The 53,870-nt window shown below is 71.7% G+C and carries 49 protein-coding genes and 1 pseudogene (1 of these 50 cut by a window edge); 28 read left to right on the forward strand and 22 right to left on the reverse strand.

Annotated elements, in window-relative coordinates:
* From AB0O11_RS15930 to AB0O11_RS15960, 7 genes are all read left to right on the forward strand, one after another.
* Positions 1-52, forward strand: the 3' end of a protein-coding gene (locus AB0O11_RS15930) for an FAD-dependent oxidoreductase (RefSeq protein WP_363386398.1). It extends 1,343 nt beyond the left edge of the window; only the last 52 of its 1,395 coding nucleotides appear in the window; the start codon falls outside the window, past its left edge; it ends in the stop codon at positions 50-52.
* Between the two features lie 18 nt (positions 53-70).
* The gene (locus AB0O11_RS15935; RefSeq protein WP_363386400.1) at positions 71-1,309 is read left to right on the forward strand and encodes a cytochrome P450; all 1,239 of its coding nucleotides are present in this window, start codon (positions 71-73) and stop codon (positions 1,307-1,309) included.
* Positions 1,310-1,542: 233 nt separating this feature from the next.
* Positions 1,543-1,848, forward strand: coding sequence for a GNAT family N-acetyltransferase (locus tag AB0O11_RS15940; RefSeq protein ID WP_363386402.1), 306 nt, complete (start codon positions 1,543-1,545; stop codon positions 1,846-1,848).
* Between the two features lie 523 nt (positions 1,849-2,371).
* The gene (locus AB0O11_RS15945; protein WP_363386404.1) at positions 2,372-2,530 is read left to right on the forward strand and encodes a hypothetical protein; all 159 of its coding nucleotides are present in this window, start codon (positions 2,372-2,374) and stop codon (positions 2,528-2,530) included.
* A gap of 110 nt (positions 2,531-2,640) precedes the next feature.
* Positions 2,641-3,651, forward strand: coding sequence for a polyprenyl synthetase family protein (locus AB0O11_RS15950; protein ID WP_363386406.1), 1,011 nt, complete (start codon positions 2,641-2,643; stop codon positions 3,649-3,651).
* Positions 3,639-4,601 (forward strand): DUF2332 domain-containing protein, encoded by a 963-nt coding sequence (locus tag AB0O11_RS15955; RefSeq protein WP_363386407.1) that lies wholly within the window; start codon positions 3,639-3,641, stop codon positions 4,599-4,601. The genes AB0O11_RS15950 and AB0O11_RS15955 overlap by 13 nt, the downstream gene beginning before the upstream one ends.
* Before the next feature lie 63 nt (positions 4,602-4,664).
* Positions 4,665-5,855: a cytochrome P450 gene (locus AB0O11_RS15960; RefSeq protein WP_363386409.1), complete on the forward strand. Its 1,191-nt coding sequence runs from the start codon at positions 4,665-4,667 to the stop codon at positions 5,853-5,855.
* Between the two features lie 148 nt (positions 5,856-6,003).
* Here the strand turns inward: AB0O11_RS15960 and AB0O11_RS15965 are convergent, their stop codons facing one another.
* From AB0O11_RS15965 to AB0O11_RS16000, 8 genes are all read right to left on the reverse strand, one after another.
* A complete protein-coding gene (locus AB0O11_RS15965; RefSeq protein WP_363386411.1) occupies positions 6,004-6,852 on the reverse strand; it encodes an MBL fold metallo-hydrolase in 849 nt (282 codons plus the stop codon).
* Between the two features lie 49 nt (positions 6,853-6,901).
* The gene (locus AB0O11_RS15970) at positions 6,902-8,614 is read right to left on the reverse strand and encodes an NAD-dependent malic enzyme (protein ID WP_363386413.1); all 1,713 of its coding nucleotides are present in this window, start codon (positions 8,612-8,614) and stop codon (positions 6,902-6,904) included.
* A gap of 72 nt (positions 8,615-8,686) precedes the next feature.
* Positions 8,687-9,595, reverse strand: coding sequence for an alpha/beta hydrolase (locus tag AB0O11_RS15975; RefSeq protein ID WP_363386415.1), 909 nt, complete (start codon positions 9,593-9,595; stop codon positions 8,687-8,689).
* Positions 9,596-9,630: 35 nt separating this feature from the next.
* On the reverse strand, positions 9,631-10,104 hold the full coding sequence (locus AB0O11_RS15980) for a hypothetical protein (RefSeq protein ID WP_363386417.1): 474 nt from the start codon (positions 10,102-10,104) through the stop codon (positions 9,631-9,633).
* Between the two features lie 143 nt (positions 10,105-10,247).
* The gene (locus AB0O11_RS15985) at positions 10,248-11,126 is read right to left on the reverse strand and encodes an MBL fold metallo-hydrolase (RefSeq protein ID WP_363386419.1); all 879 of its coding nucleotides are present in this window, start codon (positions 11,124-11,126) and stop codon (positions 10,248-10,250) included.
* On the reverse strand, positions 11,123-12,124 hold the full coding sequence (locus AB0O11_RS15990) for a zinc-dependent alcohol dehydrogenase family protein (RefSeq protein ID WP_363386421.1): 1,002 nt from the start codon (positions 12,122-12,124) through the stop codon (positions 11,123-11,125). Before AB0O11_RS15990 ends, AB0O11_RS15985 begins: the two co-directional genes overlap by 4 nt.
* 110 nt (positions 12,125-12,234) lie before the next feature.
* The gene (locus AB0O11_RS15995; RefSeq protein ID WP_363386423.1) at positions 12,235-13,203 is read right to left on the reverse strand and encodes a D-2-hydroxyacid dehydrogenase family protein; all 969 of its coding nucleotides are present in this window, start codon (positions 13,201-13,203) and stop codon (positions 12,235-12,237) included.
* A gap of 148 nt (positions 13,204-13,351) precedes the next feature.
* Entirely contained in the window at positions 13,352-14,470 is a 1,119-nt protein-coding gene (locus AB0O11_RS16000; protein ID WP_363386424.1) for an alkene reductase, read from the reverse strand.
* A gap of 118 nt (positions 14,471-14,588) precedes the next feature.
* Between AB0O11_RS16000 and AB0O11_RS16005 the strand changes: the two genes are divergently transcribed.
* Positions 14,589-15,194 (forward strand): TetR family transcriptional regulator, encoded by a 606-nt coding sequence (locus AB0O11_RS16005; RefSeq protein ID WP_363386426.1) that lies wholly within the window; start codon positions 14,589-14,591, stop codon positions 15,192-15,194.
* 360 nt (positions 15,195-15,554) lie between these two features.
* Positions 15,555-17,618: a discoidin domain-containing protein gene (locus tag AB0O11_RS16010; protein WP_363386428.1), complete on the forward strand. Its 2,064-nt coding sequence runs from the start codon at positions 15,555-15,557 to the stop codon at positions 17,616-17,618.
* Positions 17,619-17,696: 78 nt separating this feature from the next.
* Here AB0O11_RS16010 and AB0O11_RS16015 read toward each other — a convergent pair whose 3' ends face one another.
* Complete coding sequence (locus AB0O11_RS16015; RefSeq protein WP_363386430.1) at positions 17,697-20,099, reverse strand: sodium-translocating pyrophosphatase; 2,403 nt, start codon at positions 20,097-20,099, stop codon at positions 17,697-17,699.
* Positions 20,100-20,299: 200 nt separating this feature from the next.
* Here AB0O11_RS16015 and AB0O11_RS16020 point away from each other — a divergent pair, with 200 nt between their 5' ends.
* From AB0O11_RS16020 to AB0O11_RS16035, 4 genes are all read left to right on the forward strand, one after another.
* Positions 20,300-20,785: an inorganic diphosphatase gene (locus tag AB0O11_RS16020; protein WP_363386432.1), complete on the forward strand. Its 486-nt coding sequence runs from the start codon at positions 20,300-20,302 to the stop codon at positions 20,783-20,785.
* A 198-nt stretch (positions 20,786-20,983) separates the two neighbouring features.
* Positions 20,984-21,241, forward strand: coding sequence for an AAA family ATPase (locus tag AB0O11_RS16025; protein ID WP_363386498.1), 258 nt, complete (start codon positions 20,984-20,986; stop codon positions 21,239-21,241).
* A gap of 190 nt (positions 21,242-21,431) precedes the next feature.
* Positions 21,432-21,623: a hypothetical protein gene (locus tag AB0O11_RS16030; RefSeq protein WP_363386434.1), complete on the forward strand. Its 192-nt coding sequence runs from the start codon at positions 21,432-21,434 to the stop codon at positions 21,621-21,623.
* Positions 21,624-21,630: 7 nt separating this feature from the next.
* Positions 21,631-24,438, forward strand: coding sequence for an AAA family ATPase (locus AB0O11_RS16035; protein ID WP_363386436.1), 2,808 nt, complete (start codon positions 21,631-21,633; stop codon positions 24,436-24,438).
* A gap of 9 nt (positions 24,439-24,447) precedes the next feature.
* Here the strand turns inward: AB0O11_RS16035 and AB0O11_RS16040 are convergent, their stop codons facing one another.
* Positions 24,448-25,263, reverse strand: a complete 816-nt coding sequence (locus AB0O11_RS16040; RefSeq protein WP_363386438.1) for an alpha/beta hydrolase — start codon at positions 25,261-25,263, stop codon at positions 24,448-24,450.
* A 231-nt stretch (positions 25,264-25,494) separates the two neighbouring features.
* Between AB0O11_RS16040 and AB0O11_RS16045 the strand changes: the two genes are divergently transcribed.
* The 4 genes from AB0O11_RS16045 to AB0O11_RS16060 all read left to right on the forward strand — a co-directional run bounded on the left by AB0O11_RS16045 (position 25,495) and on the right by AB0O11_RS16060 (position 28,558).
* A complete protein-coding gene (locus AB0O11_RS16045; RefSeq protein WP_363386440.1) occupies positions 25,495-26,562 on the forward strand; it encodes an alpha/beta hydrolase in 1,068 nt (355 codons plus the stop codon).
* Positions 26,563-26,596: 34 nt separating this feature from the next.
* The gene (locus AB0O11_RS16050) at positions 26,597-26,797 is read left to right on the forward strand and encodes a hypothetical protein (RefSeq protein WP_363386442.1); all 201 of its coding nucleotides are present in this window, start codon (positions 26,597-26,599) and stop codon (positions 26,795-26,797) included.
* A gap of 456 nt (positions 26,798-27,253) precedes the next feature.
* On the forward strand, positions 27,254-28,087 hold the full coding sequence (locus tag AB0O11_RS16055) for an alpha/beta hydrolase (protein ID WP_363386444.1): 834 nt from the start codon (positions 27,254-27,256) through the stop codon (positions 28,085-28,087).
* A 186-nt stretch (positions 28,088-28,273) separates the two neighbouring features.
* Entirely contained in the window at positions 28,274-28,558 is a 285-nt protein-coding gene (locus AB0O11_RS16060) for a helix-turn-helix transcriptional regulator (protein WP_363386446.1), read from the forward strand.
* 30 nt (positions 28,559-28,588) lie between these two features.
* On the opposite strand, the gene AB0O11_RS16065 is transcribed toward AB0O11_RS16060, so the two are convergent.
* From AB0O11_RS16065 to AB0O11_RS16085, 5 genes and pseudogenes are all read right to left on the reverse strand, one after another.
* Entirely contained in the window at positions 28,589-31,309 is a 2,721-nt protein-coding gene (locus AB0O11_RS16065) for a LuxR family transcriptional regulator (protein WP_363386448.1), read from the reverse strand.
* 170 nt (positions 31,310-31,479) lie between these two features.
* A complete protein-coding gene (locus tag AB0O11_RS16070; RefSeq protein ID WP_363386450.1) occupies positions 31,480-31,926 on the reverse strand; it encodes a VOC family protein in 447 nt (148 codons plus the stop codon).
* A gap of 68 nt (positions 31,927-31,994) precedes the next feature.
* Entirely contained in the window at positions 31,995-33,350 is a 1,356-nt protein-coding gene (locus AB0O11_RS16075; RefSeq protein WP_363386452.1) for an alpha/beta fold hydrolase, read from the reverse strand.
* 454 nt (positions 33,351-33,804) lie between these two features.
* A complete protein-coding gene (locus AB0O11_RS16080; RefSeq protein WP_363386454.1) occupies positions 33,805-34,164 on the reverse strand; it encodes a hypothetical protein in 360 nt (119 codons plus the stop codon).
* A gap of 55 nt (positions 34,165-34,219) precedes the next feature.
* A pseudogene (locus tag AB0O11_RS16085) lies at positions 34,220-34,348 on the reverse strand (DNA starvation/stationary phase protection protein); the annotation flags it as partial.
* A 170-nt stretch (positions 34,349-34,518) separates the two neighbouring features.
* On the opposite strand from AB0O11_RS16085, the gene AB0O11_RS16090 reads away from it, so the two are divergent.
* The 6 genes from AB0O11_RS16090 to AB0O11_RS16115 all read left to right on the forward strand — a co-directional run bounded on the left by AB0O11_RS16090 (position 34,519) and on the right by AB0O11_RS16115 (position 38,401).
* Entirely contained in the window at positions 34,519-35,061 is a 543-nt protein-coding gene (locus tag AB0O11_RS16090; protein WP_363386456.1) for a hypothetical protein, read from the forward strand.
* A gap of 87 nt (positions 35,062-35,148) precedes the next feature.
* Positions 35,149-35,514: a DUF2089 domain-containing protein gene (locus AB0O11_RS16095; RefSeq protein ID WP_363386458.1), complete on the forward strand. Its 366-nt coding sequence runs from the start codon at positions 35,149-35,151 to the stop codon at positions 35,512-35,514.
* Positions 35,511-35,771, forward strand: a complete 261-nt coding sequence (locus tag AB0O11_RS16100) for a hypothetical protein (protein WP_363386460.1) — start codon at positions 35,511-35,513, stop codon at positions 35,769-35,771. The genes AB0O11_RS16095 and AB0O11_RS16100 overlap by 4 nt, the downstream gene beginning before the upstream one ends.
* 19 nt (positions 35,772-35,790) lie before the next feature.
* Positions 35,791-36,225, forward strand: a complete 435-nt coding sequence (locus AB0O11_RS16105) for a hypothetical protein (RefSeq protein ID WP_363386462.1) — start codon at positions 35,791-35,793, stop codon at positions 36,223-36,225.
* Between the two features lie 404 nt (positions 36,226-36,629).
* A complete protein-coding gene (locus AB0O11_RS16110; RefSeq protein ID WP_363386500.1) occupies positions 36,630-37,616 on the forward strand; it encodes an ATP-binding cassette domain-containing protein in 987 nt (328 codons plus the stop codon).
* Positions 37,613-38,401 (forward strand): ABC transporter permease, encoded by a 789-nt coding sequence (locus AB0O11_RS16115; RefSeq protein ID WP_363386464.1) that lies wholly within the window; start codon positions 37,613-37,615, stop codon positions 38,399-38,401. Before AB0O11_RS16110 ends, AB0O11_RS16115 begins: the two co-directional genes overlap by 4 nt.
* Before the next feature lie 177 nt (positions 38,402-38,578).
* On the opposite strand, the gene AB0O11_RS16120 is transcribed toward AB0O11_RS16115, so the two are convergent.
* On the reverse strand, positions 38,579-39,784 hold the full coding sequence (locus AB0O11_RS16120) for a cytochrome P450 (protein ID WP_363386466.1): 1,206 nt from the start codon (positions 39,782-39,784) through the stop codon (positions 38,579-38,581).
* A gap of 412 nt (positions 39,785-40,196) precedes the next feature.
* A complete protein-coding gene (locus AB0O11_RS16125) occupies positions 40,197-40,898 on the reverse strand; it encodes an LmbU family transcriptional regulator (protein ID WP_363386468.1) in 702 nt (233 codons plus the stop codon).
* A gap of 1,450 nt (positions 40,899-42,348) precedes the next feature.
* Between AB0O11_RS16125 and AB0O11_RS16130 the strand changes: the two genes are divergently transcribed.
* Both AB0O11_RS16130 and AB0O11_RS16135 read left to right on the forward strand, forming a co-directional pair.
* Positions 42,349-42,780 carry a hypothetical protein gene (locus AB0O11_RS16130; RefSeq protein ID WP_363386470.1) on the forward strand — a complete coding sequence of 144 codons (432 nt, stop codon included), beginning with the start codon at positions 42,349-42,351 and terminating at the stop codon, positions 42,778-42,780.
* Between the two features lie 158 nt (positions 42,781-42,938).
* The gene (locus AB0O11_RS16135) at positions 42,939-43,751 is read left to right on the forward strand and encodes an ABC transporter ATP-binding protein (protein WP_363386472.1); all 813 of its coding nucleotides are present in this window, start codon (positions 42,939-42,941) and stop codon (positions 43,749-43,751) included.
* Between the two features lie 341 nt (positions 43,752-44,092).
* Here AB0O11_RS16135 and AB0O11_RS16140 read toward each other — a convergent pair whose 3' ends face one another.
* Together AB0O11_RS16140 and AB0O11_RS16145 are read right to left on the reverse strand one after the other, a co-directional pair.
* Positions 44,093-45,055 carry an NAD-dependent epimerase/dehydratase gene (locus AB0O11_RS16140; protein WP_363386474.1) on the reverse strand — a complete coding sequence of 321 codons (963 nt, stop codon included), beginning with the start codon at positions 45,053-45,055 and terminating at the stop codon, positions 44,093-44,095.
* 37 nt (positions 45,056-45,092) lie between these two features.
* On the reverse strand, positions 45,093-45,866 hold the full coding sequence (locus AB0O11_RS16145) for a class I SAM-dependent methyltransferase (RefSeq protein ID WP_363386476.1): 774 nt from the start codon (positions 45,864-45,866) through the stop codon (positions 45,093-45,095).
* A gap of 763 nt (positions 45,867-46,629) precedes the next feature.
* Between AB0O11_RS16145 and AB0O11_RS16150 the strand changes: the two genes are divergently transcribed.
* Positions 46,630-48,066, forward strand: coding sequence for an NDP-hexose 2,3-dehydratase family protein (locus AB0O11_RS16150; protein WP_363386478.1), 1,437 nt, complete (start codon positions 46,630-46,632; stop codon positions 48,064-48,066).
* Positions 48,063-49,073: an aldo/keto reductase gene (locus AB0O11_RS16155; protein WP_363386480.1), complete on the forward strand. Its 1,011-nt coding sequence runs from the start codon at positions 48,063-48,065 to the stop codon at positions 49,071-49,073. Before AB0O11_RS16150 ends, AB0O11_RS16155 begins: the two co-directional genes overlap by 4 nt.
* Before the next feature lie 97 nt (positions 49,074-49,170).
* Here AB0O11_RS16155 and rfbC read toward each other — a convergent pair whose 3' ends face one another.
* The 3 genes from rfbC to AB0O11_RS16170 all read right to left on the reverse strand — a co-directional run bounded on the left by rfbC (position 49,171) and on the right by AB0O11_RS16170 (position 52,240).
* Complete coding sequence (rfbC, locus tag AB0O11_RS16160; RefSeq protein ID WP_363386482.1) at positions 49,171-49,767, reverse strand: dTDP-4-dehydrorhamnose 3,5-epimerase; 597 nt, start codon at positions 49,765-49,767, stop codon at positions 49,171-49,173.
* A gap of 81 nt (positions 49,768-49,848) precedes the next feature.
* Positions 49,849-51,264 carry an activator-dependent family glycosyltransferase gene (locus AB0O11_RS16165; RefSeq protein WP_363386502.1) on the reverse strand — a complete coding sequence of 472 codons (1,416 nt, stop codon included), beginning with the start codon at positions 51,262-51,264 and terminating at the stop codon, positions 49,849-49,851.
* A gap of 226 nt (positions 51,265-51,490) precedes the next feature.
* A complete protein-coding gene (locus tag AB0O11_RS16170) occupies positions 51,491-52,240 on the reverse strand; it encodes an LmbU family transcriptional regulator (RefSeq protein WP_363386484.1) in 750 nt (249 codons plus the stop codon).
* Positions 52,241-52,536: 296 nt separating this feature from the next.
* Here AB0O11_RS16170 and AB0O11_RS16175 point away from each other — a divergent pair, with 296 nt between their 5' ends.
* Positions 52,537-53,742, forward strand: coding sequence for a cytochrome P450 (locus tag AB0O11_RS16175; protein WP_363386486.1), 1,206 nt, complete (start codon positions 52,537-52,539; stop codon positions 53,740-53,742).
* Positions 53,743-53,870: the final 128 nt, after the last annotated feature.

Consider the following 53,870-nt stretch of genomic DNA (forward strand, 5'->3'; position numbering starts at 1 on the left):
TGGCCACTCGCCCAGCGACCGGCGCATCTCGTTCACCCCGCTCCGCGCCTGACCCGGAAGGACCCACGCCATGACGTCGGTCGCGCTCCTGCGCCAGATCACCGACTACGCCAACCGCCACGACCCCTACCCCCTGTACGCCGAGCTCCGCAGGACCCCGGTGGCCCAGGACGAGACGGGGCCCTACCTGGTCAGCACGTACTGGGAGATCCACCACCTGCTCCACGACCCGCGGCTCAGTTCCGACCTGCGCAACCTGAACCCCGAGGTGGCCCGGTCCATCGGCCATGAGGAGGACCCGAACCTGCCGCCGGCCTTCATCAGGCTCGACCCCCCCGAGCACGACAGGCTGCGCCGGCTGGCGATGCGTCCCTTCGGGCCGCCGCACACCCCACGCCGGGTGTACGAGATGCGCGGCGAACTCGGCGAGATCGTGTCCGGCCTGATCGACGGGTTCCGGGACCGGGGGCAGATCGACCTCGTCGACGACTTCTCCTACCCCTTCCCCGTCACGGTGATCTGCCGGCTGCTCGGCATCCCCCGCGAGGACGAGACCCGCTTCCACGCCTGGGCCGACACCATCGCCGCCAGCGTCGACCCCGTCCACGGCACGGACGAGGAACGCGCGGCGCGGCTGCAGACCGTCCGGCAGGCCCGGACCGACCTCTCCGCCTTCCTCTCCGACCTGATCGAGGAACGCCGCCGCTCGCCCCGCGACGACATGCTCTCCGCGATGGCCGCGGGCCACGGACCGGACGCAGAGATGTCGCTGGTGGAGATGGTCAGCACCTCGGTCCTGCTGCTGATCGCCGGCCACGAGACCACGGTCAACCTCATCACCAACGGGATGCTCACGCTGTTGCGCAACCCCGACGTCCTGAAGCGGCTCCGGGACGACCAGGGCCTGGTCGTCCCGCTGGTGGAGGAGTTGCTGCGCTTCGAACCACCCGTGCAGCTGCTGCCCCAGAAGACCGCGCTGACCGACATCGACATCGCGGGGACCACCATCCCCAAGGGCGCTGCGGTCTTCCTGGTGCTCGCCTCCGGCAACCGGGACCCGCAGCGCTTCCCGGACCCGGACCGGTTCATCCCCGACCGGCCCGACAACCAGCACCTGGGATTCAGCAGCGGCGTGCACAACTGCTTCGGCGCGCCCCTCGCCCGGCTGGAGGCGCAGATCGCCCTGACCGAGCTGGTCCGCCGGCTCGACAACCCGCGACTGGTCGAGGACCCGCCGCCGTACCGCCAGAACGCGGTCCTGCGCGGGCCGCGGCACCTGGGCATCGCCTTCGACGGGCTCAGGCAGTAGCCCGCGGCCTGTTCCGGTTCGTCCGCCCGGGCGGCAGCCGGCTCCTCGCCGAGCGCCGGCTGCCGGTCGACCGGGCCGAGACCCGTCCCTGCGGTCCCTCGGGCCCGGGAGCCGATCACGCCGAAGCAGTCGCCCCTCTCGCACCTCCGCGCACCGACCGACGACAAATGTTGATTCTTCAACTATGCTTCGGGGGTACGACCCCGGCGACCAGCCGTACCCGAGGAGGAACCATGGAACAGTCCGTCACCGACAACACCGAGAAGTCCCGGTTCGAGATCCACGACGACGGCGAACTCGCCGGCTTCGCCGAGTACCACCGCTCCGGCCACGAGATCGCCTTCATCCACACCGAGATCGACCCCCGTTTCGAGGGCCGCGGACTCGGCAGCCGACTGGCCCGCGCCGCCCTGGACTCGGCCCGCGAGCAGCAGCTCGCCGTCCTGCCCTACTGCCCCTTCATCCGCGGCTGGATCACCAAGCACCCCGAGTACGCCGACCTGGTCCCCACCACCCACCGCGCCCGCTTCGGCCTCTGACCCACCGCACCGCCCCCGACGGCCCGGCGGGCACCCACCGGGCGGACGTACGAGGCCAGGCGGCACGCGAGCACGAGAACGTCGCCGGGAGGCCGTCGGGTCCGGGGAATCCACCCTCGCACCGGGCACGTCGCGGGATCCACGGCCGGCCGGGAGGGACCGGCCGATGCCCCCGGGCCAGGCGAAGCACCGGATGGTCGCCGGGTCGGCGGGCTCGCACGGGTGCCACCGCTGCGCGTCGGGCCGGCCCGTGCCGGCGAAGGCCGCCCCCGCGCGGGAGAGTTCCCCGCCTCCGGGGCGGCCCGCCTCGCCGGCACCTCCGAGCCCCCGGTCGACTCGCTTTCCGCTCAGGCCGGCCGACTCGACTGTCCGTCAGTTCGATTTCTCTTCTGGGACATTTCCCGTGCACGGACGCGCAACTGTCCCGGTTCCCGCCACCGTAGCGTCACTGCCAGTCCCGGACCCTGGCGCACCCGCAGTCGGCGGCAGGCCGGCGGTCCACTTCCCCGAGAGGAGAACTGCGGTGTCGCAGACCATGCTTGACGAGGAGACTTTCGCCGTGATCGAGGCGGCGGAGCGCCTGCTGGAGGGCGAGCAGCCCGCGGAGCCGAGCACGCCGTCATCCTGCGCGGACCAGCGGATCGCCGCCGTGATGGGCGGCGGGTTCTACACCTACTGCTGATCGGCACCCCTGCCCGCACTCGCCCGGCGCCCCCTCGGGCGAGTGCGGGCCCTCCCCCGCGCCGCAACGGCCGCCGGAGTGCCGGCGGGCCCGACCACAAGGACACGCCGATGATCCCCACCGAGACTGCCGAACCGCTGATCGTTCCCCCCGACTGGTTCGCGGCCGTGGGCACGGAGATCGCCGTGGTGCTGGAGGAACTGCGCCGCGACCACCCGGGCCTGGCGGACGCGGCCACCGGCCTGCTGGCGGAGGACGGCGGCGACCGAAGCCCCTTCCGCCTCCTGGGCATGGCCGTCCTCGGGGCGATCACCGGCGAGCCCCGGCCGGCGGCCGCGGTGTGTGCGATCTCCCGGCTGTGGTGGGCGGGGGCCGAAGCCCTCGACGACCTCGCCGACGAACAGGACCAGGCCGCGCCTCGGGGCAGGGCCGAACTGGCCCGCACCACCCTGGCGGCCCTGGCCTGCGGCAGCACACTGCCCCACTGGGTGGCCGACCGGCACTCCCCCGCCCCGGACATCCGCCTCGCCTGGGAGCAGGAACTGGTCCGCACCGCACTGGACGCGATGGAGGGCCAGTTGGCCGACATCGCCGAACCGGCGGACGACGCCGTGACATGGCGGTCCGTCATGGCCTGCTACCGGGGCAAGAGCGGCGCCGCCTACGGCCGTGACGCGGCGATGGCCGCGAGACTCGCCACGGACCGGCCCGAAACCCTGCATTCCTGGCGGACCTTCGGCGAACTCTTCGGCGTCCTGCGCCAGCTCGCCAACGACGGAGTTCCCAGCGCGGCACAGGAATGCGAGGATCTGGCCAACGGCACCCGCACCCTCCTGCTCGCCCACGCGCTCGAAGTCGCCGCACCCGCACACCGAAAGCACCTGCTGGACCTGCGCGCCCGGGCCGGCACCGATCCGGGCGCCCGCGCGGAGCTGCGAGCCGCCCTGCGGGACCCGTCCGTCCTCGACGGCTACGGGCGCCGGGTCGAGGCACTGCGGCAGCACTGCTGCGCCGTGCTCGACCGACTCGCTCCGGACGGCCCGTACCGGGAGCTGCTGCACGGCTTCATCCACACCTCCGCCCAGGCGGCACCGAACGGAGTCTCCCCGTGCACGAGTTGATCGACCGCCCGGAGCTGCTGCGGTCGATGGCCGTACGGTCCGCCGGAGCCGCTCCCTTCGCATCGGGACTGCTCGCCAGACTCGCCGACGACGTCGAACACGGCGGGCCGGTGACCCGCCTGATCGAAGGGCACCCACAGGCCGGCGCGCCGCTGTTCACCGTCCGGGCCATGGCCGGGGTCCAGGGCCTGCTGACCGCCGGACGGCTTCCTGGACTGACCGCACACCTGGCCGAGTTGAGCGCGGCGGACGGACTCGAACCACGCGGCACCGACCGGTCCTGGGACCTCTTCGTCACGGCGATCGCCGACCACCCCGTCGAAATCGCCACCGCGCTGGACAACCCGGTGCAGCAGCACGAGCCCACCCGCGCCGCAACGCTGCTGCACGGCCTCGCACTGCTGCGGGCCCCGCGGATCCGCCTGCTCGAACTCGGCGCCTGCGCCGGACTCAACCTGCTGATCGACCGCTACCGGTGGTTCGGGCCCGGCTGGGAGTGGGGCGACCCCACCTCACCGGTCCGGCTGCCCGCCCACGGCCCGGACCCCGCAGGCATCCGCATCGTGGCACGCGCCGGCTGCGACCTGCACCCCCGAGACCCCGCCGATCCGGCCGACGCACGGACCGTACGAAGCTACCTGCCGTTCGAGCACACCTTCCTGCGCGCCGCCCTCGACGACGCGCTCGACCTCGCCGCCCGCACCCCGGTCCGGGTGGAACAGGCGGACGCGGTCGGGTGGCTGCGGCGCGAGCTGGCCACGCCGACCGACCCGTCGGTGCGCACGGTGGTCTGGCACAGCCTGTTCTGGGGATTCCTCGAGCCCCGCCAACAGGACGCCCTGGAACAGGTCATGACCGATGCCGCCGCCACCCTGCCGCTCAGCCGCATCGCCTTCGAACCCCACGACTGGACGATGCCACCACGGCTCCAGCTGACCCAGTACTCCTGAGCCCAGGACGTTCACGGCACCCGCTCGACCCAGTGACCCGATCTCTACGTGAGGAATCCCGGCATGCTGCTCGGCGAGGCATTTCAGTACCTGACGTCACCCGCCGGCCGCCAGGACCCCTATCCCGCGTACGCCGCCCTCCGGGCCCACGGGCCCGTGGTGCGCCTGCGACCGGACTTCTACGCGGCGACCGGGTACGACGCCGTCAACGCGCTGCTGCGGGACCCGCGCCTGGAGGTCCGGGGCTGGCCGGACGGTGCCGCCTCACGCCTCATCGCGGACTCCATGATGAAGGCCAACGGACCCGACCACGCCCGCGTCCGGCGGCTCGCCGCGGACGCCTTCTCACCCCGCAGGACCGACCGGCTGAAGGAGGTCGTCACCGCACAGGCGGCCGCCCTCGCCGACCACGTGGCCCACCTCGGCCGCGACGGCGAAGCCGTCGACCTCATGGCCGAGTTCGCCTACCCGCTGACGATCCGGATCATCGGCACACTGCTCGGCGTCCCGGCCGGCGAGCACCAGTGGCTGCGCGAGCGGGCCCAGGAGACGACCGCGGTCCTGGAGCCGTTCCGGCCCGGCGGCCCGGCCATCGCGGCCGACCGCGCGGCCCTCGAACTGGAAGACTACGTCACCGAGCTGACCCGGCTCCGGCGCACCGACCCCGGCGAGGACCTGATCACCGCGCTGGTGCTGGCACACGACCGCGACGGCAGCGAACTGTCCACCCGCGAACTCGTCGTGAACCTGGTGTTCCTGCTGCTGGCGGGCTTCGAGACCTCCGCCAACCTCCTCGGCAACGGCCTGGGAGCCCTGTTGGACCACCCCGACCTCGCCGCCCGGCTGCGGACGGACCCGGACCTGGCCGACCGGTACGTCGAAGAGGTGTCGCGCTTCGACGCACCCCTGCAACTCACCAGCCGGTGGGCACCCGAGACGATCGAGACCGACGGCATCGGCACGATCGAGAAGGGCAGCCACATCCTCGTGCTCCTCGGCGCGGGGAACCACGATCCGGCGCACTTCGCCGCCCCGGAGCGGTTCGATCCGTTCCGGGACTCCCCGCAGTCGCTCTCGTTCGGCGCCGGCGCGCACTACTGCCTCGGCTCGGCGCTGGCCCGCACGGAGGCGCGACTGGCACTCCCGCTGCTGCTGGAGCGCCTTCCCGCCATGAAACGGGCCGGCACGGCAGCCCGCCGCGACCGCCTCACCTTCCGCGGCTACGCCGGCCTCCCCGTGTCCTGGGGGGACTGACCAGGCGCAAGACCCGCGGGGCGGATCCCGTCCCAGCACGGACGCGCGCGGCGCGGACCGGGACAGGCGGCCACGGGCCCTGCCGCTGCCACAGGGCCGGGGCGACCCGCCGTCGTCACCGGAACGGCGGAAACCGGCCGGAGGGCGGTCAGCCCTTCGCCGACCTGGCCGAACCCCAGAGTGCGCCCTGGTTGACCCGGTCCGGGTACAGCTCCAGCATGCCCCGGTAGAGCTCGACCGTGGTCGTGGTGCGTGCGGCAACCGTCTCGAAGTCGTGCAGGTACTGCGCGGTCTCGGCGATGTTCGCCGGGTCGTCGGGGCGGCCCGGGCGCTTGTGCCCGGCGATGACCGTCCGCGGTTCCAGGGCGGCGATGGTGTCGAGCGCGTGGAGCCAGGCCCGGCGGCCCTCGGCGGGCGATTCGGCGAGGTAGAGGTGGACGTCGTTGTAGACGGCGTCGCCGGCCACGACGAGGCCGATGGACGGTACGTGCAGGCAGGTGGTGTCGTCGGTGTCGGTGTGCCCGAGCTCCACGACGACGAGGTCGTTGCCCTCCAGGTCCAGTCGGTCGCCGTCCAGCGGCTGGGCCGCCACGAGCCGGCCGGGGATCCGGCCGGGGAAGCGCGTGTTCCAGAGCGCCGCCACGGAATCCGACGCCGTCTGCTCCTTCATCTGCGCCGCCACGGCCGGTGCGGCGACGGCGCGGGCGTGCGGGAAGCGTTCGAGGAGTGTTCCCAGGCCGAACCAGTGGTCGCCGTGCCCGTGGGTGACGAAGACCGTGGTGAGGTTCTTGCCGCTCTCCGTGACCAGGTCCGCCAGCCGGCCGGCCTGCTCGGTGGTCATCAGCGCGTCGACCAGCACCGCGTCGCGTTCGCCGGTGATGAGCGTCGCCGTGATCGGCGACCACATGCGTCGGGGCAGGTCGGGCGGCAGGTCCGAGACCTCCGTGGGGATCGACGGGGCTGTGTGGACGCTCCAGCTCAGCGGTGTTCCGGGCATGATCGGCTCCTTGGGCCGGGGACCTTCCGGGCGCGGCTGCCGGCGGCGGTCAGATCGCCTGTACGGGTCGGTAGTCCGGCTGCCACATGGCCGCGCGGACCTGCGCTTCGATCTCGTCGCCGACGGTGGCGCGCGCCACGCCGTCACGGGCGGCGCTGCGGGCGACGGCCGCGGCAACGGCGGCGGAGGTCTCCCTCAGGTCCCGGGTGGGCGGCAGCAGCGGCGCTCCGGGCGCGGTCGGGTCGGCCTGTGCGGCGACGGCGTGGGCCGCGGCGGTGAGCATGCCGTCGGTGATGCGGGTGGCCCGGGCCACGATGGCGCCCAGGCTGAGTCCGGGGAAGACCAGCGCGTTGTTGGCCTGTCCGATCCGGTGGGTGGTGCCGTCGTGGGTCACCGGCGCGAAGGGGCTGCCGGTGGCGATCAGGGCCCGGCCGTCGGTCCAGGCGAGCAGGTCCGCGGGCGTTGCCTCGGCGAGCGGTGTGGGGTTGGACAGGGGCAGGATGATCGGGCGGCGGACGGCCGCGGCCATCTCGCGGACGACGGGTTCGGTGAAGGCCCCGCCCTGGCCGGAGGTGCCGATGAGGACGGTCGGTCCGACCCGGTGCACGACCTCCGCCAGGGCGATGCCGCCGGCCTTCGGGTCACGGACCCAGTCGGCCACCTCGTCCGCGCCGCGTGCGTAGGGGGCCTGGAAGTCCCGCATGCCGGCCGTGTCGTCGGTGAGCAGGCCGTGCCGGGCGAGGCACCAGATCCGGCGGGTGGCCTCGCCCGGGGTCAGGCCGTCGGCGACGAACGCGTCACGCAGCTGGTCGGCGATGCCGACACCCGCCGTGCCCGCGCCGAAGACCACCACCCGGTGCTCCCGCAGCGGCGTGCCGCTCGCCTGAACGCCGGACAGCACCGCCGCGAGATTCACCGCACCCGTGCCCTGGACGTCGTCGTTGAAGGTGAGCACCTCGTCGCGGTAGCGCGCCAGGATGCGCCGCGCGTTGTCCGGCCCGAAGTCCTCCCAGTGCAGCAGGGCGCCGGGGAAGAGTCGGGTGGCGGTGTCCACGTAGGTCCGGACGAAGGCGTCGTAGGTCTCCCGGTCGGCCCTGGGGTGGCGGTTGCCGAGGTAGAGCGGGTCGTCCAGCAGTTCCTTGCGGTTGGTTCCCACGTCGAGAACGACGGGGAGGGTGCGGGCCGGATCGATGCCGCCCGCGGCGGTGTACACGGCGAGCTTGCCCACCGCGATGTTGATCCCGCCCACTCCCCAGTCGCCGATGCCCAGGATCGCCTCGCCGTCGGTGGCGACGATCAGGTCGACGTCGTCCGGGCCCGATCCGGCGGCCCGCAGCGAGCGTTCGACGTCCTCGGGCGCGTCCACCGACAGGTAGACCCCACGGGGTCTGCGGTACTGGGAGCTGTAGCGCTCGATCGCGGTGCCGACGGTCGGGGTGTAGACGATCGGCAGCATCTCCTCCAGGTGCTCGCCGAGCAGCCGGTGGAACAGCACCTCGTTGCGGTCGTGCAAGGCGGTCAGGTTGACGTGTTTGGCCAGGTCGTCGGGTTGCGCGAGGTACTGCGTGTAGGCGCGGGAGGACTGCTGCCCGATCGTGAGCACCTGCGGCGGGAGCAGGCCGACGAGGTCGAGCGCCCGCCGTTCGTCCTCGGTGAAGGCGGTGCCCTTGTTCAGCCGGGGGTCGGCCAGCACGGCCCGGCCCCTGGCCGCTGTGTCCCATCGCCGGTGACCGGCGTTCCATCGGGTCGGCGCCGAATTCATGACGGTCTCCTCAGGGGTGCTCCGGTGCCCCGTGGCACCGGGCGGGCGGTGTCGGGAGGTTCGAGATCGCTCTCATCCCGGGCCGGCGAGCTGCTCACGGAACCAGTCGGTGGCGGCTCCGCTCGTCGTTTCGAAGGCGGCGACGTAGGCGTCGAAGTGGTCACCGGCGTACATCGCCAGCCGCTTGGGTTGCAGGGCGCGCTCGTACGCGGCCAGTCCGAGGTCGCTGAGCGTGATCGTGTCCGCCGTCGCCACGACCATCAGCAGCGGCGTCGGTGACACCCGGGCGACCCAAGGCCCGGGCTCGTACATCTGCGCCTTGCGCGTCGACCGGAGCGTGACGCGCAAGGGTTCCTCGACGCCCGGCGGCAGCGGGAAGCGGGCGTTGAACTCGGCCATGGCCGGGGAGTGGTAGGCGGCCTGCACTTCCGGGTCGGGGCTGTTGAGGAGCTGGTACTCGGGCCGGTGTCCCGCCAGTTGAGCGCGTTCGTCGCCGTCGAACCGCTCCTCCAGTGCACGTCTGCGGTCGGGCGGCACACGGCGTAGGCCCTGCTCGTAGCCGCTGATGGTCGGAACCTGCGCGACCACGGCCTTGATCCGCCGGTCGGTGGCGGCCAGGACGATCGCGTGCCCGCCGGCGTAGCTGGTACCCCAGAGCCCGATCCGGCGGGCATCGACGCCGTCGAGGGTCTCCAGGAAGGAGATCGCCCGCCGCCAGTCCGCGACCTGCTGCCAGGGGTCGATGTCGCCGCGCGGCTCGCCCCCGCTGAGACCGAATCCACGGTGGTCGTGGACCAGCACGACGAACCCCGCCCGGCTGAAGCGTTCCGCGTAGCCTTGCAGGCTCTGGTACTTCACGCCGCCGAAGCCGTGCGCCATCGTGATCGCCGGGAAGGGGCCGTCGCCCGTGGGCGGGCGGAACAGCCAGGCGTGCAACCGCACGCCGTCGGCGGCGGGCACGAAGACGTCCTCGAAGCCCATGGACCTTCACCCCTTCGTGTGTTCGGCGCTCCCGTTCACGGAGTCCGTGAGGACGCTCGCCATGCCGTGTCCAGCGAATCCGCCGTCGTCGGCGCGATCTGGATGCCGACGATCCGCCAGCCGGCCGGTTCCCGGGAGATCTCGAAGTGGGCGGCGAGACGTTCGATTTCGCCGTGGTCCGCGCGGCGACGCGACCAGATCACCTCGATCGCGGCACCGGCATCGTGGTAGACCGTCACCTTCCGGTCCGGAACGGCCGTGTAGGCGTAGCCCTGCGCCCTCAGCGGGGCCTGGTTCCTCTCCAGCAGCCCGATGACGGCCTCGCCGTCGAGCAGCCACTCCCGGGACTCCGGCGAGCTGTTGTGCAACGGCACGGCCCAGTAGTCGAGGATGAACTCCGGCCCGCGGGGGATCTCGCCGCTTCCCACTCCCACCCAGGTCGGCAGGTAGTCCTCGAAGAACCAGTGCACGACCTCGGTGCCGACCGCATCGTCAGGTGTGCCACCCACGTCGGTGCCTCCGTTCATCCCGGCGTCCGGCACGTTCCGGCGCCCGCCCGATCACGGCGGGATCGCCGTGCTCGTGGTCAACTGCAATGTGCTGCATCACACTTGTCCTCCGGTGGTATGGCCCGCACCACGCGCGTGACCGGTCATGACAGGAGTGCCAGCGCGCTGTACCAGACCGGGCTCGCGTTGAGCCGGTCCGGGTACAGCTGCAGCATCCGGTCGAAGAACTCGCGCGGGCTCGGTTCCGCCGCCAGCAGGCGCCGCGCGTCGAGCAGGTAGTCGCGGGTCTGTTCCAGGATCGACGGGTCGTCGGGCAGTTCCCTGTTCTTGTGGCCCGCGACGACCGCCCGCGGGTTCAGCGCGGCGACGGTGTCGAGCGCGGTGAGCCACTTCTCGATTCCGCCGCCGGGGCTCTCCAGCAGGTACTGGTGGACTCCGTTGTACGCGACGTCGCCGGCCACGACGAGGCCGATCGACGGCACGTGCAGAACGGTGGTGTCGTCGGTGTCGGTGTGGCCGGTCTCCACCGCCAGCAGCCGGTGCCCCTCCAGGTCGAACCCCGCCGCGGGAACCACCTGGTACACCACGGGACTGTCGGGGATGAGTCCGGGGAAGTCCGCGTCCCAGGTCTGCTCGCGTCCCTCGGTCGCCTGCCGGTGCATCAGCCGGATCGTGCCCTCCGTCGCGTACGGCACGGCGTCGAGGAAGCGCCGCATCAGCAGGTCGGTGCCGAACCAGTGGTCGCCGTGCCCGTGGGTGGCGTAGATGTGGGTGAGTCGCCGGCCCGACCGCTCGATCCAGTCGCCGAGGCCGCGCACCTGGTCGCGGGTGAACGGCGGGTCGACCAGGACGGCGTCCGTCTCGCCGAGGATCAGGGTGGACGCCAGTGGTGAGGACACGATCGGGCTCCCGTCGGGCAGCCGCATGGACCGTTCGCGGCGCACCCCGTCGAAGACCAGCACCTCGTAGCGCAGTTCCGTCACGTCGGACCTCCTGACCGGTTCCTCGTTCTCCTCGCTCATTTCCCGGGTACCAGGAAGACCTTTCCCTGCCGGCCCTTCTGCTCGGCGTGGACGACGGCGTCGCCGATCTCGTCGAGGGAGTACCTGCGCCCGGGAGAGGTCTCGATGGTTCCCTCGCGCATGAGCGTCACGATGTCCTCCCGCAACTGCTTGCGCTCCGCGTCCGTGAGCCTCGGGAGCCAGTAACCGAGCCAGTAGACCTCCAGGGTGCGGCGGCCGGCCAGGATGTAGCGCGGGTCCTCGCCGACCCGGATCGGCTCGCCCGTCAGGGAGCCGTACACCAGCATCCGCCCGTCCTCGTGGAGCGACTTGAAGATCTGCGTCCCGGTCTCACCGACCACCGGGTCGATGGCGTACTTGACGCCTTCGGGTCCGACGACCTTCCGGACCTGCTCGTCGATCGGGCCTTCGGTGGACACGATGACGGCGTCGGCGCCGAGGGCCTCCAGTTCGGCCACCGACTCGCGCCTGCGGACGACGTTCACGGTGCGGATGCCGTCGCGTTTGGCGAGCCTGATGACCATGCGTCCCAGCTCGGAGCCGGCTGCGGACTGGAGGAGCCACTCCCCCTCGGGGACGGCCAGCACCCGGCGGACCATGAGGACCGCGGAGGCGGGGTTGATGACGAAGGAGGCCACCTGCTCATCGGGGATCTCATCGGGCACCGGGAAGAGGTCGCCCGCAGGGACGACGGCGTACTCCGCCCAGTTCCCCCCCTGCCCGTTGACCACCGACACCCGCTGGCCGACCGTGAAGTCCCCGACCCCGGGCCCGAGGGCGTCCACGATGCCGACGCCCTCGAACCCGGCCGGCGCCGGAAACCTGGCCTGGACGCCCGCGTAGAACCCGCGTACGTACAGGAGGTCGGACGGGTTCACCGGGGTCGCCAGGATGCGGACCCTCACCTGCCCCTCCCCCGGCTCCGGGACGGGCACGTCCTCGGTTGCGAGGACCTTGGACGGCTCACCGTGTCGGGTGAACTGAACAGCCTTCATCATTTCGGCCTTTCTGTGCACGACATCGTCCGAAAGCGCGACTGAATCGCGGGATGATCTGCTCGCTATTGAGGTCGGACCGCCCGTGCCCTGCCGCCCCTGGTCGGCGCCGCTCAGCGCCCCGTCGGAGGCTGGGTGACGACGCGTACCGGTCGTCCCGCCCGGAAGGCGGCGATGTCCTCGACCGCGTCGCGGTAGAAGAGCTCGTAGAGCTCGCGGGTCACGTAGCCGATGTGCGGGGTGAGCACGGTGTTCGGCAGCGTACGGAAGGGGTGGTCGGCGGGCAGCGGCTCCACGTCGTAGACGTCGAGGGCCGCGCAACGGATGGCCTGGCGCCGCAGCGTGTCCAGCAGGGCGTCCTGATCGACGATCGGGCCGCGCGAGGTGTTCACCAGGATCGCGGACGGCTTCATCGCGGCGAGTTCCGCGCCGCCGACCAGTCCTCTGGTGCGGTCGCTGAGCACCAGGTGCACCGAGAGCACGTCCGCGTCGGCGAACAGCTCCTGCTTGGTCACCGCCGTCACCCCGTGCCCGGCCGCGCGTTCGGGCGTGAGGTTCTGGCTCCAGGCGATGGTGTCCATGCCGAACGCCTGGCCGATCCTGGCGACACTGCTGCCCAGGTTCCCCAGTCCGAGGAGGCCGAGGGTCTTTCCGTGCAGCCCGGTGCCGACCGTGTGTTGCCAGCCGCCGTCCCGCATCGCCCGCTCCTCCGCCGGGAGGTTGCGCGCGGCGGCGAGGATCAGCGCCCAGGTGAGCTCGGCGGTGGGCTCCCCGAAGTACCCGGTCCCGGAGACCACGATGCCCTGCCGAGTGGCGGCCTGCACGTCGATCGCCGCGTTCCCAGGGCCGGTGGTGACCAGCAGCCTCAGATCGGGCAGTCGGCGCAGCACCTCGGCGGTGAACCACGTGCGCTCGCGCATCGCGACGACCACCTCGAAGCCGGCGAGCCTGCGGACCAGTTCGTCCGCATCGGCGATGTGGTCGGTGAACACCTCGACCTCGGCGTCCAGCCGGCCCCAGTCAGCGCACCCGAAAGCGACCCCCTGGTAGTCGTCGAGGATCGCGACCTTCACGTCAGTCATGCTACGGCGCTCCTTGGGGTGGCGCAGGTTGGGTGGGAGTGACCGCAACCGCCCCACCCGACCTCCGGGCCCCGACGCGGGTACGGGGGTCAGCGGTCCTCGGGGAAGGTGTGCGTCGGCTTCGTGACGCTCTCTCCTTCGAGGACGGTCAGCCCCGGACGGGGGCCGGCTCGGGGGCGGCGAAGACCGGGTAGTCGGTGTATCCGGCGGGGCCGGCGGCGTAGACGGTGCTCCAGTCGATCTCCGCGAGCGGGGCGCCGGCGGCGAGGCGGGCCGGCAGGTCGGGGTTGGCGATGAACGGGCGGCCGAAGGCGATGACGTCGGCCAGGCCGGTCTCGATCAGGCGGGCGCCGCGTTCGCCGGTCATGCGGGTGTTGGCGATCAGCGTCCCGTCGAACAGCGGCCGGAAGTGCGCGAACATCGCGTCACCGGACAGCCCTGCCAAGGGAGTTCCGGTGAAGTCGGTCTGGGCGCCCATCAGCAGCAGGTGGGACAGGCCCGTCAGCCGGGAGACGACGTACTCGGCTGCGGGCAGGGTCTCGTCGTCGGCCTGGAACGGGCCGGATTCGTGCATCGGGCTCAGCTTGACGCCGGTGCGCTGCGGGCCGACCGCGGAGACGACCGCGTCGACGATCTCCAGGGTCAGGCGGGCCCTGTTCTCGATCGATCCGCCGTAGGCGTCGGTGCGCCGGTTGGTGGCCCTGTTGAGGAACTGCGCCGGCAGGTAGAGGAAGTTCGCCAGGATCTGCACGCCGTCGAACCCCGCCGCGATCGCGTTGCGGGCGGCCTGCGCGTAGTCGGCCACGGTCCGGCGGATCTCGGCCAGGGACATCTCGCGCGGGGTGACCGTCGGCACCCGGCCCGCCGCGGTGACGCTGCGCTGCACGGGGTCGACGGCCGAGGCGGACACCGGCAGCGCCCCGGCGCGCAGGTCCGGGTGCGAGATGGAGCCGGTGTGCCACAGCTGGGCGATCATCCGGCTGCCGGCGCCGTGCACGGCCTCCGTCACCCGCTGCCAGCCGGCCACCTGCTCCGCGCTCCACAGCCCGGGCGTGTCGTGCCAGCCGAAGCCGTCCGGGCTGACCGCGGTGGCCTCCCCCACGATCACCCCCGCCGCGGCCCGCTGGGCGTAGTACGCCGCCTGCACGTCGGTCGGCACGTGGCCAGGGTTGTCGGCGCGCATCCGGGTCAGCGGGGCCATCGCGATCCTGTTCGGCAACTCCAGGTCACCCATGCGGACCGGGGTGAACAACGGCGCGAGGTTCATGGAGGTCTCCCTTCCTTCACCCATCACAATGTCGATTGACATTGTTCTACGCCCATCCCGGCCCTTTGTCAATGTCAATCGACATCGTCTAGGCTTGGGAACCGAAGGAGGTGCCCGCATGGGGGTGTCCAGGGAGAAGGCCGCACAGAACCGCACGGCGATCGTCGAGGCCGCCGAGGCGCTGTTCCGCGCGCGCGGCGTCGAGGCCGTCGGGCTGGTCGAGCTGATGGCGGCCGCCGGCATGACCCGTGGCGGCTTCTACAACCACTTCGCCTCCAAGGCGGCCCTGGTCGACGAGGTCGTCGCCCGGTCCATGGCCAAGGGCGAGGAGAACCTGACCGCCCTCCTGGAGGACTCCCGACAGCGGGGCCACGACCCGGTGGACGGCCAGATCGACTGGTACCTCTCCCCGGAGCACCGCGCCGACGTCGACCACGGCTGCCCCAACGCCGGGTTCCTCGGTGACGCCCCCCGGTTCGACGACGACGCCCGCGCCGACTACACCGCCGGACTGACCGCCAACATGCGCCTGTTCGCCCGGGCCGTCCAGGAAGCCACCGGCCTCGACGAACAGGACGCCTGGCAGCGCGCGCTCGCCCTGTTCAGCCAGATGGCCGGCGCCCTCCTCCTCGCCCGCGCGGTCGCCACCACCGACCCGGACCTCTCCGACCGCATACTCGCCGCCGCCCGCAAGGACCTGCACGCCCGGGCCCACAGCGGCTGACACCGGACACCGCCCCGCCACCTTCGACCCGGCCGCCGCACCGCTCGACACGAGCGCGAACGACAGGCCCGTCGAGTCCGACCACGTCCGACCACCACCACGCCGCCGAAGACTCACGGCAACAAGGCCCGCTACCACAGCGGCAGTTGAGCCGGGTGCGCGCGGAAGACCGGTGGATCCGACCGGCCGCGCCGACCCGAGTCCATGCACGGCTATTGACACATGTTCCAACAGTGGCGATTCTCATCACACCGAGTGCGCGGTTCATGACAGCCGGCCCGGCCGGGCCGGTCCGCGCGTCCCGGACGATGCCCGGTGCCCGGCCGCGCCACCCCCTCACCTCGGACGCGGGTGGTGACCATGCACCAACTCCCCTACAGCAGGCGCGGATTCGTCACACTTCTGGCCGCACTCCTCACCCTGGCCACCCTGGTGTTCGCCGCTCCGGCGCCAGCGGCGCCGGGCGAGACGGGCTGGTGGAACCCGACCGCGCGGCCCGCGCCCGACTCGCAGGTCAACGTCACGGGCGAGCCGTTCCGCGGGACCGACGCCCAGGGGCGGGTCCGGGGCTTCGTCGACGCGCACGACCACATCATGGCCAACGAGGCGTTCGGCGGCCGGCTCATCTGCGGCAAGTCCTTCTCCGAAGCCGGGATCGCGGACGCGCTGAAGGACTGTCCCGAGCACTACCCCGACGGCTCGCTCGCCATCTTCGACTTCATCACCAAGGGCGGCGACGGCAAGCACGACCCGGTCGGCTGGCCGACCTTCGCGGACTGGCCGGCCCACGACTCGCTCACTCACCAGCAGAACTACTACGCGTGGATCGAACGGGCCTGGCGCGGCGGTCAGCGGGTCCTGGTCAACGACCTGGTCACCAACGGGGTGATCTGCTCGGTCTACTTCTTCAAGGACCGCAGCTGCGACGAGATGACCTCCATCCGTCTCCAGGCGCAGAAGACGTACGAGCTGCAGGCCTATGTCGACACGATGTACGGCGGGCCGGGCAAGGGCTGGTTCCGGATCGTCACCGACAGCGCGCAGGCGCGCGAGGTGGTCAAGCAGGGCAAGCTGGCCGTCGTCCTCGGTGTGGAGACCTCCGAGCCGTTCGGCTGCAAGCAGATCCTCGATGTCGCCCAGTGCAGCAAGGCCGACATCGACCGCGGTCTGGACGAGCTGTACGGCCTGGGCGTGCGCAGCATGTTCCTCTGCCACAAGTTCGACAACGCGCTCTGCGGGGTGCGCTTCGACGAGGGCGCGCTCGGGACGGCGATCAACGTCGGCCAGTTCCTCTCGACCGGCACCTTCTGGAAGACCGAGAAGTGCGCCGGGCCGCAGCACGACAACCCGATCGGTCTCGCCCCGGCGCCCGAGGCGCAGAAGCAGCTCCCCGCGGGGGTGGCGGTGCCGGCCTACGCCGGCGACGCGCAGTGCAACAGCCGTGGGCTGACCGAGCTCGGCGAGTACGCGGTGCGCGGGCTGATGAAACGCAAGATGATGCTCGAGGTCGACCACATGAGCGTCAAGGCGGCCGGGCGCTCGTTCGACATCCTGGAGTCCGAGTCCTACCCGGGCGTGATCTCCTCGCACAGCTGGATGGACCTCGACTGGATCGAGCGCGTCTACAAGCTCGGCGGTTTCGTCGCCCAGTACATGAACGGCGCCGAGGCGTTCAGCTCGGAGGCCAAGCGCACCGACGCGCTGCGCGACAAGTACCACGTGGGGTACGGCTACGGCACCGACATGAACGGCGTCGGCGGCTGGCCCGGCCCGCGCGGGGCGAACACCGCCAACCCGGTGCGCTACCCGTTCCGCAGCGCGGACGGCGGATCCCTCATCGACCGCCAGACCACCGGCGCGCGCACCTGGGACATCAACACGGACGGCGCCGCGCACTACGGTCTGGTACCGGACTGGCTGGAGGACATCCGGCAGGTCGGCGGCCAGGACGTGGTGGACGACCTCTTCCGCGGCGCCGAGTCCTACCTCACCACCTGGGGGGCCTCGGAGCAGCACCGGGCGACGGTGAACCTGGCCGCGGGCCGCCCGGCCACGGCCAGCACCACCGAGTGGTGGAACCCGTTCGTCAACTACGCGCCCGGCCAGGCGGTGGACGGGGACCCGGGTACCCGCTGGGCCAGCGAGTGGAACGACGACCAGTGGCTCCAGGTCGACCTCGGGTCCACCACCCTGGTCGGGCGCGTCACGCTGGACTGGGAACGCGCCTACGGGCGGGCGTACCGGATCGAGGTCTCCACCGACGGGAGCAGCTGGCAGTCGGTATGGTCCACCACCACCGGGGACGGCGGCCTGGACACCGCACGGTTCACCGGCGTCCCGGCCCGCTACGTCCGCGTCCACGGGGTGCAGCGCGGCACCCAGTGGGGCTACTCGCTGTACGAGGTCGGCGTCTACAGCAGCTAGTACCGCAACGACGCCCACGGCGACGAGGCTCCAGCTCCCGGGCTGTGGCCTCGTCGTTCGTCGTGGCCCGGAGGCCGGTCACCGGACGGGCGCGGGCTCCTCCGGCGCGCGGGTGCCGGTGGGGGTTTCGTCGCTGCCGACGGTGATGCCCCGGCGCTTGGAGATCCACACGGCGAGGACCACGACGGCCAGGGCCGGCAGGGCGATGGCCAACCGGAGGCCCAGGTCGGCATGCGAGCCGAAGCTGAGTTCGACGATCGCGGGCGCCACCAGGAGGGAGACCAGGTTCATCACCTTCAGCAGCGGGTTGATGGCCGGTCCGGCGGTGTCCTTGAAGGGGTCGCCCACCGTGTCGCCGATGACGGTGGCCGCGTGCGCGGGGCTGCCCTTGCCGCCGTGGTGACCGTCCTCGATCAGTTTCTTGGCGTTGTCCCAGGCACCGCCCGAGGTCGCCAGGAAGACGGCCATCAGGGTGCCCGTGCCGATCGCTCCGGCCAGGTAGGAGCCCAGCGGGCCGACGCCGAGGAGGAAGCCGAGGGCGATCGGGGTCAGCACGGCGAGCAGGCCCGGGGTGACCAGTTCGCGCAGCGCGTCGCGGGTGCAGATGTCCACCACCCGGCCGTACTCGGGCCGCTCGGTGCCGTCCATGATGCCGGGCCGGGTCCGGAACTGGCGCCGGACCTCGAAGACGACCGCGCCGGCGGAGCGCGAGACGGCGTTGATCGCCAGGCCGGAGAAGAGGAAGACGACGGCGGCGCCGACCAGCAGGCCGACCAGGTTGTCGGGCTGGTCGATGGCCAGGCTCAGGCTCGCGCCGTGGGCGGCCGGGCCGATCTGTGCCTCGGCGGTCGCGATGGTGTCGGTGTAGGAGCCGAACAGCGCGGTGGCGGCGAGCACCGCGGTGGCGATGGCGATGCCCTTGGTGATCGCCTTGGTGGTGTTGCCGACGGCGTCCAGTTCGGTGAGCACCTGGGCGCCGGCGCCGGTGATGTCTCCGGACATCTCCGCGATGCCCTGGGCGTTGTCGGAGACCGGGCCGAAGGTGTCCATCGCGACGATCACACCGACGGTGGTCAGCAGTCCGGTCCCGGCCAGCGCGACCGCGAACAGGGACAGGATCAGCGAGCCGCCGCCGAGCAGGAAGGCACCGTAGACGGCGGCTCCGATGGCCACGGCGGAGTACACAGCCGATTCCAGGCCGAGCGCGACACCGGAGAGCACCACGGTGGCCGGCCCGGTCAGCGAGGTCCTGCCCAGGTCCCGTACCGGGCGGCGGGTGGTCTCGGTGAAGTAGCCGGTCAGCTGCTGGATGACGGTGGCCAGCACGATCCCGATGGCCACCGCGGCCAGGGCGAACGCCCGCGGACTGCCCGCGTGCCCGGCGATCTCGGCAGGCACCCCGTGCAGTCCGGAGAAGCGGGCCGGCAGGAACGCGAAGACCGCGCCCGCCACCAGAACGAGGGACACCGCGGCGGAGACGATGAAGCCGCGGTTGATGGCGGTCATCCCGCTGCGGTCCGTGGGCCGCGGGGAGACCGTCCCGATGCCCAGGACCGCCGTGAGCACCCCGATGGCGGGCACCACCAGAGGGAAGGTCAGCCCGTCGTCACCGAAGGCGGCCGTGCCCAGGATCAGCGCGGCGACCAGGGTCACGGCGTAGGACTCGAACAGGTCGGCCGCCATCCCCGCACAGTCGCCCACGTTGTCACCCACGTTGTCGGCGATCGTCGCCGCGTTGCGGGGATCGTCCTCGGGGATCCCCTGCTCGACCTTGCCCACCAGGTCCGCGCCCACGTCCGCGGCCTTGGTGAAGATCCCACCGCCCACCCGCATGAACATCGCCAGCAACGCCGCACCGAAGCCGAAGCCCTCCAGCACCTTCGGCGCGTTCGCCTGGTAGATCAGCACCACCGTGGCCGCCCCCAGGAGACCCAGCCCCACGGTGAACATCCCCACCACTCCACCGGTGCGGAAGGCGATCCGCATCGCCCGGTGCGACACCGCTCGCACGATCGACGCCGCCGTCGGTCCCGCCTCGGACTCGATGGCCGGGAGCGGCGCCGTCCCTGCCCGGGCCGCCGCCGCCACCCGGACATTGCTGCGCACCGCGAGCTGCATCCCGACGTACCCCGTCGTCGCCGAGAACGCCGCCCCGACCAGGAAGAACACCGAACGCCCGATCCGCTGCCCCCAGTTGTCCGCCGGCAACAGCAACAGCACGAAGGGCACCACGCCGGCGAAGACGCCCAGGGTGCGGAACTGGCGCCTCAGGTAGGCGTTCGCACCCTCCTGAACCGCCCCGGCGATCCGCCGCATCGTCTCGGTGCCCTCGTCCGCGGCCAGGACCTGGCGTACGAGCGCCCAGGCCACCACCAGGGCTCCTGCCCCGATCACCGCGACGATCACCAACAGCGTTCGGCCCGACCCGGTCAACTCGGGTGCGGCCGCAACGGATGCGCCCACATGAAAGATCCCAGCCATTCCGTCCTCCTTGACGTCGTGCCTGGGCGCCGGGCCCGCGAATCAGCCGCCCGGGAGCAACAGAACGAGGCTAACCCCGGGGTCTGGAGGTCTCCACGGGGGTTAGGGCAATCGCGCACCCGGCGTGCGGCGGCGGGTGATCCCCTCGAAGATGGTGCTGCCGACGCCGTCGGACGCCACGGACCGCGAAGGAGAGCGACATGGACTTCGAGGTGATCGTCGAGATCCCGCAGGGGTCACGCAACAAGTACGAGATGGACCATGCCACCGGACGGATCCGCCTGGACCGGATGCTCTTCACGGCCACCCGCTATCCGGCCGACTACGGGTTCATCGAGGACACCCTCGGCGGGGACGGCGACCCTCTCGACGCCCTCATACTCGTCGACGAGCCCACCTTTCCGGGCTGCGGCATCACCTGCCGCGCCATCGGCATGTTCGTCATGACCGACGAGAAGGGGCCGGACGAGAAGATCCTCTGTGTGCCCGCTCACGACCCCCGCTTCGCCCGTCTGCAGGACATCGACGACATGCCCCAGCACGACCTGCAGGAGATCACCCACTTCTTCGAGGTCTACAAGGACCTCGAACCCGGAAAGTCCGTCGAAGGCTCCCACTGGGCGAACAAGGCCGACGCCTACGCCGAGATCGAGACCTCACGCTCCAGAGCCGCCGCCGCCCAGTAGACCCGCCGTGCTGTCGAGGAGGGCGGCCGGTCGGGCCCGTGCCGGACACTGGTCGCTCCCGGCCCGGGTACTGGCCAGGGTTCGACACTGGCTCGACCGGCCCGTAGTCCCGGGATCGTGATCGGTGGACGCCGACCGGCTTCCATTGCGGCGAAGGAGCTGACAAGGGTGGAGCCTGTTGGCGAGGACGGGCCGGACGTGACGGGGAATCCGTTGGCGCCACCGCTTTGCGGACGCACCCGGGAACAGGAAGAGCTCGATCGGCTGTTGCTCGACCTGCGCCGCGGACACAGCCGCGTACTGGTCCTGCGCGGGGAGTCCGGCGTCGGCAAGACCGCCCTGCTCACCTATCCGGCGGGTCGCGCCCGGCGGGTCGCGTCGTCCGCACGGTCGGGGTGGAGACCGAATCCGAGATCGCGCACTCGGCTCTCCAGCAGATGTGCGCTTCGCTGCTGAGCCATCTGGACCGGTTGCCGGCGGCGCAGCGAGCCGCTCTGGCGACGGCGCTGGGGCTGGAGCTGGAGCTGGAGCTCGGACCGGGCGATGGCGAATCACCCGGCTGTCTGCTGACCGGACTGGCCGTGCCGGGCCTGTTCGCCGAAGCCGCCGCTGTCGAGCCGCTGGTCCGTGTCGCGGACGACGCGCAGTGGATCGACGGGATCTCCGCGGCCGTCAGGTGGACGGGCTCCGCGACGACGACGCCCGGGCGTTGCTCGACTCGGTGCTGCCCGGTCCGGTGCACCCCCGCGTGCGGGACGCGATCGTCGCCGAAGCACGCGGCAACCCGCCGGCGCTGATGGAGCTGCCGCGCGGTGAGAGCGAAATCAGGAAGGGGTAGGGGGGACATGGCTGGGTTGCAGCGATGGGGCGTCACCACGACGATGGTGGGCCGCGAGGACGAGCAGGCGGAGCTCGTGGCGTTCGTGAAGTCCGCCACGGGCCAGGCTCTCGTCCTGCGGGGGGAGGCGGGGGTCGGCAAGAGTTCGTTGTTGAGCCACGCCGCCGCGCTGGCGGAGCAGGAGGGCCACGCGGTCATCCGGGCCGCCGGCGTCGAGGCGGAGTCCGCGCTGCCCTATGCCGGGCTGCATCAGTTCCTCCACCCGCTGCTCGCCGACGTCGCACGGTTGGATGACGGGACCCGGGCGGTGTTCGACGCCGTGTTCGGCGCAATGCAGGGCGATCCGCCCATGGTCATGACGCTCGGCATCGCCGTGCTCGGCCTGCTGGCGCTCGGCGCCGCACAACGGCCGCTGCTGCTGGTCCTCGACGACGGGCAATGGCTGGACGACGCCAGCGCCGACGTCTGCGGCTTCGTGGGCCGACGCCTGGCCGGCAGCCCGGTGAAGCTGCTGGTCGCGGTCCGCACCGACCTCACGTCGCGCTTCGACACCGCCGCACTGCCCGAACTGCCGGTCGCCGCCCTGGCCGACGAGGACGCGGCCCGTCTGCTGGACCACCGGTACCCGGAGCTGGGCCGACAGGTCCGCCGAACCGTTCTGGAGCAGGCCCAGGGCAATCCGCTGGCCCTGCTGGAGCTGCCCGCCCACTTCGCCGCCCGGTCGGGCGGCCTCCCGGCCGAAGAACTCATCGGCCGGGACGGCGTGCCCCTGCCCCGGCGGCTGCAACGGCTGTTCGGCACCCGCATCGCAGCCCTCGACGAGCGGGTGCGGACCGAGCTGCTGATGGGCGCGCTCGACGGCGCCGGGACCCCGAGCGGCACCGACGCCGTCCCCGGCACCCGTTACGGCATGCGCGACGCCGACGCGGCAGTGGCCGCCGGACTGCTGGACATCGAAGTGGTCACCGGTGATTTCGTCTTCCGGCACCCGCTGGTGCGTTCCGCCGTCGTGCAGATGGCCACTCCCAACCAGCGCCGCGCCGCGCACCTGGCGCTGGCACAGGTCCACCGGGAGAACCTCGAACGCCGGGCGACGCACCTGGCGGCGGCCACGGTCGATCCGGACGAGGACGTCGCCGGCGTCCTGGAGGCGGCGGCCGAGTCGGCGACCCGGCGCGGCGGCGCACTCGCCGCCGTGGCCTGGCTGACCCGGGCCGCCGAGCTCAGCGAGAACCACGCCGGCCGCTCCCGGCGGCTGGCCGACGCGGCCTTCGTCGCCGCTCACGCCGCCCGCCTCGGCCAGGCGCACCGGCTGGTCCAGGCGCACCTCGCGCCCGGTTCGACGGAGTCGACGGCCTCGGTGCTGGCGGCCGGCTACCAGGCGCTCTACCAGGACGGGGACGTGCGCTCCACCCACCGACAGGTCTCGGCCGCGATCGAGAAGCTGCGGGACGCCCGGACGGCCTCCGGCTCGGCCGAGCCGGAGGAGGTCCTCACCCGGCTGGTGATCCTGCTCCTGGCGATCAGTCAGTACAACGGGGACCGCGCGACCTGGGAGAGCACCCACGAACTCCTCGTCTCCATGGGCGACCTCGTCACCGAACGCGTCCGCCTCTACAGCGGCACCTGGAGCGACGTGACCAGGCACGGAGCCGACTGGGCCGAGCCGGTACGACAGGCCGCCGCGAACCTGCCGGATCTGGAACCCTGGGACGTCAGCCGGCACGCCACGGCCGCGTACCACCTCGACATCCTGAGCCACTACCGCCCCCACCTCCAGCGGGTGGTGGACCGCGAGCTGGAGACCGGGGCCATGGCCACCGGCATGGTCATGCTGCACCAGATCATGCTCGACCAGATGGCGGTCGGCGAATGGGCCGAGGCCGAGGAGACCGGGCAGCGCGGCCTGGCCCTGGCCACCGAGCGCGGCCACCACCTGTTCGCCGCCCAGAGCCGCGCGTACCTGGCCCAGCTCGCGGCGCTGCGCGGACAGGTCGGGCGGGCGCGGGACCTCCAGGCCGAGGCGGACGCCTGGGCCCGCCCGCGCGGCCTGGGCTTCCTGACCCAGATAGCCGACTCCGCCGGCGCGACCGCCGCGCTGAGCTCCGGCGACTACGAGACCGCGTACCTCTACGCCATCGGCATCACCCAGCCGGGCACCTTCCGGCCCTACGCGTACCAGGCCTCGCGCACCCTGCTCGATCTCGTCGAGGCCGCCCAGCACACCGGACGCGTCGAGCAGGCCCGGGCGCACGCCCTCGCCGCCCGCGACGCCGGTCTGCCGTCCGTGTCGCCCCGCCTGGGACTGATCACCTACGGCGCGCTGGCGATGACCGCCGAGAACGAGCGGGAGGCCGTCGAGATGTTCGGGCGGGCCGAATCCCACCCGGACGCCGCCCGCTTCCCGTTCGAGCTGGCCCGGATCCGGCTGGCGCACGGCATCCGGGTGCGCCACGTCCAGGGCCTGGCGGCGGCGCGGCAGTACCTGATCCCGGCGGCCGAGGCGTTCGAGCGGCTGGGCGCGGCCGGCTGGGCCGAGCGGGCCCGGGCCGAACTGCGCGCCACCGGGGCCCCGCCCCGCGCCTCGACGCTGAAGCCGGCCTCGCTGACCTGGCAGGAACGCCGCATCGCCGACCTGGCCGCCGGCGGCCTGACGAACAAGGAGATCGGCGAGCGGATGCACCTGTCGCCGCGTACCGTCAGCTCGCACCTGTACCGCGTCTTCCCCAAGCTGGGCATCACGGCCCGGGCGGCGCTGCGCGACGCGCTGAGCCGGACCGACGCGCTGAGCCGGACCGACGTGGCGCAGGTCTGATGCCTGCGCTCAGTCCCGTGCGACCACGGCCTCGATGCCGTTGGCGGCCAGCCAGACGAGGACGTGGTCGGCGACCGAACGCCAGCCGCTGTCGAACACCAGGGAGTGCCCTCGGTCGGCGAACTGCTTCAGATCCGTCACGGCGCAGGAGTCGCCGTAGAGCTTGTAGACGGAGCGGGTCACGCCGTCCGGGACCATCCGGTCCTCCTGGCCGGACACGAGCAGGAGCGGCCCGCGCGCCGAGTTGGCCGTGTCCACGACGATGTCGGCCGGCCCGGCGGCGGTGCGATCGAGCCCGAGGTCCCCGAGCAGCCGGAGCGGGGCCGGGACGGCGTACCGGTCGAAGAGCTTCTCGGCCTCCTCCTCGCCGACCGCGTTGGCGACGACGTGTCGGAACCGGGTCCGGGGCAGCGGCTCGAAGCCCGGGTGCCGGGTCGAGCCGGCCGGCATCAGCGACCACGGCCGGGGTCTGCCGTCGTCCAGCGGCACACCGCCGGCCGGCACCGGCGCGAGGGCCACGGCGGCGCGGCCGAGGCCAGTGCCGAGGAGGTGCTGGGAGATGAGGCCGCCGGCCGAATGCCCGATGAGGACCGGCGGGTCGTCGAAGGTACGCACGATCTTCTCGTAGTGGGCCGTGAGCGCGGCGAGCCCGAGGTCGCGCAGCGGGCCGGGATCGCGGCGGACCTGGCCGGCGGTGGGGGCTTCGCCGGGCCAGCCCGGGACGCACACCGCGTAACCGTGCGCGGTGAACCGTTCGGCCCAGCCCTCCCAGGAGGACATGTGGAACCACGCACCGTGGATGAGGACGACGGGGGTTTGCTTCACGGCCAGACCTTCCGATTGCACACACGACGATCCGCCGGCATCGCGGCGCTCCTTCGAGGATCACCAAGCGGTAGGACGGCGGAAACAGTCGAATGACTGAATCTGGCGGCCCGGCAGACCCTTGGTACGTCTGCGATCGTCTTCGTGCGTCTCGACGTCATGTGACCGATGCGTCGGGCCGGTGGCCGAAGAACAGTGGAGGCATCAGCGGGTCTCCAGGAAGGATCAGACATGATCAACAGGCGTACCTTCACCAAAGCGGTCGGTCTCGGCGTGGGCGCCACGGCTGCGTCGGTCGGCGCGGCATCGAACGCGCCTGCCGCCTTCGCGGCCGGTTCCGACCGGCCCGGCCGCCCGGCCCCGGTCATCCCGGCCATCGCCCCGGGCACCCACACCACGTTCACCGACCTGAAGCGGGTCCAGGCCGGCGTGCTCGACATCGGCTACGCCGAGGCCGGACCCAAGCACGGGCCCGTGGTCATCTGCCTGCACGGCTGGCCCTACGACATCCACAGCTATGTCGACGTGGCGCCGCTGCTGGCGGACGCCGGCTACCGGGTGATCGTGCCGTACCTGCGGGGCCACGGCACCACGACCTTCCTGTCGCCGACGACCGTCCGCACCGGGCAGCAGTCCGCGATCGCCCTCGACATCGTCGCCCTGATGGACGCCCTGAAGATCCACGAGGCGGTGCTGGCAGGCTTCGACTGGGGCTCGCGGGCCGCCGGCACCATCGCGGCGCTGTGGCCGGAGCGGGTCAAAGCCTTGGTGGCGGTGAGCGGTTACCTCATCGTCAACATCCCTTCGCAGAAGAACCCGCTGCCGCCGAAGGCCGAGCACACCTGGTGGTACCAGTACTACTTCGCCACCGACCGCGGCCGCGTCGCCATGGAGACCAAGCAGAACCGGCACGACCTGTGCCGGCTGGTGTGGGACGAGGTGTCCCCGACCTGGAAGTTCGACGACGCCACCTTCGAGCGCACCGCCGCGGCGTTCGAGAACCCCGACTACGCCGCCATCGTGATCCACAACTACCGCTGGCGCCTGGGCCTGGCCGACGGCGAACGCCGCTACGACCGCTACGAGCAGCTGCTCGCGGCCCGGCCGGCCATCACCGTGCCGACCATCGCCCTGGACCCCGCCCTCGACCCGTTCCTGGCCACGACCGACGGCACCGGGTACCGGAAGTTCTTCACCGGCCGGTACGAGCACCGCGTGCTCACCGGCATCGGCCACAACGCGCCGCAGGAGGCGCCGACGGCGTTCGCCCAGGCCGTGGTGGACGCCGACCATCTGTGACCCACAAGCGTGTCGACCACATGGAGGTACGAACGTGAGTGATCCCAGTCCCAGCACGCACGAACAGGCGGCGGAAATCCGCGAGGCCCGATTCGGCGCGCTCCCGGAACGTGTCCCCTTCGAGGACATGGTCGAGGAGAAGGCGGTGCTGCCGGCATACCAGGCGGTGGACGCCCATGACCCCGACGCGTCAGCGGTCAGGTTCTCCTGCCTGGCAGCGGATCTGGGCCTCTGAGCACAGCGGGTCAGGCATGACGCGGCACTGGCAACACGGCATTCGGGTCCGCCCCCCCACCGGGGGACGGACCCGAACTTGCCGTGCCCCGGCCTCAGGCCGGCTGAGCCGCAGCCCGGCGTACCGTCCGGGTCGGCACGCCGGCCTGGACGATGAGGAAGATCCCGCCGCCGGTGTGGAGACGGCCGCGGCGGCGACCAGGGGAACACTCGCCGCGACGACGGTCAGGAACCGTCGTTTCATGATCTCTCCTCGGAATCGGGGGTGACGTCATCACTGCGGCCGCAGCGTCGATGACGGTGCATCAGTCACATGACGCCCAGTCGGCGAGGCCGCCCGGAGGCCCGGAAGGGCCGGAAGCGTGAAGTCACATGACCGATGCGTCGGGAACGGGCCGAGGGCGACAGTGGGGACCGCTGGATCCACCGCACTGTTCGAATCCCTTGGAGTGTTTCCATGTTCAGCATCGAGAACGGCCGCCTGCGCCGCTTCATCGCCGGTGCCGCCGCCGTCGTCGGCGCGTTCGCCGTCGTCGGCACCGCGAACGCCGCGACCCAGGACTCGGCCACCGACCGGGCCCCGAAGCCGACCGTCGTCCTGGAGCACGGCGCGTTCGCCGACGGCTCCAGCTGGGACGGCGTCATCGCCAAGCTGCGCCGCGACGGCTACCCGGTGGTGGCCGCCGCCAACCCGTTGCGCGGCCCGGCCTCCGACGCCGCCGCGCTGCGCAGCCTCGTCGACCACATCAAGGGCCCCGTCGTCCTGGTCGGCCACTCCTACGGCGGCTCGGTCATCAGCGAGGCCGCCGTCGGTGAGCCGCGGGTCAAGGCCCTCGTCTACGTCGCCGCGTTCCTGCCCGCGCCGGGCGAGTCCGCGCTGCAGCTGACCAACCGGTTCCCCGGCTCCACCCTGCCCGGCACGCTGGACCCGGTGCCGTTCACCAACGCCGACGGCAGCACCGGCACCGACCTGTACATCCAGCAGGACAGGTTCCGGGCGCAGTTCGCCGCCGACGTCCCGGCCGACCTGGCCGCGCAGGCGGCCGCGTCGCAGCGGCCGATCGCACAGGCCGCGCTGACGGAGAAGGCCACCGCCGCCGCCTGGCAGACCGTACCCAGCTGGGACATCGTCACGACCGAGGACCTCAATATCCCGGCCGCCGCGCAGCGGTTCATGGCCGAGCGCGCCCACGCCCACACCACCGAGGTGGCCGCGTCCCACTCCGTCGCGGTGTCCCACCCCGGCCTGGTGGCCGGCGTCATCGAGAAGGCTGCCCATGCCACCCGCTGATCCGGTGGCACACCTCCGCCACCGAGAGCCGGGAGGACGGATCCGGTCCACGCCCTCCACCCTCCCGGCTCGTCCCTCTCCGCGAGAGATCCGGCCTCCGAGAGAGGCGGCGCGCCCTGGACGCCTTCCGCCGCGACGAGCTGACGGTCGAAGAGGGGACGCGCTGGCTCGTCGTCGCCGCCCAGGTTGCGTGGGAGACCTGGGACGACGGGCGCCGAGGCGTTCGCCGAACGCACCCGCCGTGAACTCGCCGAGTGCGGGGTCTCGGTGTCACCGCCTGCCACGCAACGGACGGTCGAGCTGACGGAGCAGGAGAGCCGGATCGCCAGGCGCGCACGGGACGGCCGTTCGAACGCTGAGATCGGCGCCGAGCTCTTCCTCGGTGCCCGTACGGTCGAGTGGCACCTGCGCAAGGTGTTCACCGAACTCGGCATCAGCTCACGACGGGAGTTGCGCACCGTGCTGCCGTAGCCGTCCCACGGGCCCGTCGGACAACTGCGGTCACCGGCCGGACAGGGCGCCGTCGATCTCGCGGCGGGAGGAGATCCCCAGCTTGGCGAAGACCTTGCGCAGGTGCCACTCGACCGTGCGAGGGCTGAGGAACAACTGCGCGCCGATCTCCGCGTTCGGGTGCCCGGTCGCCGCGAGCCGGGCGATCTGTGCCTCCTGCGGGGTCAGGACCGGCGCGCCGGGGGTCCGCTTGCGGGCGGTCTCACCGGTGGCGAGCAACTCCCGCCGGGCCCGTTCCGCGAACGCCTCCATGCCCATCGCCGCAGCCGCCTCGTGCGCCGCGCGCAGTTCCGAACGGGCCTGTGCGCGCCGGTTCTGGCGGCGCAGCCATTCGCCGAACAGCAACCGGGCCCGAGCCTCGAACACGCCGAGCCCGCCTCGGCCGAAGTGGTCCACGGCCTCGCGGTAGCGGTCCTCGGCCTGCTCGGGTGCCCCGGTCAGGGCATCGGCGACCGCCTGCGCGCCGAGGGCCCAGGGCGTGCCGGCCCGGCTCCAGTCGGCCAGCCGCTCGCGCGCCCGGGCCGCCGCGGCCGGATCGCCGGCCCGGGCCGCCGCCTCGACCAGCTCGCTGCACGTCCAGAAGTGCACCACGAGGTCCTTGTGCTCTCCGCCGCGCAGCGCCGCTTCCATGGCGAGCGGATAGTTGCCCAGGCCGTTGTGGAGCACGGCCCTCGCGCACGCGGCTACGCCGACGAGTCGGCCCAGGCCGCGCTGCTCGCCTTCGTGTTCCATCGCCTCGATCGCTTCCAGGGCCGGTCGTTCCCGTCCCTGGTACGCGCTGATCAAGGCCGCCGTGGCCGTGCGCGTCACCGAGCCGGTGTCCTTCTCCAGGGCCGCGGCCTCGGCCAGCAGGTCGCCCGCTTGGGAGAAACGCCCCGCGAAGCCCAGCGCGGACGCCTGGTAGGGCAACGCCGTCGAGAGGAGCGACAGGGTTCCCGTCCGGCGGGCGAAGCGGACCGCCCGGTCGCCGATGTCCAGCCAGACCTGGAGGTCGCCCAGCTCCGCGGCGGCGTTCGCGGCCGCCCACAGGACGGACGGGTCCTCCTCGTCGGTGAGGGAGCGCAGCGCCCGCACCAACTGCGGGAAGGCGGCGGCCGGCCCGTCCACGCTCCGGGCGACCAGGGCCCTGAGGAAGACTTCCCCCGGCTCGTCGCCGGGCGGCAGGTCGCGAGCGGCCTCGGCGACCCGGCGCAGTGCGCCTTCGTCGTACCGGCCGGCCCAGATGGCCGCGTCGAACGCCGCGAGGCAGGTCTCCCGCGCGAGGGCCGGGTCGAGGTCCCTGAGCCGGCCCACCGCGTCGAGCAGCGGCTGCACCGCGCCCCTCCCCGAGTCGGTCATGGCCGACGCCTTGGCCCGCAGCCGGCTGGCGTGGGCCTGCTGGAGCCGGTCCAGCGGCCCCAGTTCGGCGGCGGCGAGCAGGTCGGGAACCCGGGCCGGCACGCCCGCGGCGAGATGGGCCGCTGCGGCCGCCAGCGCGCGCCGGGCCCGCTCGTCCGGGTCGGGGGTGAGCGCGGCGGCACGTTCCAGGAAGGCCGCGGCCGCTGCCCGGCCACCGCGCGCCAGGGCCCGGTCGGCGGAGCACTCCAGTGCGGCGGCGACCTGCTCGTCCGGCCCGACCGCGGCGTGGGCCTGGTGCCAGGCCCGCCGGTCGGGGTCGCGCTCGGCGTCGGTGGCCTCGGCCAGGGCGCGGTGCGCCGCGCGCAGGGTGGCGGCATCCGCGCCGCGCCAGACGGCCGAACGCACCAACGGGTGCCGGAACCGCACCGGGGCTCCCAGGGTGATCAGGTCGGCGGCCTCGGCCGGTGCCGCGGCGTCGACCCCGATGCCCATCAGGCGCAGAGCGTGCCACAACAGCGGGCCGTCGCCGACCGGTTCGACCGCCGCAACCAACAGCAGGGCGCGAGTGTCGGCCGGCAGCGCGTCGACACGCCGACGGAAGCCTTCCTCGATCCGGGTCGCCAGCGGGCCGGCGCCGGGGCCTCCGAAGCCGAACGCCAGCTCCGCCGGCGACAGGCCCCGGGGCAGCTCCAGCAAGGCGAGCGGGTTCCCGCCGGTCTCGGCGACGATCCGGTCCCGCACGCGGGCGTCGACCGGCCCCGGCAGGGCGCTGTCGAGCAGCGTCCGGGCGTCGGCGTCGGCCAGCCCGCGCAGGGCGAGCTCCGGCAGACCGGCGAAGCCCTCCTCCGGCCTCCCGCCGGTGGTCCGCTCGGCGAACACCAGCGCCACCGATTCGGCGTCCAGCCGCCGCCCGACGAACGCCAGGATCCGCTGGGACATCAGGTCCAGCCACTGCGCGTCGTCGACCAGGCACACCAGCGGGGACCGGGCCGCCGCCTCGGCGAAGAGACCGAGGACCGCGATCCCGACCAGCAGCATCTCCGGCGCCTTCCCCGCGCTCAGACCGAACGCGATCCTCAGCGCGTCCCGCTGCACCGCCGGCAGCCGGTCGAGCCTCGGCAGCAGCGGGGCGCACAGCTGCTGCAGGGCGGAGTAGGCGAACTCGGACTCGGCTTCGACGCCGGCCGCGCGGATGGTCTGCCACTGCCCCGCCCGCCCGGCCAGATGGTCGAGCAGCGCCGACTTGCCGACGCCCGCCTCACCCCGCAGCACCAGCACCCGGCTGCGCCCGTCACGCACCTCACGCAGCAGGCGGTCCAGCGCCTCCAACTCCCGGGTACGCCCGAGTAGCTGGTGGTTCGCGGGCTGCGGCATGGCACCTCCGGGACGAGTTCCTCCCGGAGGAGCTCCACCCATCCTACGAACACCGGGACCCGCTGAGCTGCGCGGATCCGGTCACCCCCGGCCGCCCTCGCCGACCCGGTGCCGGACGGCCGGTGCCACCGGCCCGGGGGCGGTCGCCCCCGGGCCGGTGGCACGGGTGGTCAGCGTCCGGGGGCCCGGAGGGTGACCTCCTGGAGGAACCACTCGTTGCCGTCGGGGTCTGCGAAGCGGGCGAAGGTGCCGTAGCTGGGCCGTCCCGGGGCGACGCCCGGCACCCGGTGGGTCCCGTCGGCGTGGTGGAAGACACCGGTCTCGTCGTGGAACGGGCCGTCGATGTCGACTCCGCGCCCCGCGAGTTCCTTGACCGCCCGCTCGATGTCGGTCACGACCAAGTGCAGTCCCCGGGCGAAGCCCACGGGGAGCGCGGTCAGTCCCTCCCCGAAGACGACCGAGCAGGCGGAGCCGGGCGGGGTGGCCTGGACGATCCGGTAACCCTCGTCGACCGGGAAGTCCGCGTCGAGGCGGAAGCCGAGCGTGTCGACGTAGAACTCCTTGGCGATGTCGACGTCGGAGACGGGCAGGACGATGACTTCGAGCTTCAGCTCCACGGGGGTGTTCCCGCTTTCAGGAGGAGGGGTGGTGGACTGCCGTGCGCTGCGGTCGCGGGAGGTCCCTGCTACCTCAGCGACCGGAAGGCGGTGCGGAGTTCTTCGGCCAGGAGCTGCGGCTGCTCCCAGGCGGCGAAGTGGCCGCCCTTGTCGACCTCGTTCCAGTGGATGATGTTGCCGAAGGTCCGCTCGCCCCAGCTGCGCGGCGCGGCGTAGATCTCGGCGGGAAAGACCGTCACCGCGACCGGCAACTTCGGGATGGACACCGCGTTGAACGGTCCGCCGCCGGCCTGGGTGCCCTCCCAGTACAGCCGGGACGACGACGCACCGGTGCCGGTCAGCCAGTACAGCGAGATCGCGTCGAGCATCTCGTCGTAGGTGAGGACCTTCTCGGGCACGCCGGCCGAGTCCGTCCACTCCGCGAACTTGTCGTAGTAGTAGGAGGCCATGCCGACCGGGGAGTCGGTGAGGGAGTAGGCGATCGTCTGCGGGCTCCGGTTCATCATCGCCGCGTAGCCGAAGCCGTCGCGGTAGAAGTGCAGCAGCCGCTCGTACGCCCGCTTCTCCTCGGCCGGCAGGTTGGCGGGGGTCGGGTCGAAGTTGCGCAGCCGGCGCAGGATGTCGTCCGGCACGGTCCCCGGCATGTTGACGTGGATGCCGAGCAGCCCCTTCGGCTGCTGGACGGCGAGCACCTCGGAGAGGATCGCACCGTGGTCGCCGCCCTGCGAGACGTACTCCGGGTACCCGAGGCGCCTCATCAGCTCGTGGAAGGCGGGCGCGATGCGGGCGAAGTTCCACCCGGGCCTGGTCGGGTTACCCGAGAAGCCGTAGCCGGGCAGGGTCGGCAGCACCAGGTGGAAGGCGTCCTCGGCGCGGCCGCCGTGCGCGGTGGGGTCGGTCAACGGGTCGATGACCTTCAGCAGTTCGACGATCGACCCGGGCCAGCCGTGGGTCATCAGCATCGGCATGGCCCCGGCGTGCGGGGAGCGGATGTGAGCGAACTGGATGTCCAGTCCGTCGATCTCCGTGATGTACTGCGGCAGTTCGTTGAGGCGCCGCTCCAGCTTGCGCCAGTCGTACCGGGTGCCCCAGTACTCCATCAGCGGCCGCACCTTCGCCAACTGCGCGCCCTGGCTGCGGTCGTCGACCGTCTCCCGGTCGGGCCACCGGGTCGCGCGGATGCGCCGCCGCAGGTCGTCGAGGTCTGCCTGCGAGACCTTGATACGGAACGGGCGGATCCCTGCTCCCGACCGCGGTGCCCAGCCCGGCGTCGTCCCGGCGTCTGCCGATGCCGTCCCTCGGCCGGTGGCCGACTGGGCCGGGGCGGACAGGCCGACCTGGCCGGTGACGACACCGGCCGCCGCGAGACCGAGGAAACGGCGTCGACCGGTGGTGGGCCGGTTCGTGCTTTCGTGCGCTGCCATCGAGGACTCCTTGTGTCGGAACGGGATGTGAGGTGGTCCGCCCGCCGTCGGGCCGGAGGCACCTGACGGCATGGCTCGCCGGCCGGCTGTCCTGGCAGGTGGACACCGCTGACGGTGCGGGGCATCCGGATGCACACCTGGGGCGGCCGGAGCGAAACAGCGGGAGACTCGGCCCGCGTTGACGCGTTGGGTGACCGTCCGCCCGTCCGCCCGTCCGCCCGTCCGACCGCCGAACACCAGGCGGTCGGCTGACTGCGGCCTGTACAGGACGGCGGGGCAAGGGGTGCCGGGTGACGGACGGACCCGGTGTGCGTCTCGGGGCCGGCAGCGGACGACGGCCCGCTTGCACTGCCCCGGGGCATCATCCGTCTACCCGGCACCCCTCAGGACAGGGGCTTCGAGACCTCCGTGCGGAGAGGTCACCGAAGGCCGTACTGCCCTGGTCCGGGTGGCGTCAGGCCGGGACCACCCGGTAGCTCAGCACCGGCCACGGCAGGTTGGACTGGGCCAGCGAGCCGGTGGCCCACGGGTTGGCGCCGGTGCAGCCCGCGCCGGAGTACAGCACCACGGACGCGGAGCCGGAGGCGACCTGGACCGATCGGGCGGGCGCCGGCAGCGTGTGGCACGTGCCGAAGTCGTCGAGGTCGACCGCGGTCACCGCGCCGCTCCCGCCGGTGCCTGAGTAGAGGTGGGCGCCCGGCTGCAACGGAGGCCAGCCGGCAGCGTGTGCCGATCCGGCACCGAGGCCCATCACGGCCGCGACGACGGTCGCCGTGGCGGCCGAGCCGCGGAGCATGGCCTTGGGTGTGAACATGTGAACCACCTTTCCGTGTGTGTGATGGTGTTGCTGGAGGGTGCTGTTGGAAGGATCAGGCCCGGTTCTCCGCCCGGAACATCCAGCTCTGCTTCTCCAGTTCGGCGATCAGCCCGATCAGCAGATCCTCGGTGACGGCGTCCGCCTCGCCGGTCGCGCCGATGCGCTCGCGCAGTCGGCGGATGTCCCTTCGGGGCGGGCGGGCGTTCTCCATCATTGGCTCCGCACCGCCGTTCGACATCGGTCATTTGACGGCACGTCCGTTTTACCGTCGACTTCTCCCCAGTGGCCGGGGCAGCAGCTACCGACCCGCTTCGCCATGCGGCCGTCGCAGCCGTACTGACGGTCCTGAGCATGGTCTACGTACTGGCCGGCCGTGCGCCCGCACGAGGAACCCGCCTCAGGCGGCTCTTCGTGGTGCAGCACGACGGCTCCCGGATCCCCGGCCCCCTGTCCACGACGGCCTTCCTCATGCTGACCACCGGCTTCGTGGCCTGGGTCATGACCGACACCCGGAAAACCGGGAACGCACTGGTCGACGTACCGAGCCTCTGCATCGTGATCCTGCCGGCCCTCACGCTCCTGCTGCTCGTCCCGTTCAGCGTCGCCGGCACGGTGTTCAACGCGGGCAATGCCCATCCGGCCCTGCAACCGCTCGCCGTACCGTTCATCGCCGTGGCCGCAGTGTTCGTCGACGGTGTCATTGCCACTCCTGAGGCCCGCAAGGACCCGCTCGCCATCACCGGTCCGGCCGTGGTCGTCGCCCTCAGCGGCGTCGGGCTGTACGTGCTGCAAGACAGGGGACACGGCCTCACCCGTGATCCGGCGGACCATGACGGTGGCCGAGCGGACGCGGGGGATGGGGCCGGCGACCAGCCCATTCAAGGGTCGCATTGAGAAAGTTAATGTCTTCACGTTGCCATCTTGAGAAAATCAAGGTACAAATGAATGGCGGGCCCGTCGTCGAGAGCAAGGGAGCCAAGGATGGACTGGCAGGAGCTGACCGACCTGACGCAGGGACAGCCGTTCGTGGTCGAGCGGGTCCGGCTCGTCGGCAGCGGCGTAGCACTCGAAGGGGAGTTCGAGCCGCCGCAGCTGGCCCAACTGGGCATCGACGACCAGGTGTTCGTCGCCGCGTTCGTCCGGTCGCACGGTTCGATCAAGGAGATGGAGCGGACCTTCGGGGTCAGCTATCCGACGGTCAAGTCCCGGCTGAACCGGATCGCCGAGCAACTCAGCTTCGTCGACACCGACCCGGCGCCCACCGGTGCCGCCGACGTCGTCGACCGCCTGCAGCGGGGCGAGATCACCGCCCAGGAGGCGCTGGCCGAGCTGGAGGGGACCCGGTGATCCCGCAGCTGGTGACGGTGGACCGGGGCCGCCCCGGCGGCCGGCGGCGGCGGTTGTACGTCCCCGTGCTTCCGATTCTGCTGCTCCTGTCGCCACTGTTGCTGCTCGCCGTACTGGCCGGACTGGTCTTCTGCCTCGTCATCAGGGTGAGCCCGGGGGGCGCGCTGCTCCGCACCGGGCAGATGCTGTGGACGCTGCCAGGCTCCCGGTTCGAGATGGAGCAGGGCGACACGGCCGTACGGGTAAGCATCAGGTAATCAGAGGGGAAGGACAACGATGAACGAGCAGCGCCGTCAGATTCTGCAGATGCTGGCCGAAGGCAGGATCACCGCGGACGAGGCCGAGCGGCTGATCGACGCCCTCGACCGGGACCAGTCCGACTCCGCGCAGGGCACCGAGGTGTCCCGCCCGAAGTCCCGGCCCAAGTACCTGCGCGTAGTCGTGCACTCGTTGGACGACGCCAACGGCGACGGGGCGAGCCGGATCAACATCCGCATCCCGTTGCAGCTGCTGCGCGCCGGGGTCCGGCTCGCCAGCCTCCTGCCCCCGAAGGTGCTCGCCAGGGTGAACGAGGAGCTGAACAAGTCCGGGGTCCCGATCGACCTCACCGAGCTCAAGCCGCAGCACCTGGAGGACCTCGTCGAGCACCTCGACGACGTCACCGTCGACGTCGACGACCCCGACTCCAAGGTGCGGGTGTTCTGCGAGTAGCGCCGCCGCGGCACCGACCGCCCTCCCGGGCCTCGGGCCGGGCGGCCACTCGCACGATCTGGACTTCACCCGCGTCCGGCGGCAGCATTCCCCTCGGCGGGGCGGCGCCCGGCCCCGGACGCACCCGGATCCGCCCATAGATCCGGACGCCGGCACCGCCGCCCGACCCGTCGGCCCGCTCACACGCCGGGCAGACGCACCACACGCTCCACAGTTCCGAGCCCTCCGGGCTCCCGCCTGCGAACCGGGGACACCCCCGAGGCGTGCCCCCGCAGCCGGCACGGCACCACCGGCATCCGCCGCGCCCCACCCCGAAGCCCGCCTCCGGCCCATCCGCCCCCGGCCGCTTCCGCTCGCCCGTCAGCCCAGCCTTCGAAAGGAAGGACTCCATGAGTTCGCCTGTCATGCCCTCATCCGTTAATGGCGGCGCCCGGTCGTCCATCGCCGTCTCCGCCATCGGCCTGCGCAAGTCCTACGGCGACAAGACCGTGCTCGACGGCATCGACCTGCGCATCCCGACCGGCACCGTGTTCGCCCTGCTCGGGCCGAACGGCGCCGGCAAAACCACCGCCGTGAAGATCCTCTCGACGCTGATCACCGCCGACGGCGGGCAGGCGCAGGTCGGGGGCCACGACATCGCCACCGCACCGGGCGAGGTCCGTGCCGCGATCGGGGTGACCGGGCAGTTCTCCGCCGTCGACGGTCTGATCACGGGCGAGGAGAACATGCACCTCATGGCCGACCTGTGCCACCTGCCCAAGCAGGAGGGACGGCGGATCAGCGCCGAACTGCTCCAGCAGTTCGACCTGGTGGAGGCCGCGAAGCAGCCCGTCGCCGCCTACTCCGGCGGCATGAAGCGCCGCCTGGACATCGCCATGACGCTGATCGGCAGCCCGCGGATCATCTTCCTCGACGAGCCCACCACCGGCCTCGACCCGCGCAGCCGCCACAACATGTGGGGGATCATCCGCGAGCTGGTCTCCGACGGCGTCACCGTCTTCCTCACCACCCAGTACCTGGAGGAGGCCGACGAACTCGCCGACCGCATCGCGGTGCTGAACAACGGCAAGATCGCCGCCGAGGGCACCGCCGAAGAGCTGAAGCGGATCGTCCCGGGCGGACACGTCCGCCTGCGCTTCACCGACCCGGACGCCTACCGGGCCGCCACCATCGCCCTGCGCGAGTTCAGCCACGACGACGAGTCCCTCACCGTGCAGATCCCCAGCGACGGCAGCCAGCGCGAACTGCGCTCCATCCTCGACCGGCTGGACACCGTCGGCATCGAGGCGGACGAGCTGACCGTGCACACCCCCGACCTCGACGACGTCTTCTTCGCCCTCACCGGCGACACCGACGCGACCACCCAGACCACCAAGGAGACGGTCCGATGAGTTCCACGTCCCTCGTCGTCCGCGACTCGGCCACCATGCTGCGCCGCAACCTGCTGCATGTCCGGCGCTATCCGTCGATGACGCTGAACCTGCTCCTCACGCCGATCATGCTGTTACTGCTCTTCGTCTACATCTTCGGCGGTGTGATGAGCGCGGGCATCGGCGGCGACGGCGCCGGCCGCGCCACGTACATCGCCTACATCGTCCCGGGCCTGCTGATGATGACCATCGGCAGCACCGTCATCGGGGCGGCGATGTCCGTCTCCATCGACATGACCCAGGGCCTCATCGCACGCTTCCGCACGATGGCGATCTACCGGGGCTCCCTGCTCGTCGGGCACGTCCTCGGCAGCGTGCTGCAGTCGCTCGCCAGTGTGGTCCTCGTCGGCGCCGTCGCCGTCGCCATCGGCTTCCGGTCGCACGCCTCCCCGCTCAACTGGCTCGCCGCCTTCGGCCTGGTCACGCTGTTCGCCCTGGGCCTCACCTGGATCGCGGTCGGGATGGGCATGGCCAGCCCCAACCCCGAGGCGGCCAGCAACATGGCGATGCCGCTGATCCTCCTCCCGATCATCTCCAGCGCCTTCATCCCCGCCAACACGATGCCGGGCTGGTTCCAGCCGATCGCCGAGTACCAGCCGTTCACCCCGGCCATCGAGACCATGCGCGGCCTGCTGCTCGGCACCGAGATCGGCAACAACTGGTGGATCGCCCTCGCCTGGTGCGTGGGTCTGATCGTGCTCGGCTACCGCTGGTCGCGGGCGCTGTTCAACCGCGACCCGAAGTAACCGCGGGACGCCCGCACGGGCCCGCCTCCCGCAGTTCCTCGTGCCGAAGGGCGGCGCACGCCGGCATCACGCCGGTGCACGCCGCCCTTCGGCATGACCGTCAAGTCCTCGGGCCGGCGCGGGCGACCGCTCCGCGCGAACGCCTCGCCGGCCCGACGGTGGAGTGCGGGTCCGCGGTCACGCGTCCCAGGTGACCGGAAGGCTCTTCACCCCGTGGACGTCGGCGCTCCCCGGACGCAGGGGCACCTCGTCGGACGGCACGGCCAGGCGCAGGGTGGGGAAGCGGTTGACCAGTGCGGTGAAGCCGATCCGCAGCTCGATGCGGGCGAGTTGGCTGCCCAGGCACATGTGGACGCCGTGGCCGAAGGCCAGGTTCCCGCCGTCGTTCCTGCTCAGGTCGAGCGCGTGCGGGTCGGCGAACCGCTCGGGGTCGCGGTTGGCGGTGTTGTACGACAGGACCACCGTCGTGCCGGCCTCGATGGTCTGGCCGCCCAGCTCGACGTCCTCCAGCGCGGTCCGCATGAAGGTCTTGCCGACGCTCACGTACCGCAGTAGCTCCTCCACCGCGGAGTCGGCGAGTTCCGGGTCGGCGCGGAGCGCGGCCAGCTGTTCGGGGTTGCTCAGCAGCGCCCAGGTGCCCAGCGCCAGCACGTTGGTGGCGCTGTCGAGCCCGGCCGACAGCAGGACCAGACCGATCCCCCGCAGCTCCTCGTCGGTCAGATCGGTGTCCAGGAGGTCGCTGATCACGTCGCTGGCGGGGTTCTTCCGCTTGGCGGCCACCAGCTCCTCGATGTACCCGTGGACCGCGGCAACGGCCGCGATCAGGTCCTCGTCGCTGGTCTCCCCGCTGAGGAACAGGGCGATGTGGTCCTGGAAGCGGGCCCGGTCCTCGTACGGGACGCCCAGCAGCTCGCAGATCACGACGGCGGGAATGGGCTTGGCGTACGCGGCCACCAGGTCCACCGGCGGCCCGGCCTTCTCCATGGCGTCCAGGTGTTCGCCGACGATCTGCTCGACCCGCTCGGCGATCATGCGCATCCGCCGCACGGTGAACTTGCCCGCCAGCAGCTTCCGGTAGCGGCTGTGCAACGGGTCGTCCATGAGCAGGAATTCGCCGGGCGCGGCCGGGTCGACCTGGAAACCGCTGAGGTCGATGGTCGGGTGGAGCAACAGCTCCTTTCGCGCGCTGAATCGCTGGTCTTCCAGGACCGACCTGACCAGGTCGTATCCGGTGATGATCCAGCCGGGTTTCCCGCCGGGGAAGGTGAAATGGCTGATGGGGCCGTGATCGCGGGCTTCGATCAGTTCCGGCGGCGGATCGAAGGGGCAGCCGGGCCGGCGCTCCAACGGCATTGTCCTGATGGTGTGGACGGATTCACCCATAACCGTTCCTCGCTTCGAGGCAGTAGGATATTGGTACGGCCCGAAAGCTACGCCGCACCGAGAATCCCGGTCAATCTCCCGGAAGCAATTCACCGGTCTTTCCGGCGGGAAGGGCGGCGGAGCACCCCATTCCGCTTCCCGGCCGCCCGGTCCGGCCGGGAAGCGGACCGCGGGATTGGAAAGGCCCAGGGGACCGGAGGCCCGACAGGATCCTCTCGGGGAATTTCCCCGCTTCCGGGCAGCGGTACGCCTTTCACCCGGCGCGCGGCCCAGGACGGCGCGCCGCGGAAAGGAGCGCCCTCCTGTCGGCCGACCCACGACACGCCCGACCCGCGACACGCCCGGAGCGGGCGACGCGCGGACACCCCGGCGAGCCGGTTCCTGGCCGGCTCGGCCGGGGCCGCCGAACGTCTCACCCCGTTCTCTGCAGCTGGGGCTCGGCGTGCTCACCGGTCGCCTCTGCCGCCTCCAGCAGAATCCGAGCCACCCACGCCTCCACGTTGAGGCCCAGCCTGCTGGCCGTGGCCTGACAGAACTCAAGAAGATCCGCCGGCACCGACACCATGAGCGAGACGGTGTCCCTGCACGAGGACGCAACCGCCGAGTCGGCCTCCCGCGCCCCGTTCCGGTCGTTGTCGGCACCGCGTTCCAGCAGGCTCGCCCGCACCTCGCGGCGCAGCCGTTTCGCCGACCACGCCTGCTCTTCCGCCTTCAGGAGCCAGAAGTCCTGTTCGGGTTCCGCGAGGGCCGCCACTTCGGCATGGTGGGTGAAACTCAACCTGTCCCGCCGACGAGACATGGGAAAGCACCGGGCGACCCATGCATAATTCCGCAACGTTTGGTAGTCTAACGACGTCAGCTCGATCGCATCGTGATACCTTCCATTGAACGTGGCTTCGCCGTACACGAGCCAGTCCCCCATGCACCATGCCGATCCGGACATGATGTTGGACAGGTAGCTGCCGATTCCGACCCACTTTTCGAAGGCCATTCTCTTCGGAAGCAGTAGACCCCTTTTCGTGACGAACGCCGAGGTGTCGAAAGTGGCGCGCGAACTCGTCCCGCTCTTCGCCGCGCCCTTTCGAGCCCGACCGGACGGGTCCCCGTTGATCATGTGTCTCCTTAGGTAGCGCTTTCAGTGGGGGGTCACCTGCAGAGAGTTCGAACGCCTTGGAACTTAACATGACTGACCGCGGACACAATAGGCCGACCCAAAGGTGCACGAATTCACCGCACATGCGCGATCCGGGCTCACAACGGCTCCGGGGGCACCACCCGGCCCCTCGGACGTAGCGCGGGCGGCTCCGCGGCCGGGACGCGGGGCAAGTGCCGGAGGTACGGTGCTGCGGCCTGGTGCCCCGACCTGGTCACCGTCGGCCACCGCCGGACGGGACCGGTGCGACCGGCGAACCGAACGGGCGGCGGGAGGGCCGGTCGCCTTCGAACCGTGCCATGAGCTCAATTCCCCCGAACCCGCTCGGCATCGGGGAACGTCCCGGCGGCCGGCGCGCCCCGGGACCGCCGGCGTGACCGGCCCGGTGCGCGGCCCACGCCCGGCCCGGCGAAGGGCGCCGCCGCGATGGAGCGCAGCTCCCGAACCCGACGGCCGGAACCAGCCGCGACGGCGTGAAGGCCCGCGTCCCGACCGCAGCCCCTGTCGAGGCGGCCGGCGGTGAGCCCCTCCCTCCCCACGACGGAGCCGGCAGCGGCCCAGACGCCCTCCACGACCGGTCGATGTCCGGGCGAACCGGCCGACCTGGTTCCGGTTGACCAGCCCGGCCCGATCACGCCCTGGTCGCGGACCGCCGTGCCGTCGGCGACGCCGTCCCACGGCGGCCACCTCGACGCAACGTCACACCCCTGACCCTCGGCCGATGCGTTGTCACGCTCGCAGCAGCGGATCGAACGGTCAAGACCGCGTCAAAGCCGGACCGGGGCGGAGACCTCGAACCCATCCCCGCCCCACCCCTCCCGCCCCGCCCCGCCCCTCCCGCCACGCCCCTCCCACGACCCGCGCCGCGCGCTCTCCGCACGCCCGGCGCACACGCTGCGCCGCCCTGGCGAGGAACGGGCGAAACACAGGCGCGAGAGGGTCGGACTTTCAGATAATTGACCACCAGATCAGAAATCTCAGCATCTACGGGTTGACGCCTTAAGAAAATCAAGATACAAATCATATGGCCCACTAGTCATCGAGGGCAGGGGGCGGGATGAGCCGACAGGCACTGACGGGCCCGGCCCAGGCCGCTCCCGCGGTCCGGCGGGACCATCCGGCCCGCGCCGCCCTCGCGGCCCGAACCACCGCCAAAGCCCGCCTTCTGTCAACGCGTTCGCGCGGTCGCACAGTTCGATCACGGCGTGGAACGGACCTTCGGGGACGGGCCACCCGACGGTCGGAGCCGGCCGAGCCGGATCGGCGGACACTCGCCCCGACGTCACCGTCACGGTGGACGCGCGGCACCCGTCGAGCCGGTCAGCGCGGCGGACCCGACGGACGCGGGCCGGGCGAGGGCAACACGACCGTCCTGGTCAGAGTCAACCGAGTGTGAGGGGAACGAGCAGTCATGAACGAGCAACGCCGCCAGATCCTGGAGATGCTGGCCGAGGGCCGGATCGCCGCGGAGGAGGCCTCGCGCCTCATCGACGCCCTGGAACCGAAGTCGTCCCCCTCGCCGTCGCAGGCGGCGGCCGGCCCGAAGGCCGGCCCCAAGTACCTGCGCGTGGTGGTGGACGCGGCCCAAACCCCCGACGGCCAGGGGCCCACCAACGTCAACATCCGCATCCCGCTGCAGCTGCTGCGCGCCGGAGTCCGCCTCGCCGCCTTCCTGCCGCCGCAGGCACTCACCGCGGTCAACGAGGAGCTGAGCAGGTCGGGGGTGCCGATCAGTCTCGCCGAACTCGACCCGCAGCACCTCGACGCCCTCGTCGACCACCTCGACGAGGTCTCCGTCGACATCGACGACCCCGGCGCCAAGGTGCGGGTGTTCTGCGAGTGAGAACGAGCCGGGTCCGGCCGAGCTGACGCACCGTCACCATGGCGCAGCCCGGCGCCCGTCGACTCCGCCGGACCCGGACCCCCTCGGGGGCGCCTCGGACGGTTCCGCGTCCGAGGCAGGCGGCAGACAACAACGGGGAGAACAGCGAGGAGCATTCGATGCCAGGACAAGCGCCCACGATCCGCGTACGGGGCCTGGAGAAGTCCTACGAGGACCTGGCCGTGCTGCGCGGCGTGGACCTGGACGTGGCGCGGGGCGGCATCCTCGCCCTGCTCGGCTCCGACGGGTCGGGCAAGACCACGGTCGTGAAGATCCTCTCCACGCTGCTGGAGGCCGACGCGGGCACGGCCAGCGTCAACGGCTTCGACATCGCCACCCAGGCAGCCGGCGTGCGGCGGTCCATCGGCCTGAACGGGCGGTTCGCGGCCGCGGACGCGGTCCTCAGCGGGCGGGAGAACCTGGTGCGGATCGCCGGGCTGCGGCGGGTCGAGGACCCGGGCGGGCTCGCGGACGACCTCCTCGCCCGCCTCTCACTGACCGGTGCGGCCCCACACCGGGTGTCGACGTATTCGGAGGGCATGCGCCGCCGACTGGACATCGCGATGAGCCTCATCGGCGACCCGCCGGTCGTCCTCCTCGACGAGCCGACCGCCGGGCTCGATCCCGAGGCCCGGCAGGCGGTGTGGCGAGCCGTCAGGGAATCCGCCGGGCGGGGCGCGGCGGTGCTGCTCACGACGAAGTACCTGGACGAGGCCGAACGGCTCGCCGACCGGATCGCGATCCTCCACGAGGGCCGGATCGTCGCCAACGGCACCCTCACCGAGTTCAGGCGGCTGCTCCCGCCTCTCGGGTGCGTCCAGGCCGAGCCTCAGCAGCCGTGCCCGGAGGACCTCTTCCTCGCCGTCATCACCGAGGGCGACGAGGCCGCCGACGGCCACGGCTTCGGCACGGCGGTCCGGGAACACCCGTGACCGGCCGGTTCCACGGTGACGCCGTTCGCTCGTGATGGTCGTGCCGGTGGGCTTCCTCCCGGGCTTCCTCCCGGGCCTCCTCCCGGGCCTCCTCCCGGGCTTGCGCCCGAGGGCGGGAGCGCCGGCCCGGCGGACGGTCACCGGCCGGTGCCGCGCGGACAGGGCGCGAAGGGCACCCACCGGCCGGTGACCGCCGGTGTCAACACCGTCCGCGCCCTGCCCGCGCGGCCGGTCGGCACCGGCGGCCGGCCCGCTTCCGCCGCCGGTGCCCGGGCATCCTCGTCGTGGAACACGCCTTCGCGATGGCCGCCCAGCACCGCGGGGCCACCTGACCCGACGGGTCAGGCCACCTCGCCGCCCTGCGGATCGGCGCCGGGTGGCACGGCCGCCTCCCACTGGTCGCGCAGCGAGTCCTGGATGTCCGTCGCGTGCGACCAGCCGAGCAGGGCGTGGGCACGGCGCACGTCGACCTTGGTCCAGGCGCCCTGCCCTCCCGGGCCTCCCGATGCTTCCGCCGTCCGCATCCGGACCCGGTGCCGGGGAAGTCCGGCAGCCGTGATCACCATCCCGGCCACGGTGGCCACGTCGTGCACCACTCCCCGGCCGATGTTGATCACGCAACCGTTGACCGGTGCCGTGGCGGCCCGGACCACGGCGTCGGCGACGTCCCGGATGTCGACGAAGTCACGCCGGTCCGAGGTGAGCGCCAGGTCCAAGGAGGCTCCGGGAGGCAGTTGGCGGAGCCGCTCGATCAGGGAACCGAGGAAACTGGCGGCCGGGGCACCCGGCCCGCACACGTTGGTGATGCGGAGGACCACGGCGTCGTTCCGCCCCTGCGCGGCGGCCGCGAGGACGGACCTGGTGCCGATCAGTTTGGTCCGCCCGTACGGCGTCGACGGCCGTTCGGGATGGTGTTCGTCCGCGGCATCCCGCGAGGAGATCTCGCCGTACTCGTGGACGGTGCCGAGGTGCACCAGCCGGGTCCGCGGCGGTACCAGCCGGAGCAGCCGATCCACCAGGGCCGTGTGCGCGGCGACCATGTGCTCAGGCGTACCGCTCCAGCCGGCACCCGCCGCGTTGACCACGACGTCGCCGTCGGCGACGAGCTCGCCCAGCGCCCGGTCGTCGCCGCCGAGCAGGTCCGCCGTGAGCAGCCGGGCCCCCGGGGCCACCGGGCCCTCGTGCCGGGCCACGGCGGTCACCCGGGACGTCCCCGCGCGCAGCAGCGCCGCGCAGACGTGCCGGCCCAGGGAGCCGGTGCCGCCGATCACGACCGCCGAACGCCGGGGCGCTTCACGGTTCAAGGCGTACCGCCCGCCGGCTTTCCTCCCTCCGGCCGGCTCACTCCCCCCACCTCGCGAAGATCACCGGCTGCTCGCGGAACGGAAGCTGCTGCAGCGTCAGGTTCTCGAGGCCGAGGGTCTCCCGGATCGCGGCGGTCACACCGGGCCACCGGGGGTGTCCGAGCTCGTCGAAGGCGATGATGCTGCCCTTGGTGAGGTGGGGGCGGATCGCCTGGAGCACCTCACGGGTCGGCTCGTAGAGGTCGAGGTCGAAGAAGGCCATGCCGATGACCGTCTCCGGGTTCTCCTCCAGGTACTGCGGGACGGTCTCCCGGACGTCACCCTGGACCACGAAGGTCCGCTGGACGTGCGGGATCGGGTCGCCCGCCTCGTGTGCGGCGAGCACCTCGCGCAGGTGGTCCACCTCGTTCTCGGGGACCGCGAACCTGCCGACGGTCGCGCTCGGACTCACCTGGTCGATCTCGGAGACACCGGGGAACCCGGTGAAGGTGTCGAAGCCGATGATCCTGCGGAAGGAGTTGTACGGCTCGTGGAGGCCGCGCAGCGCGGCGAGGGTGGCGAGGTGGCGCCCGTGCAGCACACCGAACTCCATGATCACGCCGGGGATCCCGGGGAGCATCCGGTACAGCGCGTCCATCGTCAGCAGGTCGGCGAGCTGATGGCGCCGCAGGTAGACCGGGAGGTTGTCGATCAGGTACGCAGGCGGCATCGGCGTCTCCGTCAGCAGCTTCGTGAGCCGCTCCCGCACCTCCTTCTCCTGCGCCGACTCGTGGGGCAGGAGCCGCGGGTTCTTGTGCTCGGGATCGGTCATGCGGTCTTCCCTTCTCGACGGACCTGGGGCCGCCGAAGCAACAGTGGGGAGGGGGTGCCGAACCGGGTCTACTCCGCCCCGGGCAGGGGCGTCTCCAGGCCCTCGATCGCGCCGACCGCTCGGACCGGTCCACCGCGGCGACGCCTCGTCGCGGTCACGGCGCTGTCGGGCTCGGGGTCGGGGGTCACGGTGCTGTCGGGCTTCGGTCGAGGGGCGCGGCCCCGTCGGCGGACACGGTCCGCACGGCCTGCGGGGAGTGCACCTCGACGCAGGGCAGGATCTCACGAAACCACGGCCCAGTCCCGTGGCAGTGGCCGGCGCCGCGTTCGGGGCCGCGGCACGGCACGCGGGGAATCCACTGCCGGGCATGATGGTTGACGCGCGGCGCGGCCCACGGATGCGCGGCCACCTCCGTACCGGCGGTGGCCGCGTGTCCCGCCGACAGGACACACCCGCACACCCGGGTCCGCCTCCGCGCCGCCCGACGCACCCCGGGTTCGTGTTCACGGTGTCGGCACAGCGCGGACGACACCGACCACGCGGCCCCGGCCCGGGCCGTTCCCGTCGGGCCGGCAGCCGTCCGCAAGCCCGAGGGAAGGCCGCGCCCGGCAGGGCAGCGAACGTCCTCCGAGCCGAACACGTATGCCCGATGTGTGAATTGACGGTGTGTCGGGCAGCTGAGAACGTCATCAGCAATTCACGCGTTCCTGGGAGTCCCATCACGCTGTGTGAGGCCCGTTCGGTGGCCGAGACAGGAGGACCGATGAGCACTGCGCCGATTGCGCCGCCCGTCCCCGTACCCGCAGAACGCAGCCGCCTGACGGCCGCACGCCGGCTCGCCGAGTCGGCACGCACGGTACCCGGTCTGGCGGAATTCGAACAAGCCGTGCAGGAGACGCGGGAACGCGTCCTCACGATCACCGAGACGGTGCCGCTGGACCGGCTGAGCGGCTGGCACTTCGACGACGACACCGGCTTCATCGCCCACGACAGCGGCCGTTTCTTCTCCGTCGAAGGCCTCCAGGTGGAGACGCAGAGCCCGGCAGCGGCGTGGGGACAGCCCATCATCAACCAGCCGGAGACCGGCATCCTGGGGTTCCTGGCGAAGGAGATCGACGGGGTCCTGCACTTCCTCATGCAGCTCAAGGCGGAGCCGGGAAACCGCAACGGCCTCCAGGTCTCCCCCACCGTCCAGGCGACCAGGAGCAACTACACGGGCATCCACGGCGGGCTGCAGGTGCCGTACCTGGAGTACTTCCAGGACCCCGCGCGGCGGCGGGTCATCGCCGACGTGCGCCAGTCCGAGCAGGGGTCGAGGTTCCTGCGCAAGCGGAACCGGAACATGGTCGTGGAGACCACGGAGCCCGTCGAGGCGCTGGAGGGGTTCGTCTGGCTCACGCTGGGGCAGCTGCACCGGCTGATGGCCGTCGAGGACCTGGTGAACATGTCCACCCGGTCCATACTCGCCTGCCTCCCGCTGGGCGACGGCGTGCCGGCCACCGGGGACCGGGGCTTCGGGACGGCGCTGGAGCGATCCCTGGCGCTCGGCGGCCCCGAGGTCCACCCGCTGGTGGACGCGCTGAGCTGGATCACCGAGGCGAGGACGCTCTCCGGGATGCGCGCACGCACCGTCTCACTGGACGCGCTCGCCGACTGGGAGTTCACCGGCGGCCGGATCAGGCACCGGGCCGAGCGGCACTTCGAGGTGATCGGCGTACGCGTCGAGGCGGTGGGCCGCGAGGTCGGGCAGTGGTGCCAGCCCATGATCAGGGCCCAGGCCCCGGAACTGGCCGCGATCCTCGTCACGCGCGTGCACGGCGTGCTGCACGTCCTCATGCAGCTGCGGGCCGAGCCGGGACTGACGGACACCGCGGAGCTGGCGCCCACGGTTCAGTGCACCCCGGACACCTGTGCCCAGCTACCGCCCGAGCAACGGCCGCTCTTCTTCGACCTGGTCCAGAACGCCCGGCCCGCCGACATCCGGTTCGACACCGTCCTGTCCGACGAGGGCGGCCGCTTCTACCACACCGGCAGCCGGCACCTCGTGGTCGAGACCGAATGGCTGCCGGAGCCGCCGCAGTTCCGCTGGCTGACGCTGGCCCAGCTGGGAGAGTTGACCCAGCACAGCCACTACCTCAACATGCAGGCCCGGAGCGTGCTCGCCTGCCTGCGCTCGCTCTTTCCCGGAGGCGACCGATGAACACCACCGGCAGTCACGACTGGCTCTACACACGGCTGGGCCGCACCGCGCTGCGGGTGAGCCGCATCTGCCTGGGCACGGTCAACTTCGGAGGGCGGGTGGAGGAGCCCGAGGCGCGGAAGCTGATGGACCACGCGGTCGACAGCGGGATCAACTTCGTCGACACCGCGAACATGTACGGCTGGCGCGAGTACAAGGGCTACACCGAAGAGGTCATCGGACGGTGGCTGGCGTCCCGCGCGTCGCTGCGCGACCAGGTGGTGCTGGCCACCAAGGTGGGCAACCCCATGAGTGAGGGCCTCAACGAGCAGGGCCTGTCCGCGCGGCACGTCGTCGCCGCCTGCGAGTCCTCGTTGCGCCGCCTGGGCACCGACTGGATCGACCTGTACCAGATGCACCACGTGGACCGGGAGGCCGGCTGGGACGAGGTGTGGCAGGCCATGGAGCTCCTGGTGCAGCAGGGCAAGGTGCGCTACGTCGGCTCGTCCAACTTCGCCGGCTGGGACCTCGCGGCGGCGCAGGAGGCGGCCAGGGCACGGCACTTCCTGGGTGTGGTGTCGGAGCAGTGCCTCTACAACCTCGCCGTGCGCTACCCGGAGCTGGAACTGCTCCCCGCGGCGCGCGCGTACGGAGTGGCCGTCCTGCCCTGGTCCCCGCTGCACGGCGGGCTGCTGAGCGGCGTGCTGCGCAAGGAGGCCGAGGGCCGCGCGGTCAAGTCGGGGCAGGGACGGTCGGCGGCGGCGCTGGAGACGATGCGCGGCACGATCGAGCGGTACGAGCGGCTGTGCGCGGACTTCGGACGGGACCCGGCGGAGGTCGGCCTCGCCTGGGTGGCGTCCCGGCCCGGTGTCACCTCCACCGTCATCGGACCGCGCACTCCCGATCACGTCAAGGAGGCGCTGCACGCGCTGGAGTCGCCCCTGTCGGACGAGGAGACGGCCCGTCTGGAGGAGCTGTTCCCGCCGGTCGGCCGAGGCGGGGCGGCCCCGGACGCATGGCTCACCTGAGGAGCCGTTCCCGGGCGGGCCGGATCCACCGTGCCCGCGCAAGGGGGCGGCGCACCGAACGGGCCGGGAGCCCGGTCGGCGCGCCGCCCCCGCGGCGTCACAGCGATGCGTCGAGGCGCCGCGCTTCGGCGTAGTCGGGAAGCAGGCCCCGCTCGTCGAGTTCCTTCAAGGTGGGCGCCGTGCGGTCCCGTTCGGACAACAGCAGGTCCAGCCCGTCCGGGAGGGGCAGCCCGACCTCGGGGTCGAGCGGGGAGAGCGCGATCTCGTCGGCGGGGACGTAGTCACCGGAGATCATGTACGCGATGAGGGTGTCGTCGCGCAGGGCGGCGAAGCCGTGCCCCACGCCGACGGGGACGTACAGCCCCCGCACGCTCTCACCGCTCAGCCGGACGACGTCCCACTGCCCGAAGGTGGGTGATCCCTTCCGCAGGTCCACCACGTAGTCCTCCGCCTCGCCCGCCAGGCAGCACACGAACTTGGCCTTGCCGGGCGGGCACCGGGTGAAGTGGATGCCGCGCACCGTGCCGCGCTGCGAGGTGCTGTAGCTGAGTTGGGTGGCGGAGAACACGCTCCGGCCCGTGTGCGCGGCGAGCGCGTCCCCGGTGAAGGGCGACACGAACGTCCCGCGCTCGTCGCGGTGGATCTCCGGGGAGAACTCGACGACGCCTTCCACGTTCAGCTTTCGTGCGTACACGCAATCTCCTCGGTTGGGCCGGGACCGTCGGACTCCGGCACCCGCTCCCCGCACTCGGGGCGGCGGGTGTCCGGCAGGTCCTCACGCACGGTGCGAGCGGTACTCGGCGGTGATCCGTTCCAGCTCCGCCACGAGCGCGCCAGGGGTGGGCTGGACCAGCGCCTCCTGCTGGAGACGCTCGGTGCCCTGGCGGAACCCGTCCTCCTCGAGCAGGCGGGTCACGTACTCCCTGACGCGCGGTCCGGTGAGCTCGTCCAGCGTGAGCGACAGCCCGGCTCCGGTCTCCCGCAGCACGTACCTCTTGGCGATCGCGTCGACGGAGCCCTCGATGATGAGCTGCGGAACCCCGTGCACCATAGCGCCGTTGAAGCATCCCGCCCCACCGTGGTGGATCACCACGGAGCAGCTGGACAGGAGCACGTTCATCGGAACGAAGTCGACGACCCGCGTGTTCTTCGGGATCCGCCGGAGCTTCTCCCGCTCCTTGTCCGACAGGGTGACGATCAGCTCGATGTCGAGGTCGGCCATCGAGTCCAGCGCCTGCTGCACGTGGTCGACCGACATGCCCGGCATGTCGATCCACGGCACCTTCGAGATGCCGAACGTCATCAGGACGCGCGGCACCCGCGGTTCCTCGTAGAGCCAGGCCGGCACGACGGATCGCCCGTTGTACGGCACGTAGCGCATGGAGAGCGTCCGGTCGTGCGGCTCCAGCCGCCACTGCTCGGGCATGACGTTGACCGCGAAGTGGCCGGTGACCACCTCCTCGTTGAACTCGCGCCCGTACTTCGCCGCCCATCCCGCGTACCAGTCGCGCACCAGGTCCGGGTGCGCTCCGGCCGGCTGCCGGTCCTGGGCGCGCAGGAAGTCACGGCGTATCCGGAGGAACAGGTCGAGCCAGCACACCATTCGCGCGTGCGCCGCCCCGACGATGTCCGCGGCCACCGCGCCGGCGTGCGCGATCACGTCGCACAGCACGAGGTCGGGCTTCCAGGAACGGCAGTAGGTCACCAGGTCGTCGACCATCTCGTCGTTCACGATCCACATGCCCGGGACCAGGACGGTGTCCAGCAGCCAGGCGATCTCCTCCCAGGGAAGGCCGTCCCGGAGATCCTTGTCCATTTCGTAGAGGGTGTCGGTCAGGAAGGGCGGGATCTCGGCCGCCATGGTCGGAGCGCTCTCCCCCCGGATGCGGCGGAGGCGGTCCTCGAGCGTCTCCTCCGATCCGACGGAAACCGCCGTCAGCCCGGCCTCGGTGATGCTGCCGGTGAATCCCGGTTCACTGGCCACCCGCACTTCGTGGCCTGCGGACTGCAGCGCCCACGCAAGCGGAACCATCTGATACAAATGTGAATTCCACGGGCCGGTAACGAACAGGATTCGCAAGCGATTCACCCCTTGCTGGATGACCTGGGACCGTTGATTGGCGTGACGCCGTCGCGCCCTGTTCGGCGCATGACCTTTTCGGCTCGGCGGGCGGTGGCCCGCCGGCCGCATTGTGCCGTCGACGCGCACGGGTCACGGCTGATTCGCATGATAGGGGGAGCATCGGACGCTTGTCTGCGGCTTCCGTCCGCCCGGAGGTGCGGCGGATATCCGGGCCGGCTCCCGCGGGAAGAGCAGCGAGCGGGATTTCGAATTTCCGCTCCGGGCCGGCCCTGGCGCCCTGCGCCGACGGCCCGGAGCGGTCCCGTGGTGCCGCGCCGAAAGGATCGGCCCGCGGTCACGCCGACTTCCGCACCGCCCTGGCGGGAACGCCGGCGGGCAGCCCTTGCAGCATTGGCTCCGACGGCGCCTTGCGGGCCGCCTCCAGCAGGATCTGCGAGGCCCACGCCTCCACGTTGAGGCCGAACCTGCTCGCCGTCGCCCGACAGAACTCAAGGCGGTCCGCCGGGACCGGAACCCGGAGCGAAACGGTGTCCCCGGCGGTCGACGCGACTGGCGTCGCAGCCTTTCGACCGCTTTCCTGCTCCCGGCCGTTCCGGTCCTCACCGCGGTCCGAAAAGCTCGCCTTCACCTCGCGGCGCAGCCGCTTGGCGGACCATCCGTTCTCCTCCGCCGTGCGCAGCCAGAAGTCCTGCTCGGGTTCCGAAAGGGAAGCCACCTCGGCGTGGTGGGTAAAGCTCAGACTGTCCCGCCGACGAGACATGGGAAAACGCCGGGCGACCCATGCGTGGTTCCTCAGTGTTTGGTAGTCTAACGAAGTCAGTTCGATTGCGTCGCGATACCGGCCGTTGAAGGAAGCCTCCCCGTAGACCAGCCAGTCCCCGAGGCACCAGGTCGATGCGGAAACGACGTTGGAAAGATAGCTGCCGATTCCGACCCACTTGTCGAACGAGATCCGCTGCGGCAGCAGCAGCCCTCTTCTCGTGACGAAGTCCGAGGTGTCGAAGACGGTGCGGGTGTTCGCTGCGCTCTTTGCCGGCTTCGATGAATCGCCGGTACGGGCTCGGACTGACGGGCTCCCGGCCATGTCGTCTCCTCGGAGGATCGGGTGCGCTCCGCGCACTGAGGTCGGACGGAACCTGGAACGTAACACGCCCCGCCCTGACGGGAGTAGGCGTCCGTTCGTCGGCCACCCCCCCTGCCCGCACATGATCCGGCGCAGCGCTTTCCAGGGGAGGTGTCTTATCGTTTTCTTAACGGCGGCCCCGCAGGCGGATCCGCGGTCCGCCGTCGCGCGATCGCCCCGGAAAAAATGGGGGGGGAATTTCTGGTCACGAGGTAACTGCTTTCCAAGGCACCTACCAACCAATGCGAGGAACGGGCATGGGTGAATCCCTCCACACCGTCACGACAATGCCGATGGCACGTCGGCCCGGCTGTCCCTTCGACCCGCCGACCGAACTGCTGCAGGCCCGCCGGCACGGCCCCATCAGCCGCTTCACCTTCCCCGGCGGACAACTGGGCTGGCTGGTCACCGGATACGACCTGGTCAGGTCGGTCCTGGCCGACTCGCGGTTCAGCGCACGCAGGGAGCTCATGCTCCACCCGACCGTCGACGTCACCGGCATCGACGTCGCCCCGTCGCCGCCCGGCGAGTTCCTGCTCACCGACCGGCCGCAGCACAGCCGCTACCGCAGGCCGCTGGCCAGCAAGTTCAACGTCCGACGGATGCGCAGGATCACCGAGCACATCGAGCAGATCACCGCCGACCACCTGGACGCCATGGAGAAGGCCGGGCCACCGGTGGACCTGGTGGCCGCGTACGCCAAGCCCATCCCCGCCATCGTGATCTGCGAGCTGCTGGGGGTGCCCGAGCTGGACCGGAGCCGGTTCCAGGAGCAGATCGACGCGATCGTCAACGGGGAGACCAGCGACGACGACCTGATAGCGGCCTACACCCGAATGCAGCGCTACCTCGCGGAGCTGGTGGCGGCCAAACGTGCCGCCCCCACCGACGACGTGCTCAGCGACCTCACCGAAGGCGATCTGACCGACGAGGAGCTGCGGGGGATGGCGCTGACGCTGTTGGCCGCCGGGTTCGACACCTCCGCGAACGTGCTGGCGCTTGGCACCTGGGCGCTGCTGCGCAACCCCGAACAGCTGGCCGCACTGCGTGCCGACCCGGGACTCGCCGACTCCGCGGTGGAGGAGCTGCTGCGGTACGTGAGCGTCGGCAAGACCTTCATGCGGGCGGCGCTGGAGGACGTCGAGCTGGGCGGTCAGACCATCGAGGCCGGCACGACGGTCGTCCTGTCGTACAACACCGCCGACTACGACCCCGAGCAGTTCCCCGATCCCCACACGCTCGACCTGAGCAGGAACGACGGCGCGAACCTGGCCTTCGGCCACGGTGTCCACCTGTGCCTGGGCAACCAGCTCGCCCGCATCGAACTGCGGGTCGCCTTCACCGCACTGTTCGAACGCTTCCCCACCCTGCGCCTGGCCGTGCCGTCCGACGAGATCCGCCTGCGTCCGGAGACCGCCGACATCCACGGGGTGAAGAGCCTTCCGGTCACCTGGGACGCGTGACCGCGAGGCGTGCCGCGGTCGGCCGACCGCACGGTGGTGCACGTGAGCCCGCGGCCCGGGGGGGGCCCGGTGCTGGTCGGGGCCGCGGGGGCGGGGGGGGTTGACGCCCCCGGGGCGGGGGGCGGCCC

Source organism: Kitasatospora sp. NPDC093102, assembly GCF_040683915.1.
Classification (GTDB): domain Bacteria; phylum Actinomycetota; class Actinomycetes; order Streptomycetales; family Streptomycetaceae; genus Kitasatospora.

What these genes read in the sequence shown, in the direction of transcription:
- AB0O11_RS15940 (WP_363386402.1), top strand. Translation starts at nt 1,543, where the DNA reads ATGGAACAGTCCGTCACCGACAACACCGAGAAGTCCCGGTTCGAGATC.
- AB0O11_RS15960 (WP_363386409.1), top strand. Translation starts at nt 4,665, where the DNA reads ATGCTGCTCGGCGAGGCATTTCAGTACCTGACGTCACCCGCCGGCCGC.
- AB0O11_RS16120 (WP_363386466.1), bottom strand. Translation starts at nt 39,784, where the DNA reads ATGGGTGAATCCGTCCACACCATCAGGACAATGCCGTTGGAGCGCCGG.
- AB0O11_RS16065 (WP_363386448.1), bottom strand. Translation starts at nt 31,309, where the DNA reads ATGCCGCAGCCCGCGAACCACCAGCTACTCGGGCGTACCCGGGAGTTG.
- AB0O11_RS15970 (WP_363386413.1), bottom strand. Translation starts at nt 8,614, where the DNA reads ATGAATTCGGCGCCGACCCGATGGAACGCCGGTCACCGGCGATGGGAC.
- AB0O11_RS16145 (WP_363386476.1), bottom strand. Translation starts at nt 45,866, where the DNA reads ATGACCGATCCCGAGCACAAGAACCCGCGGCTCCTGCCCCACGAGTCG.
- AB0O11_RS16115 (WP_363386464.1), top strand. Translation starts at nt 37,613, where the DNA reads ATGAGTTCCACGTCCCTCGTCGTCCGCGACTCGGCCACCATGCTGCGC.
- AB0O11_RS16135 (WP_363386472.1), top strand. Translation starts at nt 42,939, where the DNA reads ATGCCAGGACAAGCGCCCACGATCCGCGTACGGGGCCTGGAGAAGTCC.
- AB0O11_RS15935 (WP_363386400.1), top strand. Translation starts at nt 71, where the DNA reads ATGACGTCGGTCGCGCTCCTGCGCCAGATCACCGACTACGCCAACCGC.
- AB0O11_RS16010 (WP_363386428.1), top strand. Translation starts at nt 15,555, where the DNA reads ATGCACCAACTCCCCTACAGCAGGCGCGGATTCGTCACACTTCTGGCC.
- AB0O11_RS16080 (WP_363386454.1), bottom strand. Translation starts at nt 34,164, where the DNA reads ATGTTCACACCCAAGGCCATGCTCCGCGGCTCGGCCGCCACGGCGACC.
- AB0O11_RS16035 (WP_363386436.1), top strand. Translation starts at nt 21,631, where the DNA reads ATGGCTGGGTTGCAGCGATGGGGCGTCACCACGACGATGGTGGGCCGC.
- AB0O11_RS16075 (WP_363386452.1), bottom strand. Translation starts at nt 33,350, where the DNA reads ATGGCAGCGCACGAAAGCACGAACCGGCCCACCACCGGTCGACGCCGT.
- AB0O11_RS16165 (WP_363386502.1), bottom strand. Translation starts at nt 51,264, where the DNA reads ATGCGGCCGGCGGGCCACCGCCCGCCGAGCCGAAAAGGTCATGCGCCG.
- AB0O11_RS16150 (WP_363386478.1), top strand. Translation starts at nt 46,630, where the DNA reads ATGAGCACTGCGCCGATTGCGCCGCCCGTCCCCGTACCCGCAGAACGC.
- AB0O11_RS16155 (WP_363386480.1), top strand. Translation starts at nt 48,063, where the DNA reads ATGAACACCACCGGCAGTCACGACTGGCTCTACACACGGCTGGGCCGC.
- AB0O11_RS16095 (WP_363386458.1), top strand. Translation starts at nt 35,149, where the DNA reads ATGGACTGGCAGGAGCTGACCGACCTGACGCAGGGACAGCCGTTCGTG.
- AB0O11_RS15995 (WP_363386423.1), bottom strand. Translation starts at nt 13,203, where the DNA reads ATGACTGACGTGAAGGTCGCGATCCTCGACGACTACCAGGGGGTCGCT.
- AB0O11_RS16015 (WP_363386430.1), bottom strand. Translation starts at nt 20,099, where the DNA reads ATGGCTGGGATCTTTCATGTGGGCGCATCCGTTGCGGCCGCACCCGAG.
- AB0O11_RS15950 (WP_363386406.1), top strand. Translation starts at nt 2,641, where the DNA reads ATGATCCCCACCGAGACTGCCGAACCGCTGATCGTTCCCCCCGACTGG.
- AB0O11_RS16110 (WP_363386500.1), top strand. Translation starts at nt 36,630, where the DNA reads ATGCCCTCATCCGTTAATGGCGGCGCCCGGTCGTCCATCGCCGTCTCC.
- AB0O11_RS16045 (WP_363386440.1), top strand. Translation starts at nt 25,495, where the DNA reads ATGATCAACAGGCGTACCTTCACCAAAGCGGTCGGTCTCGGCGTGGGC.
- AB0O11_RS16090 (WP_363386456.1), top strand. Translation starts at nt 34,519, where the DNA reads ATGGTCTACGTACTGGCCGGCCGTGCGCCCGCACGAGGAACCCGCCTC.
- AB0O11_RS15965 (WP_363386411.1), bottom strand. Translation starts at nt 6,852, where the DNA reads ATGCCCGGAACACCGCTGAGCTGGAGCGTCCACACAGCCCCGTCGATC.
- AB0O11_RS15975 (WP_363386415.1), bottom strand. Translation starts at nt 9,595, where the DNA reads ATGGGCTTCGAGGACGTCTTCGTGCCCGCCGCCGACGGCGTGCGGTTG.
- AB0O11_RS16000 (WP_363386424.1), bottom strand. Translation starts at nt 14,470, where the DNA reads ATGAACCTCGCGCCGTTGTTCACCCCGGTCCGCATGGGTGACCTGGAG.
- AB0O11_RS16130 (WP_363386470.1), top strand. Translation starts at nt 42,349, where the DNA reads ATGAACGAGCAACGCCGCCAGATCCTGGAGATGCTGGCCGAGGGCCGG.
- AB0O11_RS16170 (WP_363386484.1), bottom strand. Translation starts at nt 52,240, where the DNA reads ATGGCCGGGAGCCCGTCAGTCCGAGCCCGTACCGGCGATTCATCGAAG.
- AB0O11_RS16125 (WP_363386468.1), bottom strand. Translation starts at nt 40,898, where the DNA reads ATGATCAACGGGGACCCGTCCGGTCGGGCTCGAAAGGGCGCGGCGAAG.
- AB0O11_RS15985 (WP_363386419.1), bottom strand. Translation starts at nt 11,126, where the DNA reads ATGAGCGAGGAGAACGAGGAACCGGTCAGGAGGTCCGACGTGACGGAA.
- AB0O11_RS16175 (WP_363386486.1), top strand. Translation starts at nt 52,537, where the DNA reads ATGGGTGAATCCCTCCACACCGTCACGACAATGCCGATGGCACGTCGG.
- AB0O11_RS16055 (WP_363386444.1), top strand. Translation starts at nt 27,254, where the DNA reads ATGTTCAGCATCGAGAACGGCCGCCTGCGCCGCTTCATCGCCGGTGCC.
- AB0O11_RS16005 (WP_363386426.1), top strand. Translation starts at nt 14,589, where the DNA reads ATGGGGGTGTCCAGGGAGAAGGCCGCACAGAACCGCACGGCGATCGTC.
- AB0O11_RS16020 (WP_363386432.1), top strand. Translation starts at nt 20,300, where the DNA reads ATGGACTTCGAGGTGATCGTCGAGATCCCGCAGGGGTCACGCAACAAG.
- AB0O11_RS16105 (WP_363386462.1), top strand. Translation starts at nt 35,791, where the DNA reads ATGAACGAGCAGCGCCGTCAGATTCTGCAGATGCTGGCCGAAGGCAGG.
- AB0O11_RS15990 (WP_363386421.1), bottom strand. Translation starts at nt 12,124, where the DNA reads ATGATGAAGGCTGTTCAGTTCACCCGACACGGTGAGCCGTCCAAGGTC.